The following is a 57,671-nucleotide window of genomic DNA, read 5'->3' on the forward strand; positions in this document are numbered from 1 at the left end:
CATAGTACCTCCGGTGAAAAAGGTACTATATTAAAGCGTGAGTATTATTGGTATGTGGGGTTTATTGACCGCTTACATTACGCTGTACAAATGGATATGTGCCAGAAATGTCTTTTGCTTGCGCACACGCCGCATTAGGTGGTGTGCCAGACCACAGTCCACCTTGCTCATAACAGATTGATTGTCGCGCCTCAGGAAATTCGGTCCAACCATGCGCATGAGCTTGTTGTTCAGGGAGGGTAACCTGCATTGCGGTTAACGCAAATGTAGCACCCAGTAATGTTGTACTTTTCATTAAAAAGTCCTTTATTATTTTTGAGAAAAACTGTGATTTTTTCAATTTCTCACATGAGGTAAATCACAGCCCGACATTATAAAACGACTTCAAATGAATTTAATTTAAGTTTATGAATAATTTACTATTTAATGCATCATATGCTTACTTTATATGCATAGTTTTTTTATTTAGTATCCCGCAACGATACACCTGTTATCAGTTTACCTGACAACGATGTTAACCATGTTCTAAATCTTGAGGGTTTGTTAAAAATAATATTATGAACATGATTAAAGAAACCATTGCAGTCAGTAGGCATCAAACATGAGCGCGTAAAATGCAGCGCTATCTATTAACCCACTTACTGGAAATTGAGTGCTTAAGGACAAGTAGATAAGTTTGGCACATGCCTATACTAGCGAAATAGACTGGCTGAACAATTAACTGTGTAAGGCTATCTGACGAGCTAAAACGAAACATATTGCTATGAGTGATAGGTTTATAAATGCTCTAACCAGCCAATGATAATCGCTATATGAAATACCAAAATGCTTAGTCGCTAAAACAATTAAACTCATCAAAGAAAACCACGGTGTAAACAAAAACGTTAGCTTCCACTTTACCAACGTTATCGCTAAATCATGTAATGCACCACTCACAGCAAAAGTCATCATCACGGCTACCCATATGGGAAATAGGTGACTTAATGGCTTCATTACCTTGCGTGAAAGATAGTAACCCCAGATTGGATTCCAATAGTGCCAAAATAAATAAAATGAACTAGCACCTAACGAACGCTTGAGCATATTTGACATTGATCCCGATGCCCCAAGAGCGACACCATTACGATTTTTTACATACTCTGATAATGTAATCGTTCTAGGCATGCTGACCTTATACTCTTCAAGATTAATGTTAGACTCGGGATAAAGTCTGACATTTTAAAAATCGGTTAAACCTTATGCTATATTTACTATGTGATTGATTGCTCGCCAAGCCTCATAGCCGCTAACGCCTATTGCCAATGCCCAAAGAAATAATTCACTTAAAATGAAATGATCAGCTAGCTGAAACAAGCTATTGGCCAATCATCAAACAATTGACCGAATACAACACTCAATTGAATTAGCTTAACCTCAACTCGGGTTAACAGATGGGCTCAATAAGCACAATTCAACAGATTGAGCTTATTTTTTCGCAAACTTGTCATTTGTTTTGAAAACAAGGCGCATCAACACGTCAATAGCTTACCTATTACACGTTAATAAAGCAGTTAGCAAGACAAAGGTCTGTTTGCTAGACGTTTATGACACCGTGCTCATGTTAGGTTAATAACGCTAACCAAAAACTGAAACTCAATACCGATAACAACGTCGATAACACCACTGTCGTACCAAGCGTTGTCTCATGCTGTTTAAGTTCTGTTGCAATTAAATAAGCATTCACCCCAAGGGGGGAGGCACTCAGTAATACCAGCATTGTTAGAGTTTGTGAGGGAAGTACCAATAGCCATTGACCTGTAATAAACACCAATGCTGGCAACAGTATTATTTTCAAAAAACTGGCGCATAATGCGAATGGCCAATCTTGGCTGATTTGATAAAAACTTAAATTTGCGCCCAAAACAAATAACGCACTGGCAAGTGCGGGTTTAGCAAGTAACATTAATCCCGCTTCTAAGGCAGAAAATAAACTCAGTCCGACTGCATTTGCAATCATACCCAGGGTGATACTTAGCACCACAGGATTCAGCAGCATATTGCGTGTAAAACTGCCCCATGAAAAACCCTGCCCCCCTACTCGCGCGGCCAAAATAAACGTGATAGCAAATAATAAGGCACTGTGAAATGTAATGATCATAAACACTTGACCTATCATTTCCTCACCAATAGCTGCCACAATGATAGGCAAGCCAACCAATACAGTATTTGAATAACTTGAACCTAGGGCAAATACCGCACTGGCATCTCGGCTTTTAAGTTCTAGTTTGGCAAACTGACGATTAAAACGATACCCCAGTGTATATACCGCTAACACGGGTAGATAAAACACCAGTAATGATGATACATCAAAGCTTTGAGATAGCGGCGCGGCTAACATATTGATAAACAAAAATGCAGGAATACTGACATAAAAAGTGAATTTACTGATGCCGCTTATCTGCTCTTTATTAAAAAAGGCCAGTCGTGTGAGTAAATAGCCCAACGACACCATAAAAATGAGCGGGAAAATTATACTAAAAATGGCCATAATCACTCAACAATCAAACTAAATATCAATATCTTGCCAGTAAATAATCCACCTTATGAAGAAACTGGCTTTGATATCACGCCCTAAAAGGGCGCTTTCCTACCGTGCGTGACAAGACGCCGTAAATATATCCCTATTGGCTCTACTAAATCATCCCTGATTTAGAAGCTTGTACCGCACCATTAGCAAAGCTCACCTATCACTTATGTTAATCAGCTATTGAACGTACTTCAGGCAGAGCCTAATTGATGATAACCACCTACTGAAGTAGGTGGATCAGGGCTGAAAATAAAAAAGGCGCCTAAGCGCCTTTTCATCAGGAGGGTAAAATTACCAACCAGTACGAGTACGTAATGCTTTACCGATGTCAGCTAAAGAGCGAACAGTCGTTACGCCTGCAGCTTCTAAAGCAGCAAATTTATCAGCAGCAGTACCTTTACCGCCAGCGATAATTGCGCCAGCATGGCCCATACGCTTACCTTCTGGTGCAGTCACACCAGCAATATAAGATACAACAGGCTTAGTCACGTGTGCTTTGATATATTCAGCCGCTTCTTCTTCAGCATTACCACCAATTTCACCGATCATAACAATCGCTTCAGTTTGTGGATCGTTTTGGAACATTTCCAATACGTCGATGAAGTTAGTACCAGGAATTGGGTCACCACCAATACCGACACAAGTAGATTGGCCGAAACCTTCGTCAGTGGTTTGCTTAACCGCTTCGTACGTTAATGTACCGCTGCGAGAAACAATACCGACTTTACCAGGCTTGTGGATGTGACCTGGCATGATACCAATCTTACATTCACCAGGAGTGATCACACCTGGACAGTTAGGACCGATCATACGTGTGCCAGTTTCTTCTAGCTTCACTTTCACTTGAAGCATATCAAGTGTTGGGATGCCTTCAGTGATACAAACGATTAGCTCTAGGCCAGCATCGATTGCTTCAAGAATGGCATCTTTACAAAATGGTGCTGGAACGTAGATAACAGTTGCCGTTGCACCTGTTGCTGCTACCGCATCTTTAACAGTGTTAAATACTGGTAGACCTAGGTGAGTTTGACCACCTTTACCAGGAGAAACACCACCAACCATTTGCGTGCCATAAGCAATCGCCTGCTCAGAGTGGAAAGTACCCTGACCGCCAGTGAAACCTTGACAGATTACCTTGGTATCTTTGTTAATTAAAACAGACATTATTTGCCCTCCGCAGCTTTAACAACTTGCTCAGCCGCGTCAGTTAGACTTGTTGCCGCGATGATATCAAGACCAGACTTAGCCAATACTTCACGACCTAATTCGGCGTTAGTACCTTCAAGACGCACAACCACTGGCACTTTAACGCCAACTTCTTTCACAGCACCGATAATACCTTCAGCGATCATATCGCAACGTACGATACCACCAAAGATGTTAACCAATACGGCTTTAACATTGCTGTCAGAAAGAATGATCTTAAATGCTTCAGCAACACGTTCTTTCGTTGCTCCGCCGCCAACGTCTAAGAAGTTAGCTGGCTTGCCACCGTGTAGGTTTACGATGTCCATAGTACCCATTGCTAGGCCAGCACCGTTAACCATACAACCTACGTTGCCATCTAATGCTACATAGTTTAATTCAAACTTAGCTGCGTGCGCTTCACGAGCGTCATCTTGAGATGGATCGTGCATCGCTTTGATTTTTGGTTGACGGAATAATGCGTTGCCATCAATACCAATCTTGCCATCTAAACAGTGAAGGTTGCCTTCAGTGGTGATAACAAGTGGGTTGATTTCTAATAACGCAAAATCATGGTCATTGAACATGTTAGCTAGACCCATAAAGATCTTAGTGAACTGCTTCATTTGCGTTGGGTTTAAACCTAACTTGAAGCCAAGATCACGTGCTTGGTATGCTTGAGGACCGGTTAACGGGTCGATGATCGCTGTGTGAATAAGCTCTGGAGATTCTTCAGCCACTTTTTCAATTTCAACGCCACCTTCAGTCGATGCCATAAAGACAACGCGACGAGTGCTACGGTCAACAACTGCACCTAAGTACAATTCATTGGCGATATCAGTACAGCTTTCAACTAGGATTTTAGCAACTGGCTGACCTTTAGCATCAGTCTGATATGTCACTAAGTTTTTACCTAACCAGTTTTCAGCAAATGCTCTGATTTCGTCTTTATTGCCGGTAACTTTAACGCCACCTGCTTTACCACGGCCGCCTGCGTGTACTTGACACTTAACAACCCACATATTTCCGCCAATGTGGCCAGCCGCTTCAACTGCTTCTTGAGCAGTATCACATGCAAAGCCTTCAGAGACTGGTAAACCATATTCGGCAAATAAAGATTTTGCCTGATACTCATGCAAATTCATGATGATCTATCCATATACTTCTAATCAAATCCTACTGGCTCAATGTGAGCCAGCGACGAGGGTGTGTCTAGTTGACTCTTATAGGTCAAGCAATAGACGAGTTGGATCTTCTAAGAAGTCTTTAATAGCGACTAAGAAGCCAACTGACTCACGGCCATCAACAATACGATGGTCATAAGAGAGTGCTAGGTACATCATAGGCAGGATTTCAACCTGACCATTGACTGCCATTGGGCGATCTTTAATAGCATGCATGCCTAAGATTGCGCTTTGTGGCAGGTTCAAAATTGGCGTTGACATAAGCGAACCGAAAACACCACCGTTAGTTACGGTGAAGTTGCCACCTGTCATGTCTGCAACAGATAATTTTCCGTCACGGCCTTTGATGGCTAATTCACGCACGGCTTTTTCAATTTCAGCAAGATTCATGGTATCAGTATCACGTAATACTGGTGTTACCAGACCACGTGGAGTAGATACAGCAATGCTGATATCAAAATAGTTGTGGTAAACAATATCGTCACCATCAATTGAAGCGTTAACTTCAGGGAAACGCTTAAGCGCTTCAGTGACCGCTTTGATGTAGAAAGACATAAAGCCTAAACGAATACCGTGGCGCTTTTCAAAGATATCTTGATATTGCTTACGGATATCCATGATTGGCTTCATGTTAACTTCGTTAAACGTGGTTAACATTGCAGTCGAGTTTTTCGCTTCTAATAAACGTGTAGCGATAGTTTTACGTAAACGGGTCATAGGTACGCGTTTTTCACTGCGGCCTTCTAAAGGCGCAACAGGTGCTGCAGCAGGTTTAGCTGCTGGTGCTGATTTAGCAAATGCTTCAACGTCTTCTTTAGTGATACGTCCACCCACACCTGTGCCTTTAATTTTTTCAGCATCAAGATTATGCTCAGCGATTAAACGACGTACAGATGGGCTTAGTGCATCATTTGACTCGTCTGAAGCCGGTGCAGCATCTGCAGCAGGAGCTTGCGCATCCGCTTTAGTCACTTCTTGACCAGCAACAACACCTGCGATGAACTTAGCAATCACTTGCTCACCTAAAACGGTGTCGCCTTCTTGGAACAATAACTCAGAAATTGAACCATCTTCAGGCGCAACCACTTCTAGAACAACTTTATCGGTCTCAATATCAACTAAGTTTTGATCACGAGATACCTGTTCGCCAGGTTGAACGTGCCAAGTTGCAATAGTTGCATCAGCAACTGATTCTGGTAATACCGGTACCTTAATTTCGATACTCATGGAAAGCTTCCCTTTATATAAATTATCTTTACGACAGTTTTAATGCGCTATTCAATAATGATTCTTGCTGTTGTACATGCAACCCTGGATAACCACAAGCCGGTGCAGCTGACGCTTCACGACCCGCATAAGTTAATTGAGCGCCTGCTGGAATATTAGCCCAGAAGTGATGCTGACTACAGTACCATGCACCTTGGTTTTGAGGCTCTTCCTGACACCAAACAAAATCAGTAACATGTTGATATGTTTCTAATGCTGCACGCATTTCCACATCAGGGAACGGATACAACTGCTCAACACGAATGATTGCAATATTAGTGATGTTTTCTTTGCGACGTCTTTCGAGTAACTCGAAGTACACTTTACCGCTACAGAACACCACGCGATCAACTTTGCTTGCCTCTAAGGTATCGATCTCACCAATGATATTTTGGAAAGTCCCTTCGGCAAGCTCTTGCATGCTAGATACGGCTAATGGGTGACGTAACAATGATTTTGGTGACATCACAACCAATGGACGACGCATTGGACGCACCACTTGACGACGCAGCATATGATAAACCTGTGCAGGTGTTGATGGAACACACACTTGCATGTTGTGGTTTGCACATAACTGTAAGAAACGCTCTAAACGGGCACTTGAATGCTCTGGACCTTGACCCTCATAGCCATGGGGTAACAACATAGTTAGGCCACATAAACGGCCCCACTTTTGCTCACCAGACGATAAGAATTGGTCAATCACCACTTGGGCACAGTTTACGAAGTCACCAAATTGGGCTTCCCAAATGGTTAATCCGCCTGGCTCTGCCGTAGCATAGCCGTACTCGAATGCTAATACTGAGGCTTCTGATAAAACTGAGTCAGTGATATCTATCGGTGCTTGTTCATCAGCAATATTGCGTAACGGCATGTAGGTAGATGCATCTTTTTGGTTATGCAATACCGCATGACGGTGGAAGAAAGTACCACGGCCAGAATCTTGACCTGTAATTCGCACGCGCTTTTTGTCTTCAAGAATTGAAGCATAGGCTAAGGTTTCTGCAAAACCCCAGTCAAGTAACTTCTCGCCTTTAGCCATTAACACGCGATCACCGTAAATCTTTTCAACACGTGATTGTAATTTATGATTTTCAGGAATATCCACTAACTTATTGGCTAAGTTTTGTAGACGCTCCATTGACATTGCTGCGGCGTATTCTTCATCCCATTCGCGATTCAAATACGGTGTCCAGTCAACAGTATGTAGCGTCATTGGGCGCCACTCTTTAACTACACAATCACCCGCATCCAACGCATCACGGTAATGGTTAATTAAACCTGTTACTTCATCTGCAGGAATGCTGTTTTCAGCAATCAGCTTGTCAGCGTAGATTTTACGTGGTGTTGGGTGTTTTTTGATTTTGGCATACATAAGCGGCTGTGTTGCACTAGGCTCATCCGCTTCGTTATGGCCATGACGGCGATAACACACTAAATCAATCACTACATCACGTTTAAACTCGTTACGGTAATCAACCGCTAGTTGCGAAATAAACGCAACCGCTTCTGGATCGTCTGAGTTGACATGGAAAATAGGCGCCTGCACCATTTTAGCAATGTCAGTACAGTATTCAGTTGAACGCACATCAGCATGGTTTGAAGTAGTAAAACCAACTTGGTTATTGACTACGATGCGGATGCTACCACCCACTTTGAAACCACGGGTTTGAGACATGTTAAATGTCTCTTGTACGATACCCTGACCTGTAATTGCCGAGTCACCATGAATAGTGATAGGCATAACTTGCAAGCCATCTTTACAGCCGCGACGATCTTGACGTGCGCGCACAGAACCAATCACCACTGGGTTAACAATTTCTAAGTGAGATGGGTTAAAGGCTAACGCTAAGTGAACATTGCCACCTGGCGTTTCAAAATCCGATGAGAAACCTTGGTGATATTTAACGTCACCTGAACCGTGAGTGTCTGCGTGTTTGCCAGCAAACTCGTCAAATAACTCTCCTGGACGTTTACCTAGAATGTTAACTAATAGATTTAGTCGACCACGGTGAGCCATACCCACAACAATTTCTTTAGTGCCCGCTTCACCTGCGCGATAAATAATTTCACGCATCATTGGCACTAATGCATCACCACCTTCTAGCGAAAAACGTTTAGCGCCTGGGAATTTAGCACCAAGATATTTTTCAATACCTTCTGCGGCATTCAGGCCTTCAAGAATACGTTTCTTGACTGCTGGACTGTAGTTAGCTTTACCTAAAGTTGGCTCAAGACGTTGTTGGATCCAGCGTTTCTCGTCTGTGTCGGTAATGTGCATATATTCTGCACCGATAGAGCCGCAGTAACTGCTCTTAAGGGCAGAAATAATATCCGCAAGTTTCATGGTTTCACCGCCTAAGGCGAATGACCCCGTATTAAACTCACGTTGCATGTCTTCTGCAGTTAACCCATGATAAGCCGGATCGAGTTCCTGAACTTCATCACGCTTCCACAATCCTAGTGGATCAAGTTTGGCATTTTGGTGGCCACGGAAACGATGAGCATTAATTAACTGAAGGACTTTAACCTGTTTTGCATCTAACTCTGGGTCGCTTACGCGAGCAGCGCCTTTGGCACGACTTTCTAGAGCTAAACTACGGAAATAGTCACGAACTTTAGAGTGGGCAGCCTCCGGTGCATCTTTTGCGACACCGTTAACGGGAGGGAGGTTATCAAAAACAAGCTGCCAATCAGCAGATACTGATTGCGGATCTTCTTGATAGGCTTCATACATCTCTTCTACATAGGTCGCGTTCGAACCACTTAAGTGAGACGACTCGAGCCAGGCTTTCATGATGCCTTGGTGCATTGTTATTCCTTTCAAACTTGATACACGTGCTAGCCATAATGCATAACAATGAATGTCATCGCCATGCTTAACTTTCTATCTCTGCCAAAGACTTGTACTCAATAACGAATTTCACAAACTCATGACAAAGGTAATCCATAAACACACAAAAGAGCCATCTCCTACTAAGCAGATGGCTCTCAAAAAGAGCTAATTAACCAGGTTAAAAGGCTCTTCTATGTTCATTAAACCGCTCGCTTCAGTAGCATTGACTTAATATGGCCAATGGCTTTAGTTGGGTTTAATCCTTTAGGACAAACATCAACACAGTTCATGATACCGTGACAACGGAACACACTGTAAGCATCGTCAAGCTCAGATAAACGCTCTTCTGTAGCGGTATCACGGCTGTCGATTAGGAAGCGATAAGCATGTAATAAACCACTTGGTCCGATAAATTTATCTGGGTTCCACCAGAAAGACGGACAAGCAGTCGAACAACATGCACACATGATACATTCATATAAACCATCTAAGTGCTCGCGCTCTTCAGGTGATTGTAAGTGTTCACGTGCTGGTGTTTTTTCATCATTGATCAAGAAAGGTTTGATTTTCTCATACTGTTTATAGAATTGAGTTAAATCAACCACAAGATCTCGTACTACTGGCATACCAGGTAACGGACGAATTTCAAGCTTTTTACCCTTGAAGGTAGAAACAGGCGTGATACACGCTAGTCCATTTTTACCGTTCATGTTGATACCGTCACTGCCACACACACCTTCACGGCATGAACGACGGAACGCTAATGTTGGGTCTTGTTCTTTAAGCTTAATTAATGCATCTAACACCATCATATCAGTGCCATCTTGCACTTCAAGGGTGTAATCCTTCATGTATGGCTTAGTATCTACATCAGGATTATAACGATACACTGCAAATGTTAATTTCATCTTTGCAACTCCTGCTTAGTAAGTACGTTTCTTCGGAGGGAAGGCTTCACGTAACTTAGGCGCCATATTCACATCACGTTTGGTCATTGATGTATCAGCTGGGTCGAACAAACTGTGACATAACCAGTTGTCATCATCACGCTCTAAGAAGTCTTCACGAGAATGCGCACCACGACTTTCTGTACGGAAGTTAGCAGCATATGCTGTTGCTAACGCAGTAGCCATAAGGTTATCTAGCTCTAAACATTCAATACGTTGAGTGTTGAACTCTCTTGAGTTATCAGAAAGTTTGGCATTATTTAAACGTTTTTGAATTGCTTGAAGTTGCTCTAAACCTTCAGCCATTGCATCACCAGTACGGAATACAGAGAAGTTTAGTTGCATACAAAGTTGTAAATCTTTACGAATTACCGCTGGATCTTCACCGTCTTTGTTACTTTCCCAGCGATTTAAACGCGCGAGTGAAGCATTAATATTTGCGGTAGAAGCATCTTTAGGATCAGCAGTTGCATCAAGTGCTTTACCTAAATGTTGACCTGCTGCACGTCCAAATACCACTAAGTCTAGTAGTGAGTTACCACCAAGACGGTTAGCACCGTGAACAGATACACAAGCAATTTCACCTACAGCGAATAAACCAACAACTTCAGACTCAGTGCCGTCTTTATCCATACGAATAACTTGACCGCTCACTTTAGTTGGTAGGCCACCCATCATGTAGTGACAAGTAGGTAATACTGGAATTGGACCATCAGCCGGATCAATGTGCGCAAACGTGCGTGATAATTCACAAACACCTGGTAAACGCGCTTCTAGGGTTTCTTTACCTAAATGATCCAGTTTGAGTAAACAGTGTGGACCTAAAGGACCATCAAGACCGCGGCCTTCACGAATTTCAGTCATCATTGAACGCGCTACCACGTCACGAGAGGCTAAATCTTTCGCGTTTGGCGCATAACGTTCCATGAAACGTTCGCCATCTTTATTTAATAAGTATCCGCCTTCACCACGACAACCTTCAGTAACAAGTACACCTGCGCCAGCAATACCCGTTGGGTGGAACTGCCACATTTCCATGTCTTGTAATTGAACGCCAGCACGTGCTGCCATACCCACGCCATCACCCGTGTTGATATGTGCGTTAGTGGTTGAAGCATAAATACGCCCTGCACCACCTGTAGCTAAAATCGTCGCTTTAGCTTTGAAATAAACAATATCACCGGTTTCGATTTCGATTGCAGTACAACCGACAATCACGCCGTCATCGTTTTTAACAAGATCTAATGCATACCACTCAGAAAACACTTGAGTTTTATGCTTAACATTTTGTTGATATAAACAGTGTAACAATGCATGACCGGTACGGTCAGCTGCTGCCGCTGTACGTGCCGCTTGCTCGCCACCAAAGTTTCTTGATTGACCACCAAAAGGACGTTGATAAATGGTGCCGTTTTCAAAACGAGAGAATGGTAAACCCATGTGCTCAAGTTCGATAATGGCTTCTGGACCGGTTTGACACATAAATTCGATAGCGTCTTGGTCACCGATAAAATCAGAACCTTTAACCGTATCGTACATGTGCTGTTCCCAGTGATCTTCATGCGCGTTACCTAACGCAACAGTAATACCACCTTGCGCAGACACAGTATGAGAACGTGTTGGGAAAACCTTTGATAAAAGCGCACAGCTTTTACCTTCTTTAGAAATCTGTAATGCTGCTCGCATACCAGCGCCACCGGCACCAATAACGATTGCATCAAATTCGCGTACTGGAATACTCACTTATACACCCCACACTATTACGATGCCGGCCGCTAAATAACTGAATGCGGTCACAACAAAGGTAAACTGTAATACACCACGTAACGACGTGCATTTAACATAGTCAGTTAATACTTGCCACACACCAATCCATGCATGGACTAGTAGCGCAACTAAAGCTAACAAGGTAAATACCTTCATTGGCAATGTGCTAAATAAGCCGTGCCAAATGTCGAAAGTCAATGGTGAACTACACGCGATAAATCCAACCAAGAAGATTGTATAACAAGCTAGGATCACCGCACTGGCGCGTAGTAAAATAAAGTCATGGACACCGCTGCGTCCAAAACTTGCTGCGTTAGTTACCATACCCAAATCCCCGCTATGATTGAAATGGCTGCGGCTAAAGCAAATGTTACTTTAGCAGAAGCAATACCTGAAGCTAACTCTTCCCAACGACCTGTATCCATAATCAAGTGACGGATGCCACCTAATAAGTGATAACCAAGTGCGGTTAGAATGCCCCAAAGGATGAACTTCATTACGAAACCATCGAACAAGGATTGGACGCTAGCGAAGCCTTCAGCAGAGGTTAAAGTCGAATTTAACAACCACAAAAGAATACCAATAGCGAATAGCATGATGACACCGGAAATGCGGTGTAGGATTGATGCGATAGCTGTCGCAGGGAAGCGTATCGTCTGCAGGTCTAGATGGACAGGTCTTTGCTTTTTCACGTTCTGCTCACTCAGCTCCATTGAGCATTATTTTTGTTATGTATTTCTTTTTTGCTTAAAACATCAACGCCAAAAAAGTGTTAACAACATGTTTAAGCAAAAAACAAACTACTATCAAACACCTAACTAATTGAGAAATCACTAATTTAGATTGTAAAATAATCATTTCGAAAGTGTGATGTCTGTCGCCCTTAAGGACGCAGGCAAGTATACTCGCGAGAATTGTCAAATACAAACATCACATTATGCAAATTAAGTTTTTTTATGAATTTTTTATTCTAAAGCGCGTAGCTAAAGGCTTTTAACAGGGTATATACCATGGTCTAACAAATTTAAACGCTTATTTAAATTGATCTAGTGTCCCGATCCACTGTAAAGTAATGTCCGCTTAACATGCCGCACTCATATAAAGAATGACGTAAGGAGAACGGGGTATGGCTGATAATATAGCCAAATTAGAGTTACCAGGTAACGATTCAATCGACTTACCAATTAAGAAAGGTACTGAAGGGTTTGATGTAATTGACATCAGTACGTTGGGGAAAAAAGGCTATTTCACTTTTGATCCAGGCTTTCTAGCAACAGCATCTTGTGAGTCTGCAATCACATATATCGATGGTGACCAAGGTATTTTATTACACCGTGGCTATCCAATTGAGCAACTTGCAACTGAATCAAGTTATTTAGATTTATGCTACTTGCTACTTTACGGAGAATTGCCGTCTAAAGCTGATTTCGACAAATTCGAAACCACAGTAAAAGAACACACTATGGTTCACGAGCAAATCGCATTCTTCTTCCGAGGCTTCCGTCGTGACGCTCACCCAATGGCAATGCTATGTGGTGTGACAGGTGCACTTTCTGCTTTCTATCAAGATTCTCTTGATGTGAACAATTCAAAGCATCGTGAAATTGCCGCTTACCGTTTGGTGTCAAAAATGCCAACCATCGCAGCAATGTGTTACAAGTACTCAATGGGCCAACCTTTTGTGTATCCTCGTAACGAATTAAGCTATGCGGGTAACTTCTTATCTATGATGTTCGCAACACCATGCGAAGAATATAAAGTTAACCCAGTAGTTGAACGTGCAATGGATCGTATCTTTGTTCTTCACGCAGATCATGAACAAAATGCTTCAACGTCTACAGTACGTTTAGCAGGTTCTTCTGGTGCTAACCCATTTGCATGTATCGCAGCGGGTATTGCTTCATTATGGGGCCCTGCTCACGGTGGTGCTAACGAAGCTTGTCTTGCCATGCTTGAAGAAATTGGTTCTGTGGATCGTATCCCTGAATTTATTGAAAAAGCAAAAGATAAGAACGACCCATTCCGTTTAATGGGCTTCGGACATCGCGTTTACAAAAACTTCGACCCTCGCGCGAAAGTTATGCGTGAAACATGTCATGAAGTATTAAAAGAACTTAAAGTGGTTGATCCATTACTAGACGTAGCAATGGAGCTTGAGCGTATAGCACTTGAAGATGAATACTTTATCTCTAAGAAGCTTTACCCGAACGTTGACTTCTACTCTGGCCTAATCATGAAAGCCATTGGTATCCCTAATGATATGTTTACAGTGCTATTCGCATTGTCACGTACCGTTGGTTGGATTTCACACTGGAAAGAAATGTTAGACCAACCTGGCCACAAAATTAGCCGTCCTCGTCAGTTATATACTGGTGAATCAGCGCGTAATTTTGTCAGCTTAGATAAACGTTAATCAATTAATTAACGTTTATCACGAAAAAGCGCCCTAGGGCGCTTTTTTATATTCTGTCATTTTTTAATACACGCTTTATTGTTTATTTTCATTAGACTTAAGCAATCCTATCAGTCTATTTCAAACAAATTTGCCATTCTTTGGATCTGTTTCAGTGGTACATGATGCTTATTTCTTTGTGAACATATCACTTGATGCGCCGCAGATTTAGGATCGCCCACTAGCACAACTTTCACTTGGTACCCAAGTGCGACTGCAGCCGTTTTATAAGCGAGATATTCCCAATGACACACGTTGGTATTATCACAAATCACCACAGGCTCAGCCCTTGCTAATGCTTCAATGAATAAACTCAGATTAAGTTGATGGTTTTGCGATAGCTTATTGACGTCAAATCGATATTCACCATCGATAAAAAACAGGTTGTCAGTTGAGTAATAGCCATATTGCTTAATCCGCGTAGCCAAGGGTAATGGCTGAGATTGAATAAATTGTTCCACCCAGTAGGATTTTCCGCTACCGGGTAAACCACGCATAATAATGGCTAATTTACTGTCATATTGACACGATATTGCCTCACTCATGATGCAATCGATTCGCTGCCGAGTGTTTTTCCATTGAGAATATCTTCAACCAGTTTAGGCACAATATCCCCTGCTTTACCGGTAAAATGATATTGAAATTGGCTGTGTCTGTCTGGCGCGACTAAATTCACCTCAACAGTTTGTGCGCCGTGATGATTGGCGCTATCTACAAAACCTGCGGCAGGATACACTGTACCTGATGTGCCAATCGCTATAAATAAATCACATTGGTCAAGTGCGTCATGAATCCGGTCCATGCCAAAGGGCATCTCTCCAAACCACACGATGTGTGGCCTTAAGCGCATTGCAGGAATGCAACAAGTACAGCAGTTATCTGGCCCGAAGGGTTCACGCAGGATAAAGGTTTGCAAAGACTTTGGACAGCGGCCCTTAGACAACTCGCCATGCATATGCAATAAACGACGTGAACCTGCTCTTTCATGCAGATCATCCACGTTTTGCGTAATGACTAATAGATTGCCATCAAATTCAGCTTCTAATTTAGCTAAGGCAATATGCGCTAGGTTTTCACAGACTTCATCAGAATGCAGCTGTTGCCAGCGATTATTATAAAAGCGTTCAACCAATTCGATATCTTTAGCATAACCCTCAGGTGTAGCAACATCTTCAATATGATGTTGTTCCCATAATCCATTTTGATCGCGAAATGTACGAATTCCTGATTCTGCAGAAATGCCTGCGCCGGTTAACACGACAATATTCCGGTACATGGTGCTTCCTTTTTATTATAGGCTGGTAATCATAAATCCATACCATAGCCGAATTGAGCTAATAAGCTACACTAGCAAAAACTGCGATTCATCCGCAATCGCTTGCTGTAGTAATCTTCAAAAATTGGTTATATCTGGCGTAAAATGTTTTCACTTTCGCGTCACGAGAGACACGTGCTAGACATTTTACCTATTAATACTCAGTGTCGCTCGCGTCAGAAGATATCGCAATAATCCCTTAGTATAAGTAAGTTTATTATCACAATTAGGAAGTCTTTTATTGCAATCTGGACAAATTTTAGATTAATAACCAGATTAAACCACTTAGAGGTTTAAGTTTTCATATTCAACACATATAATGATTTTATTATCCACGGACGAACCGATTGGTTCTGCAATCAAGAGATTAGCAATGACAGATGGAAATCAAGCCCTTAAAAAAGCCGGTTTAAAAATTACCCTGCCGCGAGTGAAAATTCTTGAGCTAATGCAAAATCCTGAAAACCAGCACATTAGCGCTGAAGACTTATACAAGAAATTGTTAGAAGTGGGTGAAGAAATTGGCTTAGCCACTGTATATCGTGTTCTGAACCAATTTGATGATGCAGGCATTCTTAATCGTCACCATTTTGAATCTGGCAAAGCCGTTTTTGAAATGTCGACGCAAAAGCATCATGATCATTTAGTGTGTTTAACCTGCGATAAAGTTATCGAGTTTTCTGATGAAGTGATTGAGCGTCGTCAAGATGAAATTGCTATGCGTCATAACATTAAACTGACTCATCACAGCTTGTATTTATATGGTCACTGCACTAATGATAGCTGTGACCACGCTGACGAATAAACTGTTATCCATAAAAAAACCAGCTGAAAGGCTGGTTTTTTATTGCCTACAAAAGACTAGATCATTTAAATTTACGTTGATATACATGCACTTTATGACCCAAATATTCACTTTGGTCAAATAACGACATACCGACTTTTTTAGCCACGCCTTCAGACCCTTGATTACCATGTAAAATCAGCGCGATAAATAAATCAATATTAAATCTTGGTTGAAAAGTATCGACTGCAGCTTGTGCCGCTTCATAACCAATGCCCTTGCCCCAATATTCAGGGAAATAGCGATAACCAAGCTCGACCTTATCAAACTCGGGTAAAAACTTAGGGCCACAAAAGCCAATGACTTTGTTATCCTGTTTATGGTGTACAGCCCAGCGGCCAAAACCATGCTTGGCGTAATCTGCGAGGATCACATTATGGTAAATATCCGCAGCTTGAGACTCTTCAGTAAAAGGCTCCATCGGGATATAGGTGAGCATTTCGGGCAAACTGTTCATCAAAAACAGAGCAGGAATATCTTCTTCGGTAAATGGCCTCAAAATAAGCCTGTTAGTTTCAGTAATTTTTTCAGATATAAATTGATGATAATCAACCATGATGGTGTTTCCATGTTATCAAATATCGACAAAATCATGTTAACACAAAGCAAAACGTAAATAGGTAGAGTTAAACTATTTTATTGATTTTATTCAGAAGTCGCATTAATTCATCTTGTTCATCTACAGTTAATAAAGCTAAATACTGCTCGTTGACCCACTCGGCCTCATGCACTAAATCATGCTCTAATGCTTTACCATCGTCGGTGAGAAATATTTGAAATGCACGTCGATTATCTGCCTCTTGATGGCGGGTGATCAATCCCTGCACTTGCAGTTGGTCAAGCAAGCGGGTCATGGTGTAGTTGGCAACATCACAGCGTTTAGATAACTCTGTTTGGCTCAGACCCTCTTCTTGCCATAAGGTGAATAACACAGGCCAAAGCTTGATATCTAATTCATAGCGTTTCAAACGAGTATCTAGCGCTTGCTGTAAGGTCAAATTAAGGTGCGATACCAAATAATTTAAACTTTCAAAACGTTTCATTGATACCTCCTCAGTACATCAATTTATATTACTGATTTGAATTTAGATTACTAGGGCATGTTCAAGTCAGACAATATCATTAGCATACGCTAGAAAGCCAATTTTTAGTCAAAAGATAAATACTCATTAATATAGCGATAATAACAAGCGCGGTTTAAGCTACCCACTAATCCTTTGTTACATTTAACAAAAATACCTGTTTCTTCAACGATAACGGCTACTTTTGAAACCTGAATTTTTGTATCTAAGCTCGTTTTAAAACAAAACCCAGCCTCGTTTTCTTCAACATCAACCAATAACAAGGGCCACGAATCAACTGCGACTCTAACCTTTTCTACCGGTGTAATTAAAAAATACTCATCATTGATATTATGCAGAATATGACTGAACATACGGGCAAACTTTGTGGGTAAAGGGCTGTTTTGATAAAGCCAACTGCCGTCAGATAAAATACGAAATAATGCCTCTTCACTGCACAATTTTACCCCTGAATGCTGGGTAAATTGTGCAATTGACTTTGCAGCTTGTGTATCCTTATCCGTCATACACTGTTTAACCTTAATTGTTATTCAATAACCCTAAAAGTGCTTCAATAGGATGTTTAGGACTGAATTTAGCAAAACGTTTCACCTGACTCCGACAGGAATAGCCCGACACTAATATTTGCGCTTTTTCGGCTACATTATCGATGCTTGATTGCCATGACATTTCAAATAAGGCTTTAGATCGTTCAAGGTTTTCAAGCTCGTGGCCATACGTTCCTGCCATGCCACAACACCCAAGGTTTAAACTAGTTAATTTGGCGCCAAAATGGTTAAAAATAGTTTGCCATTCTTTCGCTGTATTGGGCTTGGCGGTCGATTCAGTACAATGACTAAACCAAGTGAACTGCTCAGGTACTTCTTTGCTTATTGGCGGATAATACTCAATGGCGTTAACGAGCCATTCATTTGCCAATTTCACTTCAAAATTGCCGCGTTTTTGCCCTAAAGCTTCTTTATATTCATCGCGATAACAAAGTACTAAAGCAGGGTCTAAACCCACCATTGGCATGCCAAGTGCGTGCAACTTATTTAAAAAGTCAGCACTATTTTGTGCGGTTTTGGCAAATTTGGTTAAAAACCCTTTAATATGACTAGGTTTGCCATTGGGTTTAAAAGGTAATAACACAGGTTTAAAACCTAGTTTTTCAATTAATTGAATAAATCGAAATACAATGTCAGCGTCGTAAAATGAATTAAACGGGTCTTGAACCACTAATACATATTGATTGCGATCTGCCTCAGGTACGGCATATAAATCATCTAATTCATAACCACGGCTCGGATGACCATCTAAACGTTGTTTCAATGTTGGTACAGAAAGCTTAGGTGAATCGACATAACCAATTGTCTTCTTGATAACCCACTGACTCAGGGGGTTTTGTGAAGCAAAGTTAGTCACTTTTGGCATTGTTGCCATCAATGGCAATGAATCTTCAATACCTGCGACTAAATAATCTTTTGCTGGACGTAAGTATCGTTTGTAGTAAATATCGAAAAATTGGGCTCGAAACTTTGGTACATCCACTTTTACAGGGCATTGGCTTGAACACGCTTTACAGGCCAAACACCCTTTCAAAGAGGCCATCACTTCATGGGAATAATCATAATCGCGTTTTGCATTTAAAGTGTTTTGTACCCGTTGCAGCAAGCTTGAAGATTTAGACGCCGCTAATTCATTAATATCAACACCCTCCGCTTCAAGTAGTCTTAACCATTCACGCATTAATCCGGCGCGGCCTTTAGGTGATTGAATACGATCGCCAGTCACTTTAAACGAGGGACACATTGGTGAATAAGCGCTGTAATTGAAACATAAACCGTTACCATTACAGTTCATCACATCAGGAAATGCATCACGCACGTTAATGGGGATTTGACGGTCAAAACTGCCGCGCTTGGCACTGTCTACGTTAAACATTAACGGTGCTGATTTTGGCGGCGCAACTAATTTACCTGGGTTCAAACGGTTATCGGGATCAAATAAACCTTTAATTTGCTCAAGTACGCCGTAAAGTTCATCGCCAAATACCGCTGGGCCATACTCTCCGCGCACCCCTTTTCCGTGTTCGCCCCACATTAATCCCCCATATTTAAGGGTTAATGCGGCCACTTCATCAGAAATGACTTTCAATAATTTTTCATCTGCCTCATCACACATATCTAGCGATGGACGCACATGCAACACGCCAGCATCAACATGTCCAAACATGCCATATTGCAATTGATGACCATCTAACAGTGCACGAAACTCCATGATAAAATCTGCTAGGTTTTCAGGGGGGACAGCGGTATCTTCTGCAAATGCAATAGGCTTACGTCGACCTTTTGTCGCGCCCAATAACCCAACCGCTTTTTTACGCATTGCATATATCTGTTCAATGCTCGGTTTATCGCTAGTCACTTGAAAACCCACTAAACCATAAAGTTGATCATTTAATTGCTGGGTTAAGACTGTTTCTAACTTGGCTACTTTTGCTTTGACTTCAGCATCATCCCCTGCAAACTCCACCATGTTTAGGCCTTCAATAACCTTATTGGGGACATCTTGTATTAAATCAGCGACCGAATGCCAAATAATATCTTGTTTAGCCAAATTAAGTACTTTTGAATCAACGGTTTCAACTACTGTGGCTTTGGCTTCAACTAACGATGGTGCATGGCGCAATGCCGATTCAAACGAATCATATTTTATGTTCACCATCATCCGGGTTTTAGGCAGTGGCGTAATGTTCAATTTCGCCTCAGTGATCACAGCCAAAGTACCCTCAGAACCGGTTAATATGCGCGATATATCAAACTGAGTTAAATCATCATTCCAAACATGTTTTAAATCATAACCGGTTAAGAAACGATTTAATTTCGGAAAGCGGCTTTCAATTAATGCGCGCTTGTCTAGGCACACATTTGAAATGGTGGCAATAATGGCATCGGCTAGTGAATTTTCGGTTGGCGAAGCGTTAACAGCCTCTTTGTTAATTGGCCGTGATGTTAATACACTGCCATCTATTAACACACTGGTAAGTCCTAAAACATGATCTGATGTTTTACCATAGACTAACGAGCCTGCGCCTGAAGCATCGGTGTTGATCATCCCGCCTACAGTCGCTCGATTTGATGTCGATAAATCGGGACTAAAGAAAAATCCGTGGGGACGCAAGGCATCATTAAGTGCATCTTTTACCACACCCGCTTGCACTTTAACCCAGCCTTCTGTGGCGTTCACTTCGATAACTTTATTCATGTGACGTGACACATCGAGTATCAGACCGTGTGTTAAAGATTGACCATTGGTCCCCGTGCCGCCGCCGCGGGCGCTGAATGTCACGGTTTTGAACTCAGGCTTTGCAGCTAAGCGTAATACCAGTTCAACATCTTTTTGACTAGCTGGATAAATAACTGCCTGAGGTAAGAATTGATACACTGAGTTATCAGTGGCTTGGATAAGTCTGGCACTATAACGCTTGTCAATTTCACCATTAAAGTCACTTTGCTCTAACGCAGCTAAATACGCTAAATAAACCGGTTCTAATGTTTGTTTGTGTGAGAGTAAAGGTAACATGGCAGACTTATTATTGATTTTGAGTTACCGCCATTATAAACAAAAAAAAGCCGCTAAAAAGCGGCTTTTATAACAAGTTGATAAAAATACGTGTTCTGAAATTAACTTAAATGCTTAATCGCATTCAAAGCACGTACTTTAACAAGTTGAATTGATTAAGCGTGTTCTTTGGCTAAGTACAACCAAGTATCAATCACAGTATCTGGGTTTAACGATACGGTATCAATACCTTGTTCAACTAACCATTGAGCAAAATCTGCATGGTCAGATGGGCCTTGACCACATATACCAACATAAGCTCCTTTGGCTTTAGCGGCTTTAATCGCCATCGCTAATAGTGCTTTAACCGCTTCATTACGCTCATCAAACAAGTGGCTAATAATGCCTGAGTCACGATCTAAGCCTAACGTTAACTGGGTTAAATCGTTTGAACCAATTGAAAAACCGTCAAAGTACTCGAGGAACTGCTCAGCAAGAATGGCATTTGACGGTAATTCACACATCATAATCACGCGCAAACCATCTTTACCACGCTCTAAACCTTGCTCTTTAAGCAGCTCGATTACCTGTGACGCTTCGCCTAAAGTACGTACGAATGGGATCATCACTTCCACGTTAGTTAAGCCCATTTGGTTACGAACACGTTTAATCGCTTCACACTCTAGCGCGAAACAATCGCGGAATGATTCAGAGATGTAACGGCTTGCACCACGGAAGCCCAACATTGGGTTTTCTTCTTCTGGCTCATAATGTTCACCACCAACTAAGTTTGCGTACTCGTTAGACTTGAAGTCTGACATACGTACAATCACTTTTTTGGGGTAAAAAGCAGAAGCAATAGTCGCAATACCTTCAACTAGACGGGCAATATAAAATTCAACTGGCGATTCATAGCCTGCAATCATCTCGTTAATTTCGGTTTGCAACGCAGCATCTTGCTGATTGAATTCAAGTAATGCTTTAGGGTGAATACCAATCATACGGTTGATAATAAACTCTAAACGGGCAAGACCCACACCTTCATTTGGCAAACGAGCAAAATCAAATGCGCGATCAGGGTTACCCACGTTCATCATGATTTTCATCGGTAAGTCAGGTAATGCGTCAACACGGTTGGTGACAACTTCAAACTCTTGTTTACCCGAATAAATGATACCCGTATCGCCTTCGGCACATGACACGGTAACCACTTCACCATGTTTAACTAAATCTGTCACATTGCCACAACCTACAACCGCTGGGACACCTAATTCACGGGCAATAATTGCCGCATGGCAAGTACGGCCACCACGGTTAGTCACAATGGCACTGGCACGTTTCATGATTGGTTCCCAGTCTGGGTCCGTCATGTCTGTAATGAGCACATCACCAGGTTGGATTTGATCCATGTCTTCAATTGATGCTAATACTTTAGCGACACCGCTACCAATTTTATGACCAATGGCACGACCTTCACAGATCACATCACCTTTGGTTTTTAAATGGTAACGTTCAATTAACTGCACATCTTCACGGCTACGTACGGTTTCTGGACGTGCTTGAACAATATAAAGCTTACCATCGTTACCGTCTTTGGCCCATTCGATGTCCATCGGACGACCATAATGCTTTTCGATAATGACGGCTTGCTTAGCCAGTTCCATCACTTCAGTATCATCGATTGAGAATAAACGTCTTTGCTCTACAGACACGTCTTCAATCTTAACTTGCTTACCGTGCGACGCATCGTCAGAGTAAACCATTTGAATTAACTTGCTGCCGATATTACGGCGCACAACGGCTTGGTGCCCTTGCGCTAAAATCGGTTTATGAACATAAAACTCATCAGGGTTAACGGCACCTTGTACGACCATTTCACCTAAACCGAATGAAGACGTGATAAACACAACGTCGTTATTACCTGATTCAGTGTCCATGGTGAACATCACGCCCGATGCAGCTTTATCTGAACGAACCATGCGCTGAACGCCAGCCGATAAAGCGACACCTTGGTGTTCATAACCTTGGTGAACACGATAAGAAATAGCACGGTCATTAAATAGCGAAGCAAATACGTGCTTAATCGCTAAAATAACGGCATCGTAACCCTTAACGTTTAGGAAAGTTTCTTGCTGACCCGCAAATGAAGCGTCTGGCATGTCTTCAGCAGTAGCTGATGAACGTACAGCAAATGAAGCATCTGAGGTTTCGCTGGCTAATTTTTCATAGGCTTCACGCACTGCGGCTTCAAATTCTGGATGAAATGGGGTTTCAATAACCCATTGTCTGATCTGTGCACCGGCTTTCGCTAGCGCGGTTACATCGTCTACATCTAAGGTTTCTAAAAGATCGTAAATTTTTTGATTTACGCCACTTTGCTCGAGGAATTCATTAAACGCATGAGAGGTAGTTGCAAAACCACCAGGTACTTGAACGCCTGCATTGGCAAGATTACTTATCATCTCTCCAAGGGATGCGTTTTTACCGCCAACCTTGTTTACATCACCCATGCCTAATTCTTGATACCAGAGTACGTATTGCTGCACAGTTTTATCTCCGCAAGTTTTTTATTTCAGTGGCCACTTCACATGAGGGCAAGGGCATTCTACACTCCCCAATAACACGCGTAAATCTATAATTTTATTTGTAATTTTATTACTACAAGAGGTCATAATGGCACCAAAAGTATTTTATATCTCAGATGGGACGGCGATCACAGCAGAGGTTTTTGGTCATGCAGTGCTTTCTCAATTTCCTATTCAATTTGAAGCACTTACCATTCCGTTCGTTGAAACGTTACAGCGTGCAGAAAAAGTAAAACAGCAAATAAATGATTGTTTTATTACAACAGGTGAAAGGCCACTGGTATTTCATTCCATCGTAAACCCGGATATTCGCAATGTCATTTATTCCTCTGAAGGCATGGATTATGACTTTTTAAATACCTTTGTTGCGCCATTAGAACAACATTTGGGGGTTGAAGCTAAACCTGTTTTGCATCGTACCCATGGTAAAGCCAACCACAGTTATGAAGCGCGAATAGATGCGATTAACTTCTCAATGGAAAACGATGATGGCCAAACCATGAAGCATATGGACAAAGCCGATATCATTTTATTAGGGGTTTCGCGTTGTGGAAAAACGCCATCAAGTCTCTATTTATCAATGCAATTTGGTATTAAAGCCGCCAATTACCCCTTTACCGAAGATGACATGGACAACCTCAAATTGCCTGATGCGTTAAAGCGAAACAAATCGAAATTATTCGGTTTGACGATTGATCCGATGCGATTACATGAAATTCGTCAGAGCCGGATGGAAAATAGCCGTTACTCATCGCTCCGGCAGTGCCGGATAGAGGTTAAAGAGGTTGAAATGCTTTACAAAAAAGAACGCATCCCCTTTGTGAATACCACGAATCATTCGGTAGAAGAAATCGCCACCAAAATATTAGATGTCACCGGACTAGAACGTCACATGTTCTAAAGTCTGTTCCGATATTTGAACAATCTTATTGAGTGCTTATGGCGTTTATTTTCAACTTTAAGGGTTAGTAAAATAAACGTCCCCCCTCACTTTATTTGTACCTATATAAATTAATCAATTGAGTTAATCGATTATTTTCAAGTACAAGTTAGCCTTGAAACTCGCAAAGCCTGCATATTTGGGGTTATAATCGCCCACATTATGATGCGAATAAGCACCTCACGATTTAGCGGTAAGATGAATGACCATTAAAACAGACGAACTACGTACATCCCTTTTATGTAAAGTAATTTCACCCGCACAACTTGCGTCTGAATATCCGCTTACTCAGGATGCTGCCGATTATCTTGTGCAGCAGCGCAGAGAAGTAGAAGCTATTATTTCTGGTGAAGACCAGCGTTTATTAGTCATTATTGGACCTTGTTCAATACATGATACTAAAGCGGCATTAGAATACGCGCAGCGCTTATCTGCCCTGCACCATGAATTAAAAGATGATTTATGTATTTTAATGCGGGTTTACTTTGAAAAACCTCGCACCATTGTGGGCTGGAAAGGCTTAATTTCAGATCCAGATTTAGACGGCAGCTTTAGTCCAAATAAAGGCTTACGCATGGCGCGTCAGTTGTTACAGCAAATAACTGAATTAAAGCTACCAATTGCGACTGAGTTTTTAGACATGGTCAACGGCCAATATATTGCTGACTTGATCACCTGGGGCGCAATTGGCGCTCGCACCACAGAAAGCCAAATCCACCGAGAAATGGCGTCTGCCTTGTCATGCCCTGTTGGATTTAAAAACGGCACCGATGGCAATATCAATATTGCTGTTGATGCTGTTCGTGCTGCTCAAGTGCCACACATTTTTTATTCTCCGGATAAAGATGGTGCGATGGCGGTTTACCGAACTCACGGTAACCCTTATGGCCACATCATTTTACGGGGTGGTAAGCAGCCGAATTATGAAGCCGCGGATATCGAAATTGTCCGTCAGCAATTAGAAGCTGTCGGAGTAAGTCAACGTATTGTGGTCGACTTTAGCCATGGCAACAGCCAGAAAAAACATAAAAACCAGCTCAATGTGGCCGACAGCATAATGGCCCAACTTCGTGACGGCTCAACTGCGGTTGCAGGTATTATGGCAGAAAGTTTTATGATTGAAGGCAACCAACAAGTGATTGCTGGTCAACCTTTAACTTATGGGCAGAGTATTACTGATGCCTGTTTACATTGGGAAGATTCAGAGAAGTTATTACGCGATCTTGCTCAAGCATCACGGGATCGTAAAGCAAAGCTTGCTAATCAATAAGTGTTAACGGCTTTAGCAAAAAACCAGCATCTCATGCTGGTTTTTTATTTTCAATTACCAAACTATTCAGCCAACGTTAAAACACTTATAACAATCAAGCTGTTGTCTTCGGGTTCAGTTTAGCAAAGTCTTTCTCTACCAATAAGAAAGCCCGCACAAGATTTGCATCAAATAACTTTCCTGATTGTTGAGTAATAAAGGCTACCGCCGCCTGATGCCCACTGGTCTCTTTATAGTGCCTTGGGCTTGTCATGCCATCATAAACATCGACTAAGCGCATCATCCGTGCACTTAAAGGGATCAACGAGCCGACAATATTTTGCGGATAGCCAGTACCATCCCAATTTTCATGGTGGTACAAAGCCATATCCTTCGCCATAGACAACATCTGGCAGCTGCGATCATAACCTAGCATCTCTTTTATGACATTTGCACCCAAAGCACAATGACGCTTTATCTCTTCGTAGTCATCCAATGATAGCGAATGCTCGATACACAATAATTCATCTGACATATGTTGCATTCCGACATCATGTAACATGCCGGCAAGCATTAAATTATCAATATCAGCCAGCCCATCTTTTTCATAAGGTGCTGAATGAGAGACTTGTTCTGCTAACATTTTTAGGTACATGGCAACACGATGAATATGCTGCTGAACATCAGGGTTATGTCCTTCTAATGCCACCGCTAATCCCACGACTAATGCGTAACGAGAATTAAGTGTGTGAGTTAATTTTTTTTCTGTAATCGACAGTAAATAACCACAAATCAACATGGCACAAATATTGGTCGCCATAAAAATTAAACCAATAACACACCATATAAAAAATGAATATCCCTCAATATGAGGCCAAGATAACCAATGGTAAAAATAACAAATTCCAACAATGGAAAGTGTCAAAAAATTGATAATCTGCGCAATATAACCCGATTTAGTATTCAGTAGCGCGCAGCTTAAAAGTGGGAATATAAATAACCAAAAAAGTCCTGCACCCGTTGGCCCAAGCACATATAAATAGGCCAAACCAATAATGTAAGTCATCGTGCAGCCAATGAAAAACCTTACCTTTAAAGAAATAAACTTGCCAAACGTGACACATAAGAATAGACCGTAAATAAAGGTATCGAATATCACTAGTTCCCAGTGTTTAATACTAATACACAGGTAAACACTGCTGATATAAACCGGAAAAAACAAGAGGGATAACACAGTGAACACCCGCTCGAAAATGATCTTTCGCCAATGGGAGTTCGCCGAAGTAAACACAAATTTGATTGAGTTGTGACCTTGCTGGATTATGGTTACTGGCATGTTCAATCCTTTGATACCTGTACAGAACAATATTAGCTCGATATATTTAAATCACAATTGAATAAAATTTGATTAGTGTTTCAACGTGAAGTTAATTAATCATTGAAGGAGCAAAGATGCAAAAATCCAGCGCAGCGATCCTAGGCATTATGTTAGTTATCAGCTTTACTATTATGGGCTTACTCGTAAAACAGGCATTGTTAGAAGTAAAAACCTATGATCGCAATGTCACGGTTAAAGGGCTTGCAGAAGCGGAATTCCCAGCAGACATTGTTATTTGGCCCATTCAATTTACCGCTGCAGGCAACAATCTTGAAAATTTATACAATCAAATTGATGAACAAACACAACAAATTATCGGTTTTTTAGCTTCACAAAATATCGCCGCCAATGAAATCAGTTTTTCATCCCCAAAAATTAACGACAAATTGGCACAGCAATATGGCGGACAACAAGACTTTGAATATCGATATACTGCGCTACAAACCATCACGGTTTATTCAAGTAGTATTCAATTAGTGCGTGATGCTATGCCTAAAATCACCGAATTGGGTAAAAGAGGCATTGTCTTTAGTCAAAATGATTACAACGCTCAAGTTGAATATATTTTTAGCCGTTTAAACGATGTCAAACCGCAGATGATTGAGCAATCCACCATGAATGCCCGTATGGTTGCCGAAAAGTTTGCATCGGATTCCAATAGCAGACTCGGTAAAATTAAAAGTGCCTCCCAAGGTCAATTTTCTATAGACGATCGTGATAAGAATAATCCACACATCAAACGCGTAAGAGTGGTATCAACCATTGCTTACTACTTAGCCGATTAATAGATGTAAAGAAGCCACCTTCTGAAGAAGGTAGCTTTGATATCACTCCCTAAAGAGGAGCTTTCCTACCGTGCGTTAACAAGACGCCGTAAATATATCCCTATAGGCTTCTACTAAATCATCCCTGATTTAAAAGCTTGTACCGCACCATTAGCAAAACTCACGTATCACTTGAGTTAATCAGCTATTGAACATACTTCAGGCAAAGCCTAATTAATGATAATCACCTACTGAAGTAGATGGTTTATGGGCTGAAAAAAAGCTCTTAATACCAGAGCTTTACACACTTATCGCATACTTTAAGCTGTTCGATACTGAGTTAATATCTGACTTAGCCCCTTAGAGGACACATTTAAATCTTTAGCGATCACCAGAGCCTGATCCGCATTGGCTAAAATAGTATTTGATTGACTTCTGACTTCATTGACTTGCGATACAATATCGGCAGAAGCCACGCTTTGTTCTTCAGCTGAAGCAGCAATTTGACTGCTCATATCAAAAACCGCATTGATTGAGTCAGCCATATGAGTGATTTCTTCACCCACGGCCGTGATACTGGCACTCCCCTCATCGGCTTGTTCGACAATTTCATTGGTAATTTGTGTTAACTTAGATGAGCCTTTTTGTAACCCTTCAATCATGGTTTGAATTTCAACTGTTGCTTTTTGTGTTCTGCCAGCAAGCGTGCGCACTTCATCAGCAACCACAGCAAAGCCTCGACCTTGCTCACCGGCTCGGGCCGCTTCAATTGCCGCATTTAACGCTAATAAGTTAGTTTGTTCAGAAATACCATTAATGGTGGTCACCACAGCATTAATTTGAGTCGCATCTTTAGATAGCTGCTCGACGGATGCGAATGCGTCTGAAATTCTCGCCGTTAAAAAACTGATACGTTGTTCAGCATCTTTAATTTTCTTACGACTTTCATTGACCTGATTAGCATTTTCTTTTGTATGACCAGACGTAGTGGAAGCATGATGAGACACATCTGAAATGGCCGCCGTCATTTGCTCCATTGAATGTGAAACTGAATCTAAAAAATGATGTTGTTGTTTGATTAATTCATCATTGGTAGTGGCTTGTTGGCTAAATGTGCTTGCGGCCATAGCTAAGGTTTTAGCATTTTCACCAATCGCGGTAACCATCTCACTCATATTATCAGCGCAACGGTCAATCTCTTTCGCTATCAAGCTAAAATCATCAGAACCGAAAAAATTAAGACGTTGAGTTAAGTTCCCGTCTGCTAAACGCTTAATCGCAACATACATGTCCCATAAGCCACCGCCTAATGAAGTCGAGATCCAGTAGCACAATTGAAATAATGGCAATAAACCTAATAAGGCATACCAAAATAGACTGCTATCAGATTGAGTGGCTTCCCATTGCGCTACATTTTGGGTTAACGATAAATACTCATTCCCCATTGGCGCAGTAGCGGTAATCATATCGCCCTGACGAATTGACGCGGAACGTGATACCAATGACAACTGGTTATCACGAGCAAATTGATCTAATTGTTCCGAAGTTAATTGTTGCTGAGTTGCTGCCGCTGCAAATGCCTGCACACTGGCGGTGACTTGAGCCATCGAGCCAGCTTGAATGACTTTTTGATTATGTTGTTGATTCAACACTGCTATAGCAAGTGTTATGAGTGTGACTAATGAGCAAATCACCCAAAATTTACCGTTCAAACTGAGTTTGATCAGCATGGCATCGACTTTACGAAACTGAATTTGTTTCATAAGATTTCCCTAGTAATTATTATTCAACTAAAAAAGCTGAACCAAAGTATAGTGTATTATTTTTTTACTTTACGCTGCGTAGCGAGTTATTTTTCAACAGTCCAATACGCCTTTTAAAACAAATAAAGCCTAAGTGCTGCCCCTTAACACTTAGGCTTTTATTATCGACCAGACTAGCATAAACGTGAGTCGATTGGCTCACAGTTTTAGGTTTAGTCTTACAGAGAAAATTACTCCCTAAATGGTGAGCCCTTTTGTTGTTAGGATTAACTCTTTAGCCGCATTAAAATACTTTACATAACCCGTGCAACGACAAACATGATCACCTAAGGTTTCTTCGATCACGGTTTCCACTTGGTCTTTAGCAATAGGTTGCTTCTTCAGTTTTTCCATCAATGCCACTGTTTCATTGGTAAAACCCGGCGCGCACCAGCCACATTGAAACGAGAAATTTTTAATGAATGCATCTTGTACCGGATGAAGCGCAATGATTTCGCCTACCTTATTTTTTTCCGCATGGCCCTCAATAGTTCTTACACGCTGATTATTAAATAACATCACATTTGAAATGCAGGTTCTATGAGTGGTCGATGTACCATCATCATTATCAATAATCACGACACAGGCATGGCAAACTCCTTCACCACAACCAAATTTAGTACCGGTCAAATTAACGTATTCATGTAAAAAGTTAATCATCGGCATACCGGGTTCTACATCAAATGGACCATAAGGTTTACCGTTTATGGTTAAATTTAATATACTCATTTTTTTAGGGCCTCGATAATGTCTTTGGGCGTGATTGGCAAATGGTAAAAACGTTTTTTAGTGGCTTGATATATAGCCTCAACCACTGCAGGAACAATGGGTATCATTACCACTTCAGCAAGACCTTTTGATTCATCGCTACCTGCAATCGCAGGTAACATAGTGTAATTAATATTCCAGACACCATTATCTTTAGCAAACGGCACTTTGTAGCGATCAATATTCCATTCACCATTCCCTGCTCCCGTTTCATCCGCGGGTAAATACTCATGCAGCACATGACCCACGCCCATAGTGAGTCCACCTTCTATTTGCCCTTCAACTAATTGTTTAACATGTACTTTTCCGGGTTCAATCCAAGTGTGACTTTGTAAAATGTCAACAACCCCTGAAACCTTATGAACAGCAATTTCAACCATAGTTAAACAGGGGGTATAGTAACGAACCATTGCACTATTAAGTTGTACTTTGGGATAGCGCACAGATTGCCTTGGAATGACTTTAAAACCTTGTTTATTGAGTGTGGCTTTAGTGGCTTTACTGGCACCTATGCCGTATTCAACAGCAATGGCATCTAATGGGTAATTTTTGAGTTGGGTGTTAATTTTAAAATCACCATCAGCCCACTCCCAACGATTAAATGCATGGGTCATCACCCCTGTCACTAAGCCCAATGAATGCGCTTTTTTACACAGTAAACTAAAATCAATCGGCGCAAATCCGGCTAGGGTCAACTGTCCATTTTGCCATTGAGCATGCTCAATTAATATTGTCTCGGTACTCGTGCCCGCTTCTTGCCAAATAGCTTTAGCCGCGGGAAATAAAGACTCTTCAAATAATATTTTTGCTGCATGTTTAGTAGCATGACTTTGAAAAAAGGCAGATTGGCTAGCAGACGATGCCGAAACCACAACAGGTGTCCAACGAGGATCCTTGGCCATTTTATCCTGGTGCTCTTGGCTCATAATGTAGGGGTTATCATCCTCATAAAGCTCCAAGGCTTCAAAGAGTTTAATTTGGGCAATTTCAACTGAGTCAGCCGCTTTGCCTAAATAATCAGCCACTAATGATGCTTGTGATGTATCAGTCCCCGTTCCCATTTCAACCGAAAATATTTTTACAATAAGCTTACCTTCAGGGGTGACACCCGCATAGGCCGAAGGGGCATTAGCGCCAGTGCCATAATCTTTACTGACAAATCCAAATCCAACACCAAATGATTTATCAGGGTTAGCTTTATCAAACTTTACTTTATTAGCATGTCGTTGCTGCCAAATAGGGTGTTTTTCAGCTAAATCTAACATTTCTAAATAACGGATTTTCCCCAGCGGCGTGGCACCTTGGGTATTTTTATCACCATCCACCATGGCATTGGCTCGGCGGAGTTTGAATGGGTCAACATCTAATGCGTCTGCCGCCTCATTCATCATCATTTCCATTGCTGCCATAGTTTGTAATGAGCCATAACCTCGCATTGACCCCGCGGTAGGCAAATGTGAAGGTAAACACCATGCTTGAATATCATTTCGAGGGATATAATAAATGCCCTGACTTGCGCTAGCGCCTACGGAAGTCACAGAAGCAGAGAAGTTTTCTCGTCCTCCACCATCAACTTCAATATCTGACACAAACCCTTTTATTTTAAGGGTGTATTTGTCGAACGCCAGTTTACTTGAAATGCTAAAGGGATGACGTTTTAAACCGGATTGAAATTGCTCAAATCGATTATTAGCTAAGCGCACAGGTGCTGTCGCAAAAAGTGATGCTATTACGCCATAATAAGGAAAAATAGTATGATCTTTTGCACCAAAGCCACCACCGATATAAGGTGAATGCACAACCAAATTAGTAATGCCTTTTGTTAATGGACTTTGTGCAAGCACCTTACCCGCCTGTTGAAAAAAATCCTGCGGTGATTGGGTGGTAATGACCACATGCAGAGTTTGACTTTTCTTGTCATAAAATCCATTAAATGCTTCAGGTTCAAGCATCATAGGTTCTATTGATTGAGTTTGATAATGTTTATCTAATACAAACCAATCATTATTTTCAGCCATATCCTGACGAAGTGCATTGGCTAAAAACATGCCTCTTTCGCCCACATCTTTACTGTCACTTATTGCTTTTGGCCATTCGAGTTTTTGGCCTTTGTATTGTGGAAAAAACTGCCCATGGCTGAATGTGCTGTATTGATCTTCACCCGCCACACCTTGAGCGGATTCTTGACGAATGATACGCCAGGCTGCGTAAGGGGGTCGCGATAATGCGGTATAAGGAACGATATCATCGCCGTATTTGACAAATTTTTCATGAAATTGCAGCAGCAGTTTGGCTTTCATAAAATCTTCAAATTTGTCAAATAGCAGAATAGCCAATTCATGCCCTAAGTAGTCTGGGACTTTGCCAACATCCAGCAACATGTTATCGCCATAAAATGGCGGCAAAGTGAGTGCATTATTTTTAAGATCTTCCGCTGTAATGATTTTGTAGGGTTTTATATCTGCTGGGATCAGGTCTAAATCAAGTCCAAGATACACTTTGTTGGCAATATGGGCCCTAATGATAAAAGCATGGTGCTGCGTATCTGGCCATGAAGGAATATCAACCGCTCGATAATCACGGCCATAAATTTTTTGCCCAGTAATTTTTTCGATGGCATCAAATCGAAACGCTGGTTTACCCTCTTGATACCAACTTTGTGCCAAAGACTCTTTTACACCCGCGGCAATCGCTATATCTGGCTTAAATAACATAGGTGCACTGTAAACAGTCACCCCACCTATTACACATTTTTTAATAAAATCCCGGCGGGATAAAGCCCAATCCTTCATACGTGTCTCCATTTACCCTTAACCAACATCACTGTTTTTACTTCAAAAACAATAGCATAAATTTCAACCATCCAATCAGAATAATCACTTTTTTACGTCACAAGTATTTTATCCATTAGGGCGGATAATTTTCACAGGTTGAATATTTAACAACCATCAAAGTAAATAAATGTTCAGAAATCGCAGATGAAAATTGCATGGTAACAAGGCAGACTTTTAAGATAAGTCATTATTTTGCAATCTAAAAATCCAGCACTGTTATCGTGTATTCTTCAAACTAAAAGGAGCATTTATGTATTACCATGAACATAATTAAAAACGTTTAATTTAAATACATCAGAGCGTATTTATGCCCAGTCAGCTTGGAAAAAGACCATTCCAAAACCATAAAACGTTTTTAGCCCCCCCACCTTGAAGCTTTTGTGGCACAAACGCGACCGTCAACTGGCGCTAATGACCACCGATGACTACTCCCCTGTCATTCAAGTTTTTCCTTAAACAGACAGCACCTTATTTAACGGTAAGTCACGATATCGAGTTCCCGTCGCGGCAAAAATTGCATTGGTTAAACTTGGCGCTACCGGTGGAACACCAGGCTCACCGACACCTGCTGGTTTGGCATTTGACTCAACTAATATCACTTCAATATCGGGACATTGTGGCAATCTAAGTAAAGGATAATCATGGAAGTTTGACTGGGTAACCTTGCCATTTTTAAAGCTAATTTCCCCCATCATGGCTAAACTTAACCCAAAAATTATCGCGCCTTCGGTTTGTGATTTCACCCTATCAGGGTTAACCACTAAACCAGCATCAATAGCGGCTATCGATTTCAAAACCTGTAATTGGTTATCCACTACTTCCACTAAAGTTGCCACGGCAACATAACTGACAAAACTGCGATGAATGGCAAATCCCCAGCCTTGATTTTTAGTCACTTTAGGCTGTTTGGCTAACGTGGCTTCCATTATATCCAAAAGGTGGTGATATCGCGCCACATCAACGGGATGATCAGCGAGTTCTTCACCGTAATTGCCATAGCTAAAACCTTGGTCGGCAAAGGTTTCTTTACGGTCTGCACCAAGCATTTCACGCCACATTTGAATGCACGGTTTGTTGGCTTTTACGGCTAACTCATCAACAAAACTGCCAATACCAAAAGCATGCTGAATATTACACACTGAGCGCATCCAACCGATGCGAGTACGGGCAACCGCTTTCACAGCTTCCAATCGAATTTGAGGTAGTGCTAATGGCACATCGGTAAAGCCAAGATCCAACTCACCTGCTGAGGGCATATCAACCCCTTCAGCAAAGGTTGAACTAATAGACGGGAATCCGGTTCGTGCCAATAGCGCATCAACTTTATTGTTGTCATCAAACTTGGCTTGGTAAAATTGCGAACTGATAGCGTGATAATAACCGTGTTGGATTTCATCTTCACGAGTCCAAGACACTTTAACAGGCAAATTAAGACGTTGTGACAACATAGCCGCTTCAACACTATAGTCAGGTTTTGATTTACGCCCAAAACCGCCGCCTAATAAAGTGACGTTTACTTTGACATTATCTTCTTTTAGCCCCAATAGCGCTGCGACAGTTTGCTGCGTACTTTGTGGTGTTTGAGTGGATGACCACAGTTCGCACCCTTGTGCGGTCACATTCGCGGTAGCAACCGGGGGCTCCATCATTGCATGGGTCAGATAAGGCACGGTATACACGGCATTGACAGTGGACTGCTTTGGCCAATTTTTAACGCTATCGCCTAGTTGACGCATCACTTTACCCGGCTGTTTCACTTTATCCACTAATTCAGCCATATATTTGTCGGTGTCATGGCGATCATTAACTGAAGCCGTCCAGCTCACTTTGAGTGCCTTTCGCCCTTGCATAGCACTCCAAGTGTTGGTTGCAATAACAGCAACACCACCCAGCGCTTGAAATACAGGAGCCCCTTTAGGAACAGGCAATTGAATAACATCAATAACACCAACCACTTTACGAGCTTCACTGTCATCAAGACTCGCCACATCACTGCCTAATACGGGTGGTCGGCTAATACTGGCATACACCATGCCATCTAACTTGATGTCAAATCCATAAATAGCTTTGCCATTGAGCATGTCTTGCATATCTACAATGGTTTTGGACTGGCCAATATGGGTAAAATCATTGTCCGACTTTAACGAGAGTGACTCAATTGCCGGGACGGTTTGTTTACCCGCATCTATCGCTAACTCGCCAAATGTCAGACTTTTATTTGAGCCTTTATGAAATACCTTACTTGATTTGGCATAGACTTCAGACACTGGCACTTGCCACTTAGCCGCCGCGGTTTGTTCAAGCATGGTACGCGCGAGCGCACCCATTTGACGCATACGAGTATAATGCTTACGAATACTGCGACTACCATCGGTATTTTGACTACCATAGCGCTTGTCCGCTAAACCTTGAATAACGACGACATTATCCCAATCTGCTTCTAATTCATCAGCTAAAACCTGCGAAATACCAGTGCGGATCCCCTGACCCATTTCAGATCTATGGCAGGTTAAATACACTTTATTATCTTCACCTATGGCGATAAAAAGATTCATCATGGCTTGCTTGTCTTGCGCCAGTGCCATAGGGCTCCACGCGAGCCCTGTTGCGCCCAAAGCTAAACCACCACCCGCGGCGCCAAATAGTTTTAACACATTGCGTCGACTGATATTTTCAACAGCTGTAAATGTTGTCATGTTAAGCCTCCGCATTTTCGGTAACGGCAGCTTTAATCGCAGCCTTAATCCTTGGATAAGTGCCGCAGCGACAAATGTTACCCGACATCGCCTCGTCAATTTGGCCATCTGTCGGTTGAGGAGTTTTGGCTAACAAAGCGGCTGCTGACATTATTTGCCCTGCTTGACAATAACCGCATTGCGGGACGTTATGCTCGGCCCACTTTTCCTTTAACCGCTCAGCCTCAACGCCCTCAATCGTGGTCACCTGCTTACCAACAACATGTTTCAAGCTGGTTAAACAGCCGCGCATTGGTGCGCCATCGACATGAATAGTGCAAGCACCGCAAAGACCGGAACCACAACCGAATTTCGTGCCACTTAATCCTATAATGTCACGCAATACCCATAACACAGGCATATTCGGGTCAGCGTTAATGGTAAAGTTTTTACCATTAACCAGTAATGTTTGGGTGGGAATGGTCATTTGTTACTCCTTGTTTGCCAACCACATGGTGAGATCGGCTTGGGTATCAATATCAATACTTGCTTGCGGTAGGTCGACACACACTAAGCGATTCGTTTGCTGCTTGCTTCTTAATATTTTTTTAGCACCTACGTCACCGGTTAACGCCAATAACGGCTTAAAATCGTCCTTTAAAAATATAGCTGGAACCCCCACATCCTGCTGATAAAATGCACAGGTTGTTTGTTTTTTATCGATAAATGTTTGCCAAATTGCAAGGTAATCATCTGATTTCACCGCAACTTGATCCGCTAACACTAACATTAATGCATCTGCTTGTTCGCTTTGGGCAAAATGTACCGCACAATGGACAGAGCTTGATAATCCCTGTTGCCACTGATGATTATGAATCACATCAACACCTTTTAGTGGAGTCATTAAAGAGGGATGAGAGGTAATTTGCTGTTGATGCCTACCTAATACAAGGGCGATTTTGGTCTGGATGATATGTAATGACTCATCCGCAGCACATTGCTGATGAATCATACTCTGCATTTGCTTGACCGCATCGAGTGTATGAGCAAGCATAAGCTGGCTAGCTCCTAACGCGGCCAACTGCTTGATCCCGCCAAAACGTCGACTTTCACCCGCAGCTAAAATCACCGCCACCAGCTTCTTGTGAGGATTATCAATAGATAAGAGAGCTTGGTTGGATTTCATTATTTCAGCATCACTTTGTCTAAACTGATGGTATTGCTACCGTGCAATATGCCATGGCACTGAGCCAAAATACTCAACCCCACTGAGCTGGGTAATTCCCCCCCCAATGCTAAACCAGCAGGAGCTGAAAAATAGCCGCTAAAATCGGTCAAACACAATTGCGCTAACTGTAATACTTTATCTCGACGATGAACCGGCCCAAGTAATGCTATATAGCCAAGGTCAAACCTAACCAATTGCTTCAATGCTTTTGCATCTAAATTAACATTATGATTCATCACAAATGCCGCATCTAAGCTTTGATAAACGTCAGCATTAACAACATCGCAAGGCATTTTCATAATATTGGCACTGGGAAAATCATATTGGCGTGCGTAAGCTGTGCGCTCATCAAAAATGGTGACTTTCCAGCCTAAGGTTTGCGCCATTTGGGCTATAGGCTCTGCATCAAGGCCACCACCAAAAATCCCCAAATGTATGGGAGGAGAAATGGGGATAATTAAATGCCCTTCACATTCCGCTGAATCACTTTGCGCGGCAATTTTTGTCTTCGTTTGGATAGCTTCAACATATTGAGCCTGATTGAGGTGAGGATTTATTGCTTTACGCTTTGATAACTCAATAGAAGAAGGCGCATCACCATGAGAGTCTGCAGCTACATCTTGGGGATCACTTTCTGGGATGACTAACGATTTAGAGGGATTGAATTTCGCTGCAATATAAGTTGTTTTGTTAATTTGTTCCGCTTTAGCTTTTACCCGCCACCGAGCTTTCACCCTTGCTGCTGATGTGCCGTGATTGACAATATCAATTTCAAACTCACCCGACTTGCCACTATTGAGATCATGGTAAAGTTTCTGTAATCCAAGGTAATGATTAGCAGAGATAAGCGGCAACATCATGATGTTAACGATGCCACCGCAACCTAATTGATAACTAGTATCAGACTCATCGGTAGCATCATAAGTGAGTTGAATGACTTGCTGAGATTGAATCGCGCGCTGGGCATGGCGACGTAAATCCGCTTCTAAACATCCACCGCTTAACATGCCAAGGCTTTTACCTAATGGGTGAAAAAACATCATCGCACCCGGTTTTCGATAAGAAGAACCTTGCACATGAGTAAGGATCGCAACAACCCAATCATCTTGATAATCAGCTTGCCAGACATCTAATAAATCGACCAAATGTTGACGCATGCATAACCCAAGTCATTCTATTATGTTTAGTTAACCTAACAGAGTGCACCAAGGATGAGAAGCCTAAGCAGGGTTAATATACAATGAGTATAAGATTAAGATCCTGATAATCCACTGCTAACCCAGCAACTGATCGGCGACAAACGGGTTATGTTCACGTTCTTCAGCAAATGTAGACATGGGTCCATGGCCTGGAATAAAACGCACATGGTTACCTAAAGGCCAAAGTTTTTGGGTAATGGATTTAACTAAATCTTGATGATTTGATTGCGGAAAATCAGTACGACCAATCGAGCTTCTAAAAAGCACATCACCGACCCAAGCAAGACCTGACACTTCTGAATAAAACACAACATGTCCCGGGGTATGGCCTGGGCAATGGATCACGCCTAAAGACTGCTCACCAACGCTCACCTCTTCACCTTCATCTAAATACTTTGTAGGTTCAAACACTTCAACCGCAGGAAAGCCAAAGTTCTGACTTTGCTTAGGTAAGCTGTCTAACCAGAACTTATCCGCAATATGGGGGCCAACAATGGGCACATTTAATTGCTGCGAAAGTTTTTGGGCACCGCCAACATGGTCAATGTGGCCATGGGTTAACAATATTTTTTCAACCGTTAGACCAAGTTTATTCACTTCAGTTAACACACGTTCAATATCGCCACCTGGGTCAACAACCGCAGCTTTAAGGGTAGTTTCACACCAAATCACACTACAATTTTGCTGAAACGGGGTAACCGGTATGATTTGATACTTCATAAAAAACACTCCTAAATGCAATTATTAACATTTTATTATTAGCTAATTTTACCTTTGCTAACTTGATCTTGATACCAATTTACTTAAATTTAATCCACCAGACTGATTGTGATAAACAAGACAGCCACATACAATCATCCCAAAATCAATAACCAAAAGCTTATATGAATATTTCCCAGACCTTAAGTGACATTATCGTACACAAACACACCTTTTCAGTCCCGCTAGATTATCAACAAAGTCCCAGTGAACAAATTTCCATATTTGCCCGTGAAATTGTCAGTGTCGAAAACCAACATAAAGCATTACCCTACTTGGTGTTTTTTCAAGGTGGTCCTGGGTTTGGTGCAGCAAGACCTATCAATAACAGCGGCTGGATAAAACGCGCTTTACAGGAATACCGCGTTTTATTGCTTGATCAACGCGGAACAGGGCTGTCAACGCCCGTCAATGCAGTCTCATTAAGCTATTTAAATGCTAGCCAGCAAGCTGAATATTTAAGCCACTTCCGTGCTGATAATATTATTCGTGACGCAGAGCTCATTCGCACCAAATTGTCAGCAAACGAGCCTTGGACTATTTTAGGCCAAAGCTTTGGGGGATTTTGCGTATTACATTACTTATCCGCTGCACCTGAAGGTGTAAAAGAAGCCTATATCACTGGTGGGATTCCGTCTTTAACTCGCAGCGCGGATGAAGTGTATCAGGCAACATACCAAAGAGTACTGGCCAAAAATGCCGATTTTTTTAAACGTTTTGCCGATGCAAGAACACTGGTAGATAACATAGCTCAACACTTATATGAACATAAAGTGTATTTAGCCACTGGAGAGCAACTCACGGTTGAAATGTTCCAATTACTGGGCATTAATCTCGGCATGGAACAAGGCCCTGAAGCCGTTTATTATTTATTAGAGCAAGCGCTTATCAACACTCGCCATGGCATTGAGGTTAATCCGTTATTCTTACATCAATTTAGCCAATTTTTAGATTACAACACCAACCCCATTTTTGCGCTATTGCATGAGTCAATCTATTGCCAACAACACGCCTCTAAATGGGCTGCTCATCGAGTACGTGACCACTATCCTGAATTTCACTATCAGCCAAACAAACCGTTATTATTTACCGGTGAAATGATTTATCCGTGGATGTTTAATCAATTTGAAGGGCTGCAACCCTTAAACGCTGCGGCAGACATTTTGGCCGCCAAAAAAGATTGGCCAGCACTGTATAATTTAGCGCAACTGGCCAACAACAAAGTGCCACTGGCCGCGGCAATTTACAGCGAAGATATGTTTGTTGAAATGCAATATAGCTTAGAAACCGCAAAACAGGTTGCAAACTTAAAATACTGGTTAACGTCAGAATATGAACACAATGGTATCCGTATGGATGGTGAGTATATTTTGGATAAATTAATCAAATTGAATCGTGGTCAATGTTTACGTTAATCTTGATCTGCCCCAAGTATCATGATTAACAAAAAGTGAATTAATTAACCGTAATCTAACCTACTTAATATCTGATTAATCGTCATTTAAGTAATAGATTGTACGATGTAACTGTTCTACACACTCTTTTATACATCTATGTGTTTAATCAATGATATTTGACCCATCATTTTAACTTTTAAACCTTTCCCGTATGCAGGTAAACCGAATTGGTTTACCTTTTTTTTATTGACTAACGTCAGCTGAAGTTAATACCAATGTTAGTACCAATGTTAGTACCAATGTTAGTACCAATGTTAATAAATAACCACTAATACTAGCGTTTGAGCACACTCGATAACGAGGTTACACTTTCAGATTGTAGAATAATGACTTTTCATCACAATCTTTCTGGTTATCATGCATTTTTGCTTCGCTATTGCTAAGCGCTTATTTAATGTGACGGAGCGTGGTCAATTTATCGGTTAATTTGACTATAGCCACAACGCATTTTTTACAGCTTAGTGGAGCGTATTTTCTTTGTTAATGAATAATGCACTGGGCTATTTTTCTGTAAGTTAATAAATGCCAAATCCCCTAATTATTTTTTAATGCTTAAATCGAATAACAAGCTCATGCAAATCATCTGCAGTGTCTTTTAAAAGAGTAATCGATTCCGATGTTTGTGATGCATTATCCGCACTGGTGTTAGATAAGTCCGATATATTAACAATTTGCTTATTAATATCCTCAGCAACATGGGCCTGTTCTTCCACTGCCGCGGCCATTTGTGTAGACATTTGCGCAATTTTTTCTACTGCACTGAATATCCCCTCTAGCATTTGACCACTGTCCACAACCTTCGCTAACCCCTCATCCGCAGCCTTAGTGCCAAGTTTGGCAGTATCTACTGCATTTTGGGCTTTATCGGTTAACTCTTTGACTATCGAATATATATCTTTGGTTGAATCTTGAGTTCGTTTGGCTAAATTTCTTACTTCATCAGCAACCACAGCAAACCCCCTCCCTTGCTCACCCGCTCTTGCCGCCTCAATAGCGGCATTAAGTGCTAACAAATTAGTTTGGTCCGCTATTTGTTCAATAATCTGTGCCGCTTGGGCAATACAGGCAGTTTGTGAAGAAACATCAGCCACTGAAATACTGATATCAGATACAGTATCCCGTAAATTCTGAATCGATTGACGGGTTACATCTGAAATTTCAACACCTTTAGTGGCTAAACCATTTGCGGTTTCGGCTTGATTTGCAGTATCAGTAACATGTTGGGATACCTCAGTAATCGCTGTTGTCATTTGATTCATGGCTGTTGCAACCTGAAATGTCTCAGCTTTTTGTCTTTCAATTTCACCACAAGTTTCAACGGTTAATTCCAATCCACGTTCTGATACCTGTGATACTTTAGATGCTGAATTTTCTATACGAGTCAAAACTGTACCCAAATGGGATTGTTGACTTAAGATTGCAACCTTTAACAATCCCAACTCTCCATTAGAATTAGTGTATGTTTTCGCAGCTAATTCATGAGAAAAACTCGCTTTCAACATTTGATTTAGGGAGGCAATAATGGCATTACTTTTATAGGAGCTGAATAACGCAAAGCTAACGACACCAATTAACAGCATTATTTCGGATAAAGCTTGATAGTTAAACCAATAAAGTAAAGCCGTTAATAATATTGAAAACGTGAGTATTAAATACTCTGTAGGTATGCGTAACGATTGAGTGTTTTTTTTCCCTTTATTGATTTTGTCGTATAATAATTCTGCTCTAGCGACATCCTCGCGACTAGGGCATGAACGAACAGATTCATAACCGACAATTTTACCCTTTTTAGTTATCGGCGTAACATAGGCATCTACCCAATAAAAATCGCCATTTTTACAACGATTTTTAACATGCCCCATCCAAGGTTTACCCTCTTTTATGTGAGACCACATAATTTCAAAAGCCGCTGCTGGCATGTCAGGATGCCTAACAATATTGTGCGGTTTACCAATAAGTTCTTCTTTTTCAAACCCACTTATTTTAACGAAGGCATCATTACATTCAATGATAGTGCCTTTAATGTCAGTAACTGAAATCAGTTTAGTGTCTGGAGAAAAGTGCCTTTCAACTTTGGTTAACGGACTGTTGACTCTCATTAGTTCACTTCCCTGCTTTAACATTTCCATTTAATTCATTTGATACTAGTCGCTACAAAGTATTAGTCAAAAATAAAATTCAACTTTATTAAAGATAAAAAACAAACAAGTTTTAATATCTAAAAAAAATCACATCGAAAGTTTATTTCACCATAAAACCAAATAAAGACAACGCAAAAAACTAGATTAAAAATAATTGGTTACAATCGCCAATTTAAACAAGGACGCCGTTATCAAGGCTGCAATTGGAAACAGAAAATAAATGTCAAAAATTTTAACGTGTTATTTCCAAATATTGAAACCCGTACTAGTCTTAGGAAAGACTGTTAATTCTTATCGCTGCTCGGAAGATATCAATCATATCTATGATAAGAATAAGCATATTATAACAGGGAGAGTGTATGTTAGCTTCGATGCTTTATAGGCAACGTATCCTCATCATTGATGATGATATCAACCAAATCAAAGTGTTAAAAAAAGCGTTATCATCAACAGGGGATGTGTTTTTTGAACAAAACGGCTTATTAGCTTTGCAGCAAGCGCTGGTAACATTGCCAGACCTGATTTTGCTCGATATTGAAATGCCTAACATCAATGGCCATCAAGTATTGGAGCAGTTAAAGCTTCACGAGCAAACCTGCCACATTCCAGTGATATTTATTACCGCGCATCATTCAGAAACTGAGCAAATAAAATGCCTTAGTGCTGGTGCGGTTGATTTTATTTCTAAACCGCTGCAGCCAGAAATTGTGGTTGCGCGCGTGAACACCCACTTAGCGCTTCGTCGCAGAGAGCTTGAGTTATTAGCATTATCCCAGAAATACCAAATCACATTGAATTCTATTGGTGATGGGGTCGTCACTACAGATAAAAATGGTGCTGTCACCTATATCAACCCTGCCGCTGAATTATTAATAGGAATTACAGAACAAAAGGCCATTGGGCTAATAATTGAAGAGCTGATGCCGTTAAGAATTGGCAATGATGGCCCTCCACATATCAACCCCATCCGCATTTGCATAGACGAAAACAGACAGGTAGGAATGGCGGTTAACTGCCAAATGATGAGACAAAATGGCCATTGGGTTTGCGTTGAACACAGTGCAGCACCGCTTATTGAACCAGACGATAAAGTAACCGGAGCCGTGATTGTGTTCCATGACATTAATGAAATTAATGCCATGGGACGAATAATGACCCATAGTTTACAGTACGACCAACTTACCAACCTCCCTAATCGTTTTTTATTCTTGGATATGTTGAACGCCGAGATATCCCTTACCCCAAAAAAGCCTCGCAAAATTGGATTAATTCAATTTGATATTGATAATTTTAAATCAATAAATCAAGAGTTCGGATTTGAAGTTGGCGATGAAATACTTAAAAAAACAGCCCAAATAATACAATCTACACTGCAGAGTAATGAAATACTTAGCCGCCACAATGCAGATGAATTTAGAGTGCTGGCGTCTAATTTAACAAAGCCAAGTGACTTGGCTAATTTGGCGATGGTGATCAGAGAGCAGGTTAAAGAAATTATCTCTGCTTACCCCGATATGGAACATTTTTCAATCAGCGCGGGGATCAGCATTTTTCCCGACGATGCGAATAACGGTGAGTTATTGATGTTACACGCTGATGCCGCCTTGCAACGGGCAAAACAAAATGCTTCCAATCAAGGTTGTTGTTTTTATTCTCAGGAAATGGAGTCTGAATATATTTTAAGAAAACACTGTTACAGCCTGTTAAAAAAGGCCATCACAGATAATAGTGTCATTACTTTATATCAGCCGATAGTTGACGCCCACAGTGGCCAATTAAAGGCTGTTGAAGCACTGATGCGTATTCAAGATGAAGATGGTCAGCTTATATCCCCTGACAATTTCATCCCTATTGCTGAAGAAACGCGCCTAATTATTCCATTAGGAGAACAAATGATTCAGCGCATATTTGAACAGTTACACCACTGGTCACAAGACGGATTAGCACCGCGAGTGTGTATCAATATATCGGTAATACAATTTGTCGATCCCAATTTTGTCCCTTTTTTACTTAACGCTATTGAGCAATACCAAGTCAGTCCCAATGTGATTGAACTTGAAGTCACAGAAAGCCTAATGATTGAAAATATCGACCATATACAGCAAGACATGCACACACTCCGTGCACTAGGCATAACCATCTCTATTGACGATTTTGGTACGGGTTTTTCCTGCTTGAGTTATCTTAAAGACTTACCCATTGATGTTGTGAAAATTGATAAATCATTCGTGGCACAACTTAGTGCGATTAACACCCAAGACATACTCATCAGTACAATTATTAGCCTGGCACAGAATATGAATTTAGCTTCGATAGCAGAAGGGGTTGAGACAATTGAACAGGCAAAAGCGCTTAAACAACTGGGGGCGACATGTTTGCAAGGCTATTATTTTTCTCGCCCTGTGGCTGCCAGTGAAATAAAAGATAATTACAACATATGAAGAATAAAAAAATAGCTCACTTTACCTTTAAAAACAGCTGGCTTGCGTTATGCGTCGGTATACTCATCACCGCTATATGTGCTTGGCTAGGTTATTATAACAATCAATATACTATCAAACATCACTTAGCTGAGCTTGCAGATAAAACCGAAAATCTTATCGAGCAACGATTTCTAGATTATGAATACGGCCTTATTGGCACTAAAGCAGCAATCAACACTATTGGGGTGCGCAATATCACCCGCAAACAATTTGAAAATTACATCAATAGCCGTAATCTAGCCAAGGAGTTTCCAGGATCGCTTGGTTTTGGCTTTATCCGCAGAGTACCTGTAAATCAAGAAGCTGAGTTTTTGGCAAAAGCCCGTGCAGACGGGGCGCCAGATTTTAACATAAAAACACTCACCCCCCATGAAACCGACCGCTTCATAATACAATATATATACCCAATAGCAGGTAATCAGCAGGCTGTTGGCCTAGATATTGGTTCAGAAAAAAATCGCCGCACAGCCGCGATTGCATCTGCCAGATATGACAGGCCTTTTCTAACCGCCCCTATTACACTCGTTCAAGCAAATAAAAAAAAGCGTATGGGCATACTCGCCCTACTGCCAATATATGCTGATGATGCAATTTTAGATTCACCTGAATCACGCGTTGACGCCGTTGTCGGCTGGTCGTATACACCATTAGTGATTGCTGATGTACTTGCCGATCTAGAATCGTTAACCGATGGCGCGGTTGTCTCTTTGACCCATAAATCAGAAGATGAGGCGTTTTTTCAAAGCCGAACCAAACCCTCTGCCCCCGCTGCGGAATATAGCTTCAAACGTGATATCACTATATTAGGTCAACATTGGCAAATGGCAGTGGGAATATCGACCCAATCAATAAACAAATTGGGGCTATACAATGTCGGTTTGATTGCTATTTTTGGCTTATTACTTACCGCCCTCGGTCTTTTTATTATTAGTTTAATCCATAGCCAGGCGATTAATAAAGATGAGTTAAGCGATATTAATCAATTTAATTCATTAAAAAGTATTGTGAGTTTCTTAAGCAGCGCTCAATTTAAACGCACAGGCCAACTAGGCATGTTATTGCTACTTTTTATATTTTTAATTTCTAGTTGGATGATTATAAAATATCATACAGCGGCATTAAAAAATAATCTCGAAAACACCAAAAACTCAGCAATTTCAATGCTCAGTGAAGTATCAAATCAATATCAACAAGACACACTTTTCCTTGCCAATTCGACATCACAATTAATCAATGCCTTGATGGTAGACGACTCAAACCCCACGCCATCAAAGCAAGATCTGAAACAAATCATTAAAGCAAACAAACATATCAAAGATATGTTTAGAGCCTATATGTTGGCAAATTCCAATGTATATCAAGTCCGTTTTATCACTGCCAGTAATGATTGGAATGAAACAGTAAAAGTACAGCGAACAGGTGAAGACTTAAAGGTTTTTACTGAGCAGGAACTACAATCAAAAAAACATGAACCTTACATAAATCAATCACTGCTCGTTGGAGAGGGGAATGTTTATCAATCTAACATCAATCTTAATCGTGAATTCGGTAAAATAGAGCAACCTCAACGCCCTGTTTGGCGATTCTCGACACCACTACTTTATAATGATGGTAGCCCATTGGGCATTCTCATCATTAATGTTAATGCTGATTTAATCTTACCGTCTTTAACTGATGATATTGCTAATCACATTCAATTATATGTAACCGATCAAGATGAACATTTTCTGGTTCACCCTAACACGGATAAAGCCTTCGCCCATGAGTATGGTGATAGTGAGTCGTGGTTGAGTACATTTCCGCTCGCTTCGCATGGGTGGCAAGCTTGGTTTGGTTTAGTCGGTTATCAAAACCAGCAAGAATCGGTACTGGTGAGTGAAGGGCAATTTTTACTTGATGATAAAGATGGAAGAGCACTACACGTATATAGCACGTCCTCAGAATGGTTATTTTTAACAAAGGCACTAAAAGATACAACAAAAGTGTTTATGGCATTAGTGTGCCTGTTCTTATCGGGCATGTTCATTCAATACTGGCTATGGCTTAAGCACAAAATAGCCCACCGTAATTTCATCATGGCACAAAACGAAGAATTACAGGCCAAGGAGTTATTAAGATTTAAGGGATTATTGGAGGCGGCGCCTGATGCAACCTTGGTGGTCAACGAGCTAGGTATGATTGAAATGGCCAATGCCGCAGCAGTGTATTTATTTGGCTATAAGCCTGCAGAGTTAGAGGGGCAACCCATCGATAAACTCATCCCAACGGAGCACAGACAACAACACAAAGGCAACGTTACAAGTTATGTACAACAACCCCAAAAGAGAATAATGGCTGAAAAAAGGGAAATACAAGCGCTTTCTGCTGATGGACAAACATTCCCTGTAGAAATCAGTTTAAGCTCATCCACTATGGATGGAAAACTGCTTGTAATCGCTTCACTGCGTGATGTTACCATCAGAGTAATGGAGCAACAAAAACTGACCAAAGCATTAGCCGACGCTGAATTGGCTACCCAAGCAAAAAGCCAATTCTTAGCAAACACCAGCCATGAAATCCGCACGCCATTAAACGCCATTATAGGCTTAAGTTATTTATTGGCGGATGAAAAACTCACAAATCAACAACAACAATTAGTCTCAAAAATCCAAATTTCAGGTAAGTCCCTGTTAGGTATTATTAATGATGTGTTAGACCTTGCTAAAATAGAAGCTAACGAAATGACGCTTGAAGAAGAACCAATTGCATTACATGAGTTTTTAGATGAAATCGGCGACATTTTTGCTATACAAGCCGATGCCAAAAAACTCATGTTCAAATCAGAGTTTGCTAAAGATTTACCGCTTTGGGTGAATGGTGACAGTACCAGACTTCGACAAATTTTAATGAATTTACTCAGCAATGCCATTAAATTCACCAATATCGGCAACGTGTCTCTGTCTGCACAGGTGTTACATAATGTGCCAGAGTTACCTGACGATAAAAAAATGGAGCGAATATCCGTTAGAGATACAGGAATAGGAATATCTTCGGAAACACAAACCCGTTTATTTAAGCCCTTTTCCCAAGCGGATGAATCAACAACGCGTCGGTTTGGGGGAACCGGTTTAGGATTGTCTATTGTGCTAGAGTTAGTTGAGTTAATGCAAGGTACGGTTGGCGTAGATAGTGCTAAGGATGTTGGCAGTCAGTTTTGGGTTGATATTCCCCTCAAAGATGTTACCAAAAAACAGCTATCAAATCTTAACAGCGTTAATCAAATGATATTTGTCTTGATTGCTGAAGACGATCCCACTGATGCCAATCTGTTGAGAAAAATGACCAATGCGCTGGGCTGGCGATCTGAAGTCGTGACCAACGGTGTCGAACTAGTCGATACCTATATTGCACGTCACAATAAAAAGCTAAGACAACCAGATGCCATTATCGTTGACTGGCAAATGCCTATTATGGATGGGTTAAATGCGATAAAAACGCTAACCAATCAATTTGGGCGTGAAAACCTGCCCGCTGTATTAATGCTTTCTGCACATGATAAAGAAGTGATTAGTCAACATGACCCAGAAAATTTAGTCAACCGTTTCTTGTTAAAACCGGTCAATTCATCATCACTGTTTAATGCCGTTAATGATATTGTTAGCCTCCATACTGGTAATAAAAAGCGGGTATTCCAATCTAGCCTTATGGAAGCGGTTAAGGTCAAATGGTTAAATAACATGAGTATACTTGTAGTCGATGATCGGCCTATTAATCTCGATGTCATCACGAACATTTTAAAACGCAATGGCGCCATTGTTGATGAGGCATTAAGCGGTGAAGATGCCTTAATACTCCTTAAAGATAACGCTAATGATTACGATGCGGTCTTAATGGATATTCAAATGCCAGGAATTGGCGGGCTTGAAGCAGCGCGGCAAGCGCGCAATCAATTAGGATTAACTTCTTTGCCCATTATAGCCTTAACTGCTGGCGCGTTAATCAAAGAGAAAAACCAAGCTTTTGCGGCTGGTATGACCGAGTTTTTAACTAAACCCATCAACCCATCTCAGGTGATTAATGTATTACGTATGGCTTATGAATCCTATCGAGGTAAAGAAGCGCCCTACACACCATTAGATGCAGCAACCGAAACTGATTTAGATGAATGGCCAGAAGTGGCAGGGTTGAACCAGGAACAAGCGAAGCAGATTTTACTTAACGATAAAGCACTTTTCATGAAAGTTCTCAATAGTTTGCTGCTTGATTTTGCTAATTTAATGTTACCACCTGATGAAGATATCGATAATGCGAACACTGATGTCAGAAAACAATTTGCATCTCAAACTCACAAGTTAAAAAGTGTTTCTGGAATGATTGGTGCGCAAAACATCCAGCAACTGGCCACTGAAGCAGAAAGTCTATTGCACACAACAGATGCACCTGTAAAAGATACGTTAACAGCACTTTCTGTTGAATTAAAAAAATTACATCAAGCCAGTCAAAAAGTACTCTGTGAATGGGAAAAAACACAGCTTGATGCACAACAACCCTTAGGCGCAGCGACGACTCTGCACAATGAGACGCTAACAGATATAGTTCAACGTCTTCAAAAGCAGGATTTAAGTGCCATAGACATATTTGATCAACACAGCGCATCATTTCGACAAGCCCTAGGCAATGAGCAATTTATTCAACTTCAAGCTAATTTAGATAACTTGCAGTTTAAGCTTGCCGCCGAAATACTCTTGCCGCTTATAAAATCAGCGAATAGTTAAACAGCTTGTATTGGCAACCTACTCTTTCTAGCCCTAATAGAAACCTAGCCAGCGGTGCGCTTCCCCCAATTGTAATCCCATTACCCCATGAGATAATGGGATTACACTGTCAGTGCCAACATGTTTAGCACTAAATAGGCGCAAAACCGAAATGACATGACATGACATAACTTAAGATAAAGTGAAACTTTGAATAAATTAATTTGCCAATGATGAAATTTATATAAAAAATATGAGCTAATGGAATTTAATAAGTTTTTGGCACCAATCTTAATCGGTTTGCCACAACATTAATTTTGATAACAAGAGAGTTTTAGAGGTAAGAGTTTGATATTGAAAAAGAAATGGTACACCCGAGTGGACTCGAACCACCGACCCCTACCATGTCAAGGTAGTGCTCTAACCAGCTGAGCTACGGGTGTATTTTGGGATGCTTAAGGAAATAAAACTGGTACACCCGAGTGGACTCGAACCACCGACCCCTACCATGTCAAGACGTTATAAACCCAGCGACGATAACTCCCTCAAAACTTCATTTTACAGCCATACTCCTTTATATATCTAGTTTTAACATCGAAATCAGCATCTCATTTTCGTTAATTTAAGAGAAAAAACGCAATTGTTACACTTGATCTAGGCACAAATTAGGCACAATATAGAAATTTCCAAATTGACCACTATTCGTCGCTTAGGGGGCATGATGAATGCACATGCTGAACATTTCAATAAGAGTCTAGAAAAGTTGTTAGTCGACGTGAAATTAGAAATGATTGCATTTAATCAACTTCAACTTGAGCGATCGCTAAAAAGCTTTTGTGAGTCATTTAATCTTCTTAGTACCTTAAAACCAAGCTCGGATGATGACGTCGAATCACCAGCATCAATATTGCTCGACTCATATCAAGCCCCCTTGTTAGCAAGTAAAACTGAGGCTGGTTATTATCGTTTAATTTCTGGATTATTGACTTATCAAAAGCTATGTAAAATATATGCTGGTGATGCCAAAGCTCTAGTACCATGTATTGTATTACCTCGGCGCCCTAATAAAGACATACTCCATTTATTAATGCTCAATGATATTGTTAGGCCTTTATTAAAACAGTTTGTTAATGTCACTGGAGATTCAATCACTCAATCTCTATCTGCGTGGTTTGTCACTGATGAACACCCATCAATATTTAACTCCCCACAATGGCAGTCGCTGTTTCCCATGATAAAAACCAAAAAACAATTGTGCGAGTGGTTACATGTCAGCACTAAAACGGTCAGATTAAAATGACAAGTCTCAAGCAATATCTAGTAGAGCATATTTGTCGATATTGCGAACTCAAAATGCCGCAAATTGGCAAAGACGAAGTGTGTGAAGATCTTGATGAATTTGTTGATCGTATATTTGCCCCAGAATCTCTCGGAGGACTCAAACAACTTATTCAAATGATAGTCCGTATTCGAAATATATCCTTTCACTCAGCACACACCATAATGAAAGAGTTGCATTTGCCAACCTATATTTTTGATGCCTTACACAACTATAGTTTTGACGTTGATGACCGTTATATCAGCAATGAATACCATCGGACTAAGTATCAAAAAGGATGGTGTAGTGAATATCCTTTCTATGTTGTATTACTTAAATCTTATGAGTACAACCTGACAATAAAATCATGCGAATTATTCGCTGCATTCATCAAGCACTATTATTCAGTGTTAGATACCCTCAGAGATAAAGACTTAGCAAGGGAATCGTCAACCAGAGAAGAAGATGCCTGCTCAAATTTCAGGCTTTTCATGAGAACCAATGTTTCTGAACTGAATTATGTACGAGAGACAATTCCCAATACAACAGGCGATTCACCTACGGCTATTGCTCACCAACTAGATCAATATCTTAATAGTAAAGAAACATGGCCATATCTACCGCATAAAAATTATCTTCGAACACTGTGCCATTTTTTTTCCAATGATTGGAGGCCACCAAAGCATATCCGTCGTCGCAGAGCATCAATTGACAGATTACCCAAACGTTATGCTGATCCAATAGCCATTCCGATTGTTGGTGCTCACAATGACATTTTTGCATTAATTCCCGATGAACCATTAATACCTAACAGTGAAGGTTTAAATGAAGATGACCAATATGCTGCTCAGACATTTGTGATCAATAACCGCGATGTTGATACTAAACGTGACAAAACCGAACTACTAGATACTGCAATTCCATTCAATAAGCATGTACAAAAGCGAACGGCAATTGACGTCACCGCAAGTGTTCGTCGCTCTCATAATATGGGCATACAAAATACACAGTTATTAATGCCTGAAGAGCTTAACTTCCTCGCTGGAAAGTTAATTCTGATGAGTCATCAAGCTGAAAACAGCGAAATGGTGATAGTGATTTGGCTAATGTTGTTATTGAGTAAATCTGTAGAAGAAGTACAAAGCTTAGTGGTGTTCACCGATTTATCTAGCAAACAGCAAGGCTTGTATATTGATGAACTTGGTCAAGGGTGGTGGTTCTTCTATGTTAGCCATTCCGCAAAAGCTAAGCTAAATAACGAAGGACTAAGAGAAGTCAAAGAAGAGGTTTTTACGTCATGCCCAGAGTTTTTACAAAAACTAATAGTTGCAAATAGAGGGGCTCAGTTAACTGGACCAATCCTTAAGGAAAAAGATCCAAAAGTAATCACACAATCAGTAGTTCGAAAACTAAAAAAGCTATCAGATCGCCATGCTTCAGGCCGCGTGAGTGTTCGACGCTTGGTTAACTTTGTAAGTTATTATCTTAATTCAACAGAAGTTATCGATCCTATTTTTATCGACTATAGCTATGCTGTGCATATGTACATGACTCGAGTTGCGAGAAGTTACGCGAATGTAAGTGATCATTTTCGAAGCGTACAACTCGAGAAACTCTGGCGAAATGTTGAACAAGATATTGAAAGCTACACCGGCAACGTCCTACCGATTTCATTATTTGAGCTTCGACATTTTGATCAAGCAGATTTATTCATAGGGTCATCGTTCACGCCGACAAATGATGCCATATCAACATTAATTAACTCATTAACAAGGCGAATCTCGGCATCTATGCCCAGTTTTCAACATAGATTAATAGATATAGTTGATTATCATAATGCATTCACAGCTTATACTGCGTGGATGTTGCTATTTGGAACGGGTTATAGAGCGGCTTGGAATCCGTTACCGACTTTCGCCTTATTTTTACCGTCATTAAATTTAATGGGGATAAGTGATAAAGACGATTCTGATTTTAGTCATTCTCGTATCGTCGCCGTTCCCAATGTTTTAGCGTCACAACTTAAAGAATATAAACGTCACTTAGGGTGTTTACGTTCACTATTGCGCGTGTTATTGCCAAAGTTATGTAGCACGATTGACAATATCGTAGATGTTGAGCAAAACATACTGAGCTTTAATCATTCTCAGGCAACACAATGGTACAAAGTCATCCGTAATTCACGTAAAGAACAAGGTCCTTTCTTTTTTTTAAATAGGCAAGGCAATAGTGTTGTAGCCACGAATTTATCTCCTTCAGAACTTGTGAACTATTGTAAAAATGAAATACAACTGCCAGCTAATGCTGGACGCCATTGGTTGAAATCCCATTTACTAGAGAAAAACATTTGTCCTGAGTTAATCAATTTCCAAATGGGTCATTGGCAAGCCGGAGAAGTGCCATTAGGCCATTATTCAGCGTTAAGTCATGTTGAAGCCATAAATGAAATGGTCCCTGTACTTGATGAATTATTTGAGGAGGTGGGATGGAAAACATTAAAGTCCGTCATTTCATAAAAAGACTCATTGAAACTGGAAAATTACACCCTTTGTATCGAGAAGTGTTTGATGCTTTCGTTGAACAAAATGAACATGCAGTTGAAGACGATACTGAAAGTAAAGTTGATGATGCTCAAAGTAAAGTTGAAGCGGATTTTTATCAATCTTATAAAAACTTACTTGGGCATTTAAAAAAACGATTCATTCTGTCGGAAACAAAAATTTTACCTGATGAGTTAGAGGCGTTAATTGCGCAACTAAAACCAGCTGTTTTGAGTAAGCAAACACAGTTGTTGATTTTGCAGTCGATACTCAACTATGCCAAAAAACATCATGGCATAGATTCTCCTAACATACCGTCTATTGTCACTCTTAAACGTGATAAACCTATTTTAACGCCGGTTGAACTCGTCCAACTACCAATTGTTGATATGCTTTACACGCTACTCGATAAAGAATTAATTAGCCCAAATAGAGCGCTATCTATAAACGAAAAACTAGGACGAGCTGCACTGTTAGTCTATTTAACAGTTAATGTGAGCAAGACTCAGGAACTTCTGTCGATTCTTGAACATCCCAAGGATGTGTTTTATGTCGGGGGAATTTGTTATTGGCAAAAACAACAGACAATAACAGCTCCAAAAAGATATATATTGAGTGATGTTGCGGTAATGGCATTACAGCAATGGGTTAACGTCAATCAGAGTTCATCAAAGATCCAAGTATGTATCGTAAAGTACTTAAACACCACATCTGAATTTGATTGGTCAGATTTATCAATTCTAAAATTACGGACTCTTAGAAAAATTCACAACATCCTGCATTTAGGGCCAGTACAGTATCAGATGTATTTTTTGCCCAGTGTGAGCCAAGCACTACCAGAACATCCTTTTATGCGGATACTAACAAATAAAGCATGCTTACATTCAGAGCCTCATTTGTTAGGGGTAAGTGAGCTAGGCACAAGCAAATTTAACCAATGGCGACATATGGTCAATAACAACCATTGCTTTATTGCTATTGATATCACCTTAAAACAACTCGATGACATATTTTTTAAACTCAATCAGCTCAAAGAACGCAATGAGCCACGAGTAACATGTTTAGCTTTTATGAGTGATATGCTTCAATCATCTGAATTGACAGCTAATCCTTATCTTTGGTTGTTATGCTCTTGGTTATTCTCGCTGTTAAAAGATGGAGGTACTTATAAAAGCCGTTTAAAGTTGGCTACTACAGTGGACTACGTTAGAAGCTTGAGTAAACCGTTTCTTGCCGTATTTAGTACTTGTGATTTAGGGTTATTATCGGGTGAAGATTGGGCGAATAAACTGAATGATTCCGCTGAAGCCTTTACCTCAGCTCAACGAAAAAAATATATTTATTATTTTGCACAGTTTTTAGTTGAAACAAACTTAGTTCGAGATCTCTGCCTATCCGATATCGATGTTGTTGGAAGTTCTAGTGAAGTTGACGCGAATTTAATTTCTCCAAGTCATATTGATGAAGTATTGGGGTATATTACAGAACATGTTGAAGATGATGTAGTCTATCAATATGCTTTTTTTTTGTTATGTTTTTGCTTTTACAGCGGCTTACGCAGGAATGAAGCTTCAAAATTAACCTGGGCTGACTTTTCATTTGCAGTCAAGGCACCAACCACAGATGCATTTGACTATGTGCAACTTTCGGTTAGACCAAATCAACATCGCTCGCTGAAAACGACTTCTGCTCGTCGTGAGTTACCATTAGATGCTCTTTGGCCAAAAACAGCCATAGAAAAGTTGCGGGTGAGATATCAAATACAACAACACTCAGGAACAAACAAAAAGGCGCTATTGTTTGATGATGCAAATCGAGTCAATCAAGCTTATGAGTTAATAACAGATTTAATCCGCCACTTTACAAAAGATTATACTTTACGAATTCATCATCTTCGTCATAGCTTTGCTAATTGGTCTTGGTGCCGCTTCAATCCAAGAATCATCAAGCAAGGGCGTGCACAATTAACGATACTCGATCATCAAATGTTTGATGATGATTACCTACAACGATTACAAACTCGATTACGCTACAATATGAATAGCCGTAAAAAGATGTTCATTTTGGCTCATCTAATGGGGCATAAAGATGTTCAATCAACTTTAAATAGCTATTTACACCTTAAAGATATTTTGTATTACCTAGAGTTAAAGCCACACTTTAATTTAACTAAGTATTTTACCTCTGAATGTGTCGGACGCGTATCTTGGCTAGAACCTGAACAGGGCTTAAGTTTGGCAGAAAGGTTAAATTATTACACTAGAGATACTGACGCGAAATTAGCGATTCAACCAGCACCATTAACGTCATCCTTGTCGGTTCCTACATTTTCAACTTATGTCAGAGAAATAAAACCCAATTGTGAGATAAGCAGTATGACTTGGGCTAGAGCACTGAACGCTTTAAAAGTCAGTTCGGTTATCGAGTCTTCTCAATATTACAATGTTCCCCTAGAAGAATTACAGCAACTGCTTAATAATGCTAAGCAAGTTCATCAGCACTACCCGCGCGTGAGTAAGCGACTTCCATTAATACCAGCCTTTCCAAGATTACATCACGCCGACGATGCTGCCAAAGTTGATGTTTTCGTCGCTAAATCGAGTAAAGTCTTTATGTATCTTTGCAACAAATTCGACAAGAGTATTGGAGTTGAACCGTTAACCTTATCTAATGTCAGGTTGAGCATGGAAATATTGAATTACGCCGTACCTGGAAAGGATTATGCTTTAAGGTGTCCCGACTCAACAGTGTCAAGAATATTTATTCGTTTTTGTCAGCTAATGGGCTTAAAAGATAGACATTTAAAATTCAGGTTTCATCGAGCAGATTTAACTAAAGATAAAGAGCAATCAAAGGCTATTGAATATCGATGGAAAAAAACCATCACAGATTACGGATTTAGTGAAAACAATTTTGTAGTAGCAAGTGAGAGTGAAGGACGCTTTTTAGGTAAACATGACGGTAATGGCTTTTTAGAAATCGCATTGGTCAACAATCGATATCAGCGGGTTCAACGACATAAAAGCCTGTTTAGTTTTTTACACTTTTTGCTTATTTTGAGCTACCAAGAAAAATAAATTGTACTAGCTTACCCTATCTAACACTTTATTGTTGGTAAGCTGTTACCTTCTAGCAATCCACACCTAGCCTAATCAATCTGAGTATTTCCACAATGAAAAAACAGTGTTTAACAGATGGCACACGTAAACGCGAACGTTCAAGCAGAATGAGTATGAGTGAAATAATGACTATTATCATACTCTTCCATACGTCTCATCATCGTGATTTCAAAAATTACTACACTGGATATTTTGCTCGACTGAAGTGTGCATGGATTTATGTAGAATATGATTAGCGGTTTAATCGCATATCAAAATCAAAGAAAGTAAGCCACAACTTAATATCACTGACATTGATTTCAATGCAATTTCTGTGATGGCTTAAACCGATCTGAGGTTAACTTTGTTTATTGCCAATACAGTCCTCTTCTAATTTCGCAAACCAACAGCCGAACTTTGATTGTTTGGGCAACTCTGTTAACAGATGACAGAAGGTGTCATTGCAACGCGTCCATCCTGAGCTTCATTTAGCTCGATTGTCACGAGTAAGGTTAGCAAAAACATGGGTGGAACCGACTCAGAGAGTGGTTGAGGTTGTTCATCGAAAACTATACTCTGTAATGTTTGCTCGGTATCGGTTGAAAGTAGTAGTTTGGTTTAGATCAATAAAAGAAGGTCTGAGCTGAGCTACTACAAGGCTTCAACGTCCTAAGCAAAAGCAATCATTCTCAGTAAATGAGAGAGCAACCCAATCGACACATATAACGTGTCG

General features: G+C 40.7%; 38 protein-coding genes, 1 tRNA gene and 1 pseudogene. 12 read left to right on the top strand and 28 right to left on the bottom strand.

The window, feature by feature from the left end; all coding sequences use genetic code 11:
• Positions 1–61: 61 nt before the first annotated feature.
• From OHT75_RS15365 to sdhC, 10 genes are all read right to left on the bottom strand, one after another.
• Positions 62–295 (bottom strand): lytic polysaccharide monooxygenase, encoded by a 234-nt coding sequence (locus OHT75_RS15365; protein WP_264728216.1) that lies wholly within the window; start codon positions 293–295, stop codon positions 62–64.
• A 1,305-nt stretch (positions 296–1,600) separates the two neighbouring features.
• Positions 1,601–2,527 carry an AEC family transporter gene (locus OHT75_RS15375; RefSeq protein ID WP_264728219.1) on the bottom strand — a complete coding sequence of 309 codons (927 nt, stop codon included), beginning with the start codon at positions 2,525–2,527 and terminating at the stop codon, positions 1,601–1,603.
• A gap of 330 nt (positions 2,528–2,857) precedes the next feature.
• Positions 2,858–3,730: a succinate--CoA ligase subunit alpha gene (sucD, locus tag OHT75_RS15380; RefSeq protein WP_188839882.1), complete on the bottom strand. Its 873-nt coding sequence runs from the start codon at positions 3,728–3,730 to the stop codon at positions 2,858–2,860.
• Positions 3,730–4,896, bottom strand: coding sequence for an ADP-forming succinate--CoA ligase subunit beta (sucC, locus tag OHT75_RS15385; RefSeq protein WP_188739245.1), 1,167 nt, complete (start codon positions 4,894–4,896; stop codon positions 3,730–3,732). Before sucC ends, sucD begins: the two co-directional genes overlap by 1 nt.
• 78 nt (positions 4,897–4,974) lie before the next feature.
• A complete protein-coding gene (odhB, locus tag OHT75_RS15390; RefSeq protein ID WP_264728225.1) occupies positions 4,975–6,162 on the bottom strand; it encodes a 2-oxoglutarate dehydrogenase complex dihydrolipoyllysine-residue succinyltransferase in 1,188 nt (395 codons plus the stop codon).
• A 28-nt stretch (positions 6,163–6,190) separates the two neighbouring features.
• A complete protein-coding gene (gene sucA, locus OHT75_RS15395; protein ID WP_264728227.1) occupies positions 6,191–9,013 on the bottom strand; it encodes a 2-oxoglutarate dehydrogenase E1 component in 2,823 nt (940 codons plus the stop codon).
• Positions 9,014–9,237: 224 nt separating this feature from the next.
• The gene (locus OHT75_RS15400) at positions 9,238–9,945 is read right to left on the bottom strand and encodes a succinate dehydrogenase iron-sulfur subunit (RefSeq protein WP_188839885.1); all 708 of its coding nucleotides are present in this window, start codon (positions 9,943–9,945) and stop codon (positions 9,238–9,240) included.
• Between the two features lie 15 nt (positions 9,946–9,960).
• Positions 9,961–11,727: a succinate dehydrogenase flavoprotein subunit gene (sdhA, locus tag OHT75_RS15405; protein ID WP_264728229.1), complete on the bottom strand. Its 1,767-nt coding sequence runs from the start codon at positions 11,725–11,727 to the stop codon at positions 9,961–9,963.
• Entirely contained in the window at positions 11,728–12,075 is a 348-nt protein-coding gene (sdhD, locus tag OHT75_RS15410; protein ID WP_261297886.1) for a succinate dehydrogenase, hydrophobic membrane anchor protein, read from the bottom strand.
• Positions 12,069–12,464: a succinate dehydrogenase cytochrome b556 subunit gene (sdhC, locus tag OHT75_RS15415; RefSeq protein WP_264728232.1), complete on the bottom strand. Its 396-nt coding sequence runs from the start codon at positions 12,462–12,464 to the stop codon at positions 12,069–12,071. Before sdhC ends, sdhD begins: the two co-directional genes overlap by 7 nt.
• A 413-nt stretch (positions 12,465–12,877) precedes the next feature.
• Here sdhC and OHT75_RS15420 point away from each other — a divergent pair, with 413 nt between their 5' ends.
• The gene (locus tag OHT75_RS15420) at positions 12,878–14,164 is read left to right on the top strand and encodes a citrate synthase (RefSeq protein ID WP_264728234.1); all 1,287 of its coding nucleotides are present in this window, start codon (positions 12,878–12,880) and stop codon (positions 14,162–14,164) included.
• A gap of 110 nt (positions 14,165–14,274) precedes the next feature.
• Here the strand turns inward: OHT75_RS15420 and OHT75_RS15425 are convergent, their stop codons facing one another.
• Positions 14,275–14,748: an AAA family ATPase gene (locus OHT75_RS15425; RefSeq protein ID WP_264728236.1), complete on the bottom strand. Its 474-nt coding sequence runs from the start codon at positions 14,746–14,748 to the stop codon at positions 14,275–14,277.
• Positions 14,745–15,479 (bottom strand): Sir2 family NAD+-dependent deacetylase, encoded by a 735-nt coding sequence (gene cobB / locus OHT75_RS15430; RefSeq protein ID WP_264728238.1) that lies wholly within the window; start codon positions 15,477–15,479, stop codon positions 14,745–14,747. Before cobB ends, OHT75_RS15425 begins: the two co-directional genes overlap by 4 nt.
• 412 nt (positions 15,480–15,891) lie before the next feature.
• Between cobB and fur the strand changes: the two genes are divergently transcribed.
• Complete coding sequence (gene fur, locus OHT75_RS15435; RefSeq protein ID WP_264728240.1) at positions 15,892–16,323, top strand: ferric iron uptake transcriptional regulator; 432 nt, start codon at positions 15,892–15,894, stop codon at positions 16,321–16,323.
• A 61-nt stretch (positions 16,324–16,384) separates the two neighbouring features.
• Here the strand turns inward: fur and OHT75_RS15440 are convergent, their stop codons facing one another.
• From OHT75_RS15440 to ppsA, 5 genes are all read right to left on the bottom strand, one after another.
• Complete coding sequence (locus OHT75_RS15440) at positions 16,385–16,918, bottom strand: GNAT family N-acetyltransferase (RefSeq protein WP_264728242.1); 534 nt, start codon at positions 16,916–16,918, stop codon at positions 16,385–16,387.
• Between the two features lie 70 nt (positions 16,919–16,988).
• Positions 16,989–17,405, bottom strand: a complete 417-nt coding sequence (locus OHT75_RS15445; RefSeq protein ID WP_264728244.1) for a MarR family winged helix-turn-helix transcriptional regulator — start codon at positions 17,403–17,405, stop codon at positions 16,989–16,991.
• Between the two features lie 104 nt (positions 17,406–17,509).
• The gene (locus OHT75_RS15450) at positions 17,510–17,950 is read right to left on the bottom strand and encodes a DUF1285 domain-containing protein (protein WP_264728246.1); all 441 of its coding nucleotides are present in this window, start codon (positions 17,948–17,950) and stop codon (positions 17,510–17,512) included.
• A 13-nt stretch (positions 17,951–17,963) separates the two neighbouring features.
• On the bottom strand, positions 17,964–21,008 hold the full coding sequence (ydiJ, locus tag OHT75_RS15455) for a D-2-hydroxyglutarate dehydrogenase YdiJ (protein ID WP_264728247.1): 3,045 nt from the start codon (positions 21,006–21,008) through the stop codon (positions 17,964–17,966).
• A 155-nt stretch (positions 21,009–21,163) separates the two neighbouring features.
• On the bottom strand, positions 21,164–23,533 hold the full coding sequence (gene ppsA, locus OHT75_RS15460; RefSeq protein ID WP_264728249.1) for a phosphoenolpyruvate synthase: 2,370 nt from the start codon (positions 23,531–23,533) through the stop codon (positions 21,164–21,166).
• A gap of 127 nt (positions 23,534–23,660) precedes the next feature.
• On the opposite strand from ppsA, the gene ppsR reads away from it, so the two are divergent.
• On the top strand, positions 23,661–24,473 hold the full coding sequence (gene ppsR, locus OHT75_RS15465) for a posphoenolpyruvate synthetase regulatory kinase/phosphorylase PpsR (protein WP_188839898.1): 813 nt from the start codon (positions 23,661–23,663) through the stop codon (positions 24,471–24,473).
• A gap of 241 nt (positions 24,474–24,714) precedes the next feature.
• Positions 24,715–25,782, top strand: coding sequence for a 3-deoxy-7-phosphoheptulonate synthase (locus OHT75_RS15470; RefSeq protein ID WP_264728251.1), 1,068 nt, complete (start codon positions 24,715–24,717; stop codon positions 25,780–25,782).
• Between the two features lie 94 nt (positions 25,783–25,876).
• Here the strand turns inward: OHT75_RS15470 and OHT75_RS15475 are convergent, their stop codons facing one another.
• A complete protein-coding gene (locus OHT75_RS15475; RefSeq protein WP_264728253.1) occupies positions 25,877–27,097 on the bottom strand; it encodes an HD-GYP domain-containing protein in 1,221 nt (406 codons plus the stop codon).
• A gap of 116 nt (positions 27,098–27,213) precedes the next feature.
• Between OHT75_RS15475 and OHT75_RS15480 the strand changes: the two genes are divergently transcribed.
• On the top strand, positions 27,214–27,924 hold the full coding sequence (locus OHT75_RS15480; protein ID WP_264728254.1) for an SIMPL domain-containing protein: 711 nt from the start codon (positions 27,214–27,216) through the stop codon (positions 27,922–27,924).
• A gap of 299 nt (positions 27,925–28,223) precedes the next feature.
• Here OHT75_RS15480 and OHT75_RS15485 read toward each other — a convergent pair whose 3' ends face one another.
• From OHT75_RS15485 to OHT75_RS15520, 8 genes are all read right to left on the bottom strand, one after another.
• A complete protein-coding gene (locus OHT75_RS15485; RefSeq protein ID WP_264728256.1) occupies positions 28,224–29,666 on the bottom strand; it encodes a methyl-accepting chemotaxis protein in 1,443 nt (480 codons plus the stop codon).
• Positions 29,667–29,903: 237 nt separating this feature from the next.
• On the bottom strand, positions 29,904–30,434 hold the full coding sequence (locus OHT75_RS15490) for a (2Fe-2S)-binding protein (RefSeq protein WP_264728258.1): 531 nt from the start codon (positions 30,432–30,434) through the stop codon (positions 29,904–29,906).
• The gene (locus OHT75_RS15495) at positions 30,431–33,265 is read right to left on the bottom strand and encodes a xanthine dehydrogenase family protein molybdopterin-binding subunit (RefSeq protein WP_264728260.1); all 2,835 of its coding nucleotides are present in this window, start codon (positions 33,263–33,265) and stop codon (positions 30,431–30,433) included. The genes OHT75_RS15490 and OHT75_RS15495 overlap by 4 nt, the downstream gene beginning before the upstream one ends.
• 494 nt (positions 33,266–33,759) lie before the next feature.
• The gene (locus OHT75_RS15500) at positions 33,760–36,003 is read right to left on the bottom strand and encodes a xanthine dehydrogenase family protein molybdopterin-binding subunit (RefSeq protein ID WP_264728262.1); all 2,244 of its coding nucleotides are present in this window, start codon (positions 36,001–36,003) and stop codon (positions 33,760–33,762) included.
• A gap of 1 nt (position 36,004) precedes the next feature.
• On the bottom strand, positions 36,005–36,469 hold the full coding sequence (locus OHT75_RS15505) for a (2Fe-2S)-binding protein (protein ID WP_264728265.1): 465 nt from the start codon (positions 36,467–36,469) through the stop codon (positions 36,005–36,007).
• Positions 36,470–36,472: 3 nt separating this feature from the next.
• Positions 36,473–37,168: a nucleotidyltransferase family protein gene (locus OHT75_RS15510; RefSeq protein ID WP_264728267.1), complete on the bottom strand. Its 696-nt coding sequence runs from the start codon at positions 37,166–37,168 to the stop codon at positions 36,473–36,475.
• Positions 37,168–38,367, bottom strand: a complete 1,200-nt coding sequence (locus OHT75_RS15515; RefSeq protein ID WP_264728269.1) for an XdhC family protein — start codon at positions 38,365–38,367, stop codon at positions 37,168–37,170. Before OHT75_RS15515 ends, OHT75_RS15510 begins: the two co-directional genes overlap by 1 nt.
• A 117-nt stretch (positions 38,368–38,484) precedes the next feature.
• Complete coding sequence (locus OHT75_RS15520) at positions 38,485–39,129, bottom strand: MBL fold metallo-hydrolase (protein WP_264728271.1); 645 nt, start codon at positions 39,127–39,129, stop codon at positions 38,485–38,487.
• 164 nt (positions 39,130–39,293) lie between these two features.
• On the opposite strand from OHT75_RS15520, the gene OHT75_RS15525 reads away from it, so the two are divergent.
• Positions 39,294–40,583, top strand: coding sequence for an alpha/beta hydrolase (locus tag OHT75_RS15525; protein WP_264728272.1), 1,290 nt, complete (start codon positions 39,294–39,296; stop codon positions 40,581–40,583).
• 587 nt (positions 40,584–41,170) lie between these two features.
• On the opposite strand, the gene OHT75_RS15530 is transcribed toward OHT75_RS15525, so the two are convergent.
• A complete protein-coding gene (locus OHT75_RS15530) occupies positions 41,171–42,724 on the bottom strand; it encodes a methyl-accepting chemotaxis protein (RefSeq protein ID WP_264728274.1) in 1,554 nt (517 codons plus the stop codon).
• A gap of 401 nt (positions 42,725–43,125) precedes the next feature.
• Between OHT75_RS15530 and OHT75_RS15535 the strand changes: the two genes are divergently transcribed.
• Both OHT75_RS15535 and OHT75_RS15540 read left to right on the top strand, forming a co-directional pair.
• Complete coding sequence (locus OHT75_RS15535) at positions 43,126–45,207, top strand: two-component system response regulator (protein WP_264728276.1); 2,082 nt, start codon at positions 43,126–43,128, stop codon at positions 45,205–45,207.
• Complete coding sequence (locus tag OHT75_RS15540; RefSeq protein WP_264728278.1) at positions 45,204–50,003, top strand: CHASE domain-containing protein; 4,800 nt, start codon at positions 45,204–45,206, stop codon at positions 50,001–50,003. Before OHT75_RS15535 ends, OHT75_RS15540 begins: the two co-directional genes overlap by 4 nt.
• Positions 50,004–50,348: 345 nt before the next feature.
• Here the strand turns inward: OHT75_RS15540 and OHT75_RS15545 are convergent.
• Positions 50,349–50,425, bottom strand: a tRNA-Val gene (locus OHT75_RS15545).
• A 248-nt stretch (positions 50,426–50,673) separates the two neighbouring features.
• On the opposite strand from OHT75_RS15545, the gene OHT75_RS15550 reads away from it, so the two are divergent.
• The 4 genes and pseudogenes from OHT75_RS15550 to OHT75_RS15565 form a co-directional block, all read left to right on the top strand.
• Positions 50,674–51,282 carry a hypothetical protein gene (locus OHT75_RS15550; protein ID WP_264728280.1) on the top strand — a complete coding sequence of 203 codons (609 nt, stop codon included), beginning with the start codon at positions 50,674–50,676 and terminating at the stop codon, positions 51,280–51,282.
• A complete protein-coding gene (locus OHT75_RS15555; RefSeq protein WP_264728282.1) occupies positions 51,279–53,816 on the top strand; it encodes a hypothetical protein in 2,538 nt (845 codons plus the stop codon). The genes OHT75_RS15550 and OHT75_RS15555 overlap by 4 nt, the downstream gene beginning before the upstream one ends.
• Entirely contained in the window at positions 53,786–56,917 is a 3,132-nt protein-coding gene (locus OHT75_RS15560) for a site-specific integrase (RefSeq protein ID WP_264728284.1), read from the top strand. Before OHT75_RS15555 ends, OHT75_RS15560 begins: the two co-directional genes overlap by 31 nt.
• A gap of 95 nt (positions 56,918–57,012) precedes the next feature.
• Positions 57,013–57,159 (top strand): annotated as a pseudogene (locus tag OHT75_RS15565) (IS982 family transposase); the annotation flags it as partial.
• Between the last annotated feature and the right edge of the window lie 512 nt (positions 57,160–57,671).

This window comes from Shewanella subflava (genome assembly GCF_025971955.1).
In the GTDB taxonomy this organism is placed as follows: Bacteria; Pseudomonadota; Gammaproteobacteria; order Enterobacterales; family Shewanellaceae; genus Shewanella; species Shewanella subflava.

What these genes read in the sequence shown, in the direction of transcription:
- OHT75_RS15500 (WP_264728262.1), bottom strand. Translation starts at nt 36,003, where the DNA reads ATGACAACATTTACAGCTGTTGAAAATATCAGTCGACGCAATGTGTTA.
- OHT75_RS15445 (WP_264728244.1), bottom strand. Translation starts at nt 17,405, where the DNA reads ATGAAACGTTTTGAAAGTTTAAATTATTTGGTATCGCACCTTAATTTG.
- sucC (WP_188739245.1), bottom strand. Translation starts at nt 4,896, where the DNA reads ATGAATTTGCATGAGTATCAGGCAAAATCTTTATTTGCCGAATATGGT.
- OHT75_RS15495 (WP_264728260.1), bottom strand. Translation starts at nt 33,265, where the DNA reads ATGAAGGATTGGGCTTTATCCCGCCGGGATTTTATTAAAAAATGTGTA.
- OHT75_RS15525 (WP_264728272.1), top strand. Translation starts at nt 39,294, where the DNA reads ATGAATATTTCCCAGACCTTAAGTGACATTATCGTACACAAACACACC.
- OHT75_RS15485 (WP_264728256.1), bottom strand. Translation starts at nt 29,666, where the DNA reads ATGAAACAAATTCAGTTTCGTAAAGTCGATGCCATGCTGATCAAACTC.
- OHT75_RS15450 (WP_264728246.1), bottom strand. Translation starts at nt 17,950, where the DNA reads ATGACGGATAAGGATACACAAGCTGCAAAGTCAATTGCACAATTTACC.
- OHT75_RS15510 (WP_264728267.1), bottom strand. Translation starts at nt 37,168, where the DNA reads ATGAAATCCAACCAAGCTCTCTTATCTATTGATAATCCTCACAAGAAG.
- OHT75_RS15560 (WP_264728284.1), top strand. Translation starts at nt 53,786, where the DNA reads ATGGAAAACATTAAAGTCCGTCATTTCATAAAAAGACTCATTGAAACT.
- OHT75_RS15505 (WP_264728265.1), bottom strand. Translation starts at nt 36,469, where the DNA reads ATGACCATTCCCACCCAAACATTACTGGTTAATGGTAAAAACTTTACC.
- OHT75_RS15420 (WP_264728234.1), top strand. Translation starts at nt 12,878, where the DNA reads ATGGCTGATAATATAGCCAAATTAGAGTTACCAGGTAACGATTCAATC.
- sucD (WP_188839882.1), bottom strand. Translation starts at nt 3,730, where the DNA reads ATGTCTGTTTTAATTAACAAAGATACCAAGGTAATCTGTCAAGGTTTC.
- OHT75_RS15555 (WP_264728282.1), top strand. Translation starts at nt 51,279, where the DNA reads ATGACAAGTCTCAAGCAATATCTAGTAGAGCATATTTGTCGATATTGC.
- ppsR (WP_188839898.1), top strand. Translation starts at nt 23,661, where the DNA reads ATGGCACCAAAAGTATTTTATATCTCAGATGGGACGGCGATCACAGCA.
- OHT75_RS15480 (WP_264728254.1), top strand. Translation starts at nt 27,214, where the DNA reads ATGCAAAAATCCAGCGCAGCGATCCTAGGCATTATGTTAGTTATCAGC.
- sdhC (WP_264728232.1), bottom strand. Translation starts at nt 12,464, where the DNA reads ATGGAGCTGAGTGAGCAGAACGTGAAAAAGCAAAGACCTGTCCATCTA.
- OHT75_RS15530 (WP_264728274.1), bottom strand. Translation starts at nt 42,724, where the DNA reads ATGAGAGTCAACAGTCCGTTAACCAAAGTTGAAAGGCACTTTTCTCCA.
- OHT75_RS15365 (WP_264728216.1), bottom strand. Translation starts at nt 295, where the DNA reads ATGAAAAGTACAACATTACTGGGTGCTACATTTGCGTTAACCGCAATG.
- OHT75_RS15535 (WP_264728276.1), top strand. Translation starts at nt 43,126, where the DNA reads ATGTTAGCTTCGATGCTTTATAGGCAACGTATCCTCATCATTGATGAT.
- OHT75_RS15425 (WP_264728236.1), bottom strand. Translation starts at nt 14,748, where the DNA reads ATGAGTGAGGCAATATCGTGTCAATATGACAGTAAATTAGCCATTATT.
- OHT75_RS15520 (WP_264728271.1), bottom strand. Translation starts at nt 39,129, where the DNA reads ATGAAGTATCAAATCATACCGGTTACCCCGTTTCAGCAAAATTGTAGT.
- OHT75_RS15540 (WP_264728278.1), top strand. Translation starts at nt 45,204, where the DNA reads ATGAAGAATAAAAAAATAGCTCACTTTACCTTTAAAAACAGCTGGCTT.
- OHT75_RS15515 (WP_264728269.1), bottom strand. Translation starts at nt 38,367, where the DNA reads ATGCGTCAACATTTGGTCGATTTATTAGATGTCTGGCAAGCTGATTAT.
- odhB (WP_264728225.1), bottom strand. Translation starts at nt 6,162, where the DNA reads ATGAGTATCGAAATTAAGGTACCGGTATTACCAGAATCAGTTGCTGAT.
- sucA (WP_264728227.1), bottom strand. Translation starts at nt 9,013, where the DNA reads ATGCACCAAGGCATCATGAAAGCCTGGCTCGAGTCGTCTCACTTAAGT.
- OHT75_RS15470 (WP_264728251.1), top strand. Translation starts at nt 24,715, where the DNA reads ATGACCATTAAAACAGACGAACTACGTACATCCCTTTTATGTAAAGTA.
- cobB (WP_264728238.1), bottom strand. Translation starts at nt 15,479, where the DNA reads ATGTACCGGAATATTGTCGTGTTAACCGGCGCAGGCATTTCTGCAGAA.
- fur (WP_264728240.1), top strand. Translation starts at nt 15,892, where the DNA reads ATGACAGATGGAAATCAAGCCCTTAAAAAAGCCGGTTTAAAAATTACC.
- OHT75_RS15490 (WP_264728258.1), bottom strand. Translation starts at nt 30,434, where the DNA reads ATGAGTATATTAAATTTAACCATAAACGGTAAACCTTATGGTCCATTT.
- OHT75_RS15440 (WP_264728242.1), bottom strand. Translation starts at nt 16,918, where the DNA reads ATGGTTGATTATCATCAATTTATATCTGAAAAAATTACTGAAACTAAC.
- ydiJ (WP_264728247.1), bottom strand. Translation starts at nt 21,008, where the DNA reads ATGTTACCTTTACTCTCACACAAACAAACATTAGAACCGGTTTATTTA.
- sdhD (WP_261297886.1), bottom strand. Translation starts at nt 12,075, where the DNA reads ATGGTAACTAACGCAGCAAGTTTTGGACGCAGCGGTGTCCATGACTTT.
- OHT75_RS15400 (WP_188839885.1), bottom strand. Translation starts at nt 9,945, where the DNA reads ATGAAATTAACATTTGCAGTGTATCGTTATAATCCTGATGTAGATACT.
- OHT75_RS15475 (WP_264728253.1), bottom strand. Translation starts at nt 27,097, where the DNA reads ATGCCAGTAACCATAATCCAGCAAGGTCACAACTCAATCAAATTTGTG.
- OHT75_RS15375 (WP_264728219.1), bottom strand. Translation starts at nt 2,527, where the DNA reads ATGGCCATTTTTAGTATAATTTTCCCGCTCATTTTTATGGTGTCGTTG.